Origin of the sequence: Streptomyces sp. AC558_RSS880, from assembly GCF_019049255.1 — a bacterium.
Lineage (GTDB): Bacteria > Actinomycetota > Actinomycetes > Streptomycetales > Streptomycetaceae > Streptomyces.
This window is the reverse complement of the sequence record NZ_JAGMUJ010000013.1, coordinates 250,914-299,254: the sequence shown is the minus strand read 5'-3', so window position 1 is coordinate 299,254 and position 48,341 is coordinate 250,914. Positions and strand designations below refer to the sequence as shown.

Genomic DNA, 48,341 nt, shown 5'->3' with positions numbered 1-48,341 from the left:
GCCGCCGCGGCGGCCCTGGTCTGGGTCGTCGTCGACGCCTTCCGCACCACCTGGATCGACCTGGACGGTGCCCCCGCCGGCTCCACGGACGTCACCGGCGCGAGTCTCTTCCAGCACTGGGTCCTCCCCTTCGAGGCACTCTCCGTCCTCCTCCTCGCCGCCCTCGTCGGCGCGATCGTCCTGTCCCGCAAGGCGAAGGCCGACGCCGCGTCCGGCGCGACGGGCACCCGGCGCGGCACGGAAGGGACCCGCTGATGCACCTCGCCTATCCCGCCGTCCTGTCCGCCCTCCTCTTCTGCACCGGCCTGTACGGCGTCCTCGCCCGCCGCAACGCGATCCTGGTCCTGATGTCGGTCGAGCTGATGCTCAACGCCGTCAACCTGAACCTGGTCGCCTTCGACGTCTGGCTCAGCCGGACCGCCGAGGACACCCTGCACTCCGGCCAGGCCCTCACCCTGTTCACCATCGCCATCGCCGCCGCCGAGATCGGCATCGGCCTGGCGATCGTCCTCGCCGTGTACCGCAACCGCGGCACCTCGGACATCGACAAGCTCCGCGACACCGCCGAGGGCCACGAGCCCGACGGCCCCGACAGCGACACCACCGGCCGCGAAGCCCCCGTGCCCCGGACGGCCGGCGAGAAGGCTGAGGCCACCGCGTGACCACGACCACCCTCGCCGTCCTCGTCCCCCTCCTTCCGTTCCTCGGCGCGCTCGCCGGGCTGCTCCTGGGCCGCACGGCCCCCGGCTTCGTCCGCCCGCTCGCCGTCCTGCCGACGCTCGCCTCCCTCGCACTGGCCGCCACGGTCGCCTGGCGCCAGGGCGGAGGCCAGGCCGTCGACGCCGCGACCGAACTCACCCCCACCGGCTCGGTCCCGATCGAACTCGCCCTGCACATCGACGGCTTCGCCGCGCTGACCGCCGTCCTGGTCACCGTCGTCGCCACCTGTGTGCAGATCTACTCGACGGGCTACCTGCGCGACGACCCGCGCTACCCCTCCTACGCCGCCCTCGTCTCCCTGTTCACCTCCGCGATGCTGCTCGTCGTCTACTCCGGCGACCTGATGGTGCTGCTGGTCGGCTGGGAAGTCATGGGCATCTGCTCCTACTTCCTCGTCGGCCACTACTGGGAGACCCCCGAGGCCCGCGCCGCCTCCCTCAAGGCCTTCCTGGTCACCAAGCTCGGCGACGTCCCCTTCCTCATCGGCCTGTTCGCCCTGGCCACCGAGGCCGGGTCGTTCCGCATCACCCGGATCCTCGGCGCCGTCGCGAACGGCGGCATCGAACACCCCACGCTGATCGCCCTGCTGCTCCTGGCGGGCGTGGCCGGCAAGTCGGCGCAGTTCCCGCTGCACACCTGGCTCCCCGACGCGATGGCGGGCCCGACTCCCGTCTCCGCGCTGATCCACGCCGCGACCATGGTCGCCGCCGGTGTCTACTTCATCGCGCGTCTCCTCCCGCTCTTCGAGACCTCCCAGGCCGCGATGACCGTCCTCGCCGTCATGGCCGCCGTGACCATGGCCGGCTCGGCGCTCGCCGCGCTCGCCCAGGACGACATCAAACGCGTCCTCGCCTACTCGACGATCGGCCAGCTCGGCTACATGACCGGCGCCCTCGCCGTCGCCGACCGCGGCGCGGCCGTCTTCCACCTCCTGTCCCACGGCGCCTTCAAGGCGCTGCTGTTCCTCGCGGCCGGCGTGATCATCCACGCCGCCGGCACCAACTCGCTGGCCGCCATGTCCCGCATGGGCCACCTGCGCGACCGGGTCCCCGACGCCTACTGGACGATGACCGTGGCGCTCCTCGCGCTCGCCGCGATCCCGCCGTTCAGCGGCTTCTTCTCCAAGGAGGCCGTCCTCGGCGTCGCCGAACACGTCGTCACCGGCCACACCGAACACGCCCCCGCCGCGGCGGGCTGGATCGTCCTCCTCGCCGGCCTCGTCACGGCCCTGCTCACCGCGGCGTACGCGATGCGGCTGTGGCTGCTGGCCTTCCGCGGACACGGAACCGAAGCGCCCGACCACGGCAGGCAGCCGCTGACCATGACCGTGGTGCTGTGGGTGCTCGCCGTGCCGTCCCTCGCGCTCGGCGGTTTCGCCTTCCGCGTCCTGCCCGACTGGTTCGACGGCCACGACCTGACCCCGACGCTCACCACCTCCGTGCTCGGCACGGGTGTGGCCCTGGTCGGCGGCATCATCACCTACGCCACCTGGCGGCACACCACCGCACACGCCGCCCGCGTCCCCCTCGGCGCCGTCGCCGCCCACCCCGAGGGCGATGCCGGACTGGTCGAGGCGGAGGCCATCGCCGGCCACGAACCGGCTTACGGGGACATCGCGTACGCACCCGACCCGTCGGACCCCGGGCGGATGCTGCTCGGCCCGCTGCACCGCCACGCGGCCGCCGGCTTCCACCTGGACGCCGTGTACTCGGCCCTCTTCGTCCGCCCGGTCCGCGCCGGCGCGAGCCTCGTGCGGTTCCTCGACCGCGAGGTCGTCGAGACCTACGTACGCGGCGCGGGCACCCTGCCCCGCTGGCTCGGCACCGCCGTACGACGGGCCCAGACGGGCAATCTGCAGACCTATGTGAGCGCGCTGCTCGCCGGCACCGTCGTCCTCGCGGTCGCCGCCGTCCTCGTCGCCACGGGAGCGTGAGCAGGCGTGATCGATATCAACGAGTCCGTGATGCAGTTCCTTCTGGCGTTGATCGTCGTCGGCCCGCTCCTCGGTGCCGCCGCCGCTCTCCTGCCGGCCCCGCCCGGACTGAAGGGGAAGTCACCCGACCAGGCGGTGCTCCGCCACGGCGTGACCGTCACCGGCGCGATCCTCATCGCGGCGATCGTCCTCGCGCTCGGCTTCGACCACGACCAGCCGTCGAAGATGCAGGCCACGACCGACATCAGCTGGATCCCCGCACTCGACGTACGCATCCACCTCGGCACCGACGGCATCTCCCTCCCCCTCCTGGTCCTGACCGCCCTGCTGACCTTCCTCAGCGCCCTCTACTCGTACTTCAAGCCGCCCACGGGACCGTCCCCGAAGGCCTTCGTCGCCCTGCTGCTCGTCCTCGAGTCCGGCACTCTGGCGACCTTCGCCGTCCTCGACCTGATCCTGTTCTTCCTCGCCTTCGAGACGGTCCTCATCCCGATGTACTTCCTCATCGCCCGCTGGGGCGGCGAGGGCCGGGCCGAGGCCGCCTGGAAGTTCATCCTCTACACGCTGCTCGGCTCCGTGGTCATGCTGCTCGGCCTGCTCCTGATCGGAATCGAGGCGGGCACATTCGACATGGTGGCACTCGCCACTGACAACGGCCGGTCGCTGACCACATCCGTGCAGGTCATTGCCGTACTCGCGATCGGTGTCGGGCTCGCGGTCAAGACCCCGATGTGGCCGCTGCACAGCTGGCTGCCCGACGCCCACACCTCCGCGCCGACGGTCGGCTCGGTCCTGCTGGCCGGCGTCCTGCTGAAGATGGGCACGTACGGTTTCGTCCGGATCCTGCTGCCCGCCGCACCGGACGGCTTCCGCACCTTCGCGCCCTACCTCGCCGCGTTCGCCGTCGTCGGCGTCATCTACGGGTCCCTCGCCTGCCTGGCCCTCGCCAAGCGGGGCGCGAAGGGCGACCTCAAACGCCTCATCGCCTACTCCTCCGTCGGCCACATGGGCTTCGTCCTCCTCGGCATCGCGACCATGACTCCGGCTGGCGTCAACGGCGCCCTGTTCGCCAACATCGCCCACGGCCTCATCACCGGCCTGCTGTTCTTCCTGGTCGGCGCCCTCAAGGACCGCACCGGCAGCACCGACCTCGACACCCTGGCCAAGGAGACGGGCGCCGCCCTGTACGGCAAGGCCCCGCGCCTCGGCGGCCTGCTCGCGTTCGCCGCCGTCGCCTCCCTCGGCCTGCCCGGCCTCGCCGGATTCTGGGGCGAGATGCTCGCCCTGTTCGGCGCCTTCGACCCCGCCGAAGGCCTCAGCCGCCCCGCCTTCCTCACCTTCATGGCCATCGGCGCGTTCGGCACCCTGCTGACGGCCGCGTACCTGCTGATCGTGGTCCGCCGGGTCTGCATGGGCGCCGCACCCCAGGACACCCCGGAACTCACCGACGTGCGCTCCTACGAGTTCGCGGCCTGGACCCCGCTCGTCGTCCTCACCGTCGTCGCCGGGCTCTGGCCCAAGGCCCTCCTCGGACTGACCGACCCGGCCGTGCAGCAACTCCTCGCAGGAGGCACCCGATGAGCTCCCTCGTCCAGTCCGTCGACTGGCTGGCCATCGCGCCGCCCACCATCGCGGCGGTCGTCGGACTCGTCGTCCTCGTCGCCGACCTGTTCGTGAGCGAGGCCAGGAAACCCCTCCTCGGCTGGTTCTCGGTGGCCGGACTCGCCGCCGCCACCCTCATGCTGCTGCCCCTCCTCGACGCCGACCGCAGCACCTTCTGCCTGGTCGGCGAGGAAGGCGTGTGCAGCTACACCGCGGACCGCTTCACCCTCGTCATCCAGTTCCTGGTGCTCGGCGGCGCCCTTCTGGCCGCCCTCCTGTCGGTCACCGCCCTCAAGGACGAGGGCAAACGGCTCCCCGAGGGCGAGTACTGGTTCCTGTTCCTCTCCTCCGCGGCCGGCGCCGCCCTCCTGCCCGCCTCCCGCGACCTCGCGACCCTCGTCGTCGCCCTGGAGGTCGCCTCCCTGCCCGCCTTCGCCCTGGTCGGCCTGCGGCACGGCGACCGGAAGTCCTCCGAGGCGGCCCTGAAGTTCTTCCTGTCCTCCGTCACCGCCACCGCGGTCAGCCTGCTGGGCGTCAGCTTCGTCTACGCCGCCACCGGCACCCTCCACCTGACCCTGGTCGCCGAACGCGTCCAGGACGTCGACGGACAGCTCCACACCCTCACCCAGACCGGTGTCGTCCTCACCCTCATCGGTTTCGCCTTCAAGACCGCCGCGGTCCCCTTCCACTTCTGGGTCCCCGACACCTACGTGGGCGCCCCCCTGCCGATCGCCGCCTACCTGTCGGTCATCGGCAAAGCGGTCGGTTTCTCCGGCCTGATCCTCGTCACCGTCGTCGCCCTGCCGTCCTACGCCGACGTCTGGGGCCCGGCCCTCGCCGCGCTGGCCGCCCTCACCATGACCGTCGGCAACGTGGGCGCCCTCAGACAGCAGGCCACGCGCGCGTACAGCGCGGTACGCCTCCTCGCCTGGTCGTCCGTCGGCCAGGCCGGCTACCTCCTGGTGCCGGTCGCCGCCGCCGCGTACTCCGGCGACGCCGAGAAGTCGATCGGCTCCACCGTCGCCTACGCCCTCATGTACGGCGCCGTGAACCTGGGCGCGTTCGCCGTGGCCGCCCTCGTCGGCCGCGCGCACCGTCTCAACCGCGTCGCCGACTACCGCGGCCTCTACGCCTCCAGTCCCCTCACCGCGCTCCTCCTGGCCTTCTTCCTGCTCTGCCTCGCCGGACTCCCGCCGGGCGTCATCGGTCTCTTCGCCAAGGTCACCGTGTTCTCCGCGGCCGTCGACGCCGGACTGGGCTGGCTCGCCGTCGTCATGGCCGTCAACGTCGTCATCGCGCTGGTCTACTACCTCCAGTGGACGGCCCTGCTGTTCCGCGCGCCCGAGGGCGAATCGGTGAAACACCGGCTCCCCGCCCCCCTCACCGCCGCCCTCGCCCTGACCGGCGTCCTCGGCATCGCCCTGTCCGGCGCACCCCAGCTGGTCCTGCGCTTCACCGGCACCGGGCTCTTCTGAGCACACCGGGCCGCGCCCCGCACGCGCGCGTACGGCCACCGCACGCCCACGCCCACGTGCGCGTGCGGGGCGCTCCGGACGGCCGTCACCCGGACGGGTGACACGCGCCACCGCGCGCACAAGGGAACTAGTGCCCTTCGCCTGGCGTTGACCGGTACGGGAGGGTCCACTGGACGTGACACCACCAGACCAGTGGGCAGCGCAGGTCAGAAGGAAGATCAGCAAGCAAGGGTCCCCCTGCCGCACGACTTGGAGGGCGCACCGTGCACCGCCGGCACAACGGGCTCAGGACAGCGGTCCTCCTCGGGGGACTGTCCGCACTCATCATCGTCATCGGCAGCTTCTTCGGCCGCACGGGGCTCGTCGTCGCCGTACTGATCGCGCTGGGCACCAACGCGTACGCGTACTGGAACAGCGACAAGCTGGCCCTGCGCGCGATGCGCGCCCGCCCGGTGAGCGAGTTCGAGGCACCGGGGCTGTACCGCATGGTCCGCGAACTCTCCACCCAGGCCCGCCAGCCCATGCCCCGCCTGTACATCTCCCCGACCGAGGCCCCCAACGCCTTCGCCACCGGCCGCAACCCGCGCAACGCCGCCGTGTGCTGCACCGAAGGCATCCTGCGGCTGCTCGACGAGCGGGAGTTGCGCGGCGTCATCGGCCACGAGCTCAGCCACGTCTACAACCGCGACATCCTGATCTCCTCGGTCGCCGGCGCCCTCGCCTCCGTGATCATGTTCCTGGTCAACTTCGCCTGGCTGATCCCGATCGGCCGCTCGGACGACGACGACGGCCCCGGCCTCCTCGGCATGCTGCTGATCATGATTCTCGGGCCGCTCGCCGCGTCCCTCATCCAGCTGGCCATCAGCCGCTCCCGGGAGTACGAGGCCGACGCCTCCGGCGCCCAGCTCACCGGCGATCCCCTCGCCCTCGCAAGCGCCCTGCGCAAACTGGAACACGGCACCAAACAGCTCCCCCTGCCCCCCGAGCCCCGCATCGAGACGGCCAGCCACATGATGATCGCCAACCCGTTCCGTCCGGGCCAAGGGCTCTCGAAGATGTTCTCCACCCACCCGCCGATGGCGGAACGCATCGCCCGGCTCGAGAAGATGGCAGGCCACCAGTGAAGACCATCCTGAATCTCATATGGCTCGTCTTCAGCGGCTTCTGGCTGTTCCTCGGCTACCTGCTCGCGGGCGTGCTGCTCTGCATCACGGTCATCGGCATCCCCTTCGGCGTCGCCGCCTTCCGCATAGGCGTCTACGCCCTGTGGCCCTTCGGGTACACGACGGTCGAACGCCGGGGCGCGGGAGCCCCTTCCTTCCTCGTCAACGTGCTGTGGCTGCTCCTCGCGGGCTGGTGGCTGGCGCTCGGCCACATCGTCACCGGCATCGTCCTGTGCGTGACGATCATCGGAATCCCGCTCGGCATCGCCAACTTCAAGCTGATCCCGGTCTCGCTGTTCCCGCTGGGACGCGAAATCGTACGGACGGACCAGTCGTTCACACAGCGCTGACAGGACGGGAGACGCCCCGTCGGTCACGTCATGACCCAGGCGTTGTCCACAGCCCGGAGGTTGTCCACAGGCCCGCACGCATGTCAGTGGCGGCCCGCATGATGAACCCATGACCGAGTACGAGCAGTTGCTGACACAGGTGGCGGACAAGGCCCGCAACACCCGCCCATGGGGCTGGCCCTCCCTCCCCGACCCCGTCGACGCGGCCACACTGGCACGCGCCGAGGCCACGCTGGGCTTCGCCCTGCCCCCGCTGCTCGCCGAGCTCTATCTACGCATAGCGGACGGCGGATTCGGCCCCGAGTACGGATTGCTGCCCCTCCTGGACAGCGCGCCCTCCGGCGAACCCGCCGCCGTGGCCCAGTACCTCGCCAACCGCGAGAGCGGCCGTGAGGACCCTGACTGGCCCTGGCCCGAGGGAGTGCTGCCCATATCCCACTGGGGCTGCGGCATGTACGCCTGTGTGGACTGCCGCTCGCCCCAGGCCACCGTCCTCCTCTTCGAGCCCAACCCGGGCGACCCCGACCACGCCTGGTTCCTCGACGCGCCCGGCCTCACGGACTGGCTCCACTCCTGGGTCCGGGGCACGGGCTGGTACGAGGAGGAGAACGAGGGTATGGACCTGGCGCCGTGGACCGGTCTCCACGGACCCGCGACACCGGCGCCGACGCCCTGACCGGGCCACCGTACGCCTCCTACCGTCCGCCGCCCCGTCCGCGCACGCCGTACACCAGCACGTCCGCCGGCAGGACCCGGCTCCCGTGGCCACCGAAACCCAAGACCGCCAGAACACCGGCACCACGACGCTGACCGGCGTCACCGGCGCGTTCATCGGCGGCCGGACATCGGCGCGCCGGCTCGACCACCCGATCCCAAGGAGTCCTACGACGGCACCACCCGGGCCGCCGCGATCGGCGGCTCGCCGGTCCTCCTGACCGCCTGCCACATCCTGCTCGGCCACTCACGGGACCGACCGGGCCCCGCGCCCCGAACCACAGCCGACGGGCGAGAAGGGCGGCCACCGTCCGGGTGCCACCCTTCCTCGCGCCCGTGCGGCGCGTGAACGCCACGATGCCGGCCGGACCTACCGGTAGTTCACGAACTGCAGGGCGAAGTCGAAGTCCTTGCCCTTGAGCAGCGCGATGACGGCCTGCAGGTCGTCGCGGCTCTTGGAGCTGACCCGCAGCTCGTCGCCCTGCACCTGGGCCTTCACGCCCTTCGGGCCCTCATCGCGGATGATCTTCGCGACCTTCTTCGCGTTGTCCTGGGAGATGCCCTCCTCGATCGACGCGAAGATCTTGTACTCCTTGCCCGAGAGCTGGGGCTCACCCGCGTCCAGGGCCTTCAGGGAGATGCCCCGCTTGATCAGCTTGGACTGGAAGACGTCGAGGACGGCCTTCACCCGGTCCTCGGAGTTCGCCTCCATGAGGATCTTCTCCCCGGACCACGAGATCGAGGCACCCACGCCCTTGAAGTCGTAGCGCTGCGAGATCTCCTTGGCGGTCTGGTTGAGGGCGTTGTCGACCTCCTGCCGCTCGACCTTCGAGACGATGTCGAAACTGGAGTCGGCCATGTCCTGTGGCTCCTTGTATCGGGGTGCGTACCGGGCTGCGCACCGGATGCGTACCGGCGTACGTGAAGCGGCCCCCGAGCCCGGCATCGGTCCCCGGCCGCATCCGGACCAGCCTAGTCACCCCCCGGCCTCCGGGTGGCGATCAATCGGGTGGCGAAGCACCCCTGCCCATCGGGTATTGTTTACGTCGTTGCCAAGGAGCACCGCCGAAAAGCGGTTCGACGGCAGCGACCCCGGCGGTGTGCCCGAGCGGCCAAAGGGAGCAGACTGTAAATCTGCCGGCTCAGCCTTCCCAGGTTCGAATCCTGGCGCCGCCACACTGGGGAAGACCCCCTCCGTACACGGAGGGGGTCTCTTCGTTTCCGCGGGCGCTTCCTGTCCGCGGGCGGACACCCCGGGGCACACTGGCCCCATGTCGTCCCGTCGCCGCCCCTGTCCCGAGTGCCGTCGTGAGATCGCCGTCGTCGCCGGGCGGTACGCGCGGCACGATCCGCCCGGCGCCCGGGGGAGCGGGGAACTGACCTCGTGCCCCGGGTCACGCAGGCACGCCCCGCTCGGTGCGGAACAGCCCTCGCTGGACGGCTACGCGGTCCCGGAGTTCCCCGGACAGATGCCCCTCTTCTAGCCCGGTCCCAGCCCGGTTCCGGTCCGGCCGGATCAGTTGCCGGCCACCGACTTCACGGCCACCGACACCGGCGCGGGGCCGCTGATCAGCTCCAGGGTCAGGCCGGCCGTCGCGGGGGTGTCCACCAGCTCCGCCAGCACGGCGGCCACGTCGTCGCGCGGGACCGGGCCGCGGCCCGTGTGGGCCTCCAGGCGGACCAGGCCGGTGCCGGCGTCGTTGGTGAGCTGACCGGGGCGCAGGATCGTCCAGTCCAGGGCGTCCAGACCGCGTACGTACGCGTCCGCCTCGCCCTTGGCGCGCAGGTACACGTCGAAGACCTCGTCGCCCTCGTGGGCCGGGTCCGCGCCCATGGACGACACGATCACGAAACGCCGTACGCCCGCGCGGACGGCCGCGTCGGCGAAGAGGACCGCCGCCGCCCTGTCCACCGTCTCCTTGCGGCCCGCGCCGCTGCCCGGCCCGGCACCCGCCGCGAACACCGCCGCGTCCGCGCCCTCCAGCCGCTGCGCGACCTCCTCCACCGACGCCGACTCCAGGTCGAGCACGACCGGTTCGGCGCCCAGGCGCCGCAGCTCGTCGGCCTGTTCGGGTGTGCGGATGATGCCCGCCGCCTCGTCTCCGCGCGCGGCGAGCAGCCGCTCCAGCCGCAGCGCGATCTGACCATGACCACCAGCGATGACAATGCGCATGCCTCCGACCGTACGCCGGGCCGACCCCGTCCGCCGCGCAACGCCCCAGGGACCGGTCCGGCTCTATGCGCTGCCGCGGCCCTGCCGGGGCAGCCCCGGTTCCACCTCCGCCGACAAGGCTGCCGAACCGCGGTACTCCCGCACCGCGCTCGTCCGCGCCACCACCCGCCCCCCGTGCACCACGACGCGGCTGTACCCCAGCGACAGCGCCCCCGAGAGCCCGTCCCCGCGGACCGCCAGCAGTTCGGCCGGGAAACCCGCCTCCACGCGCACCTCGGGCAGTCCCAGGGAGGCCCGCGCCGACGCGCTCACCGCTGCGTAGGCGTCCTCGGCGGACAGCCCGTGGCGGGAGGCCAGCAGGTACGCCGCCTCCAACGGGTCGCCGCGGCCCACCGGGTTCGACACGTCCCGCAGGGCACCGCTCCCGGCGGCCACCCGCACCCCCGCCGACCGCAGCAGCCGTACCGGCGCCGTGCCCCGGCGGTCCACGGTGCCGCAGCCGCCCTGCGGCAGGCACACCACCGTCACCCCGGCCGCCGCGAGCCGGTCCGCGGTCCGCGCGGCCGACTCGGCGGGCAGCCGGGCGAGACCGCCGCACGGGCCGAGGGCGACCCCCGGCCGCAGCCCGCCCGCCATGGCCGCGAACCGGGCCAGCCGGGCGGGGTCGGCGGCGTCCGTGTGCAGATCCACGGGGCAGCCGTGTTCGGAGGCGACCTCCAGGACCGCCTCCACGTACCCCGTGGGATCGGGGTCGAGATCGGGACAGCCGCCCACCACGGACGCGCCCATCTTCACCGCGTCCCGCAGCACCGCGAGCCCGTCCGCCCCGGCCACCCCGGTCAGCAGCCGTGGCACCGCCACCGTCGTCAGTTCGGCCAGCCCGCGCAGCGAACGCTCCGCCCGCAGCACGGCGGTCAGCGCGCCCAGCCCGGCCACGTCGCCCACGCGCACATGCGCCCGCAGCGCCGTCGCGCCGTGCCCGAGCTGGAGCAGCGCGGCCTCCGTCGCGCGGCGCTGGACGTCCCGGGGGTCGTACGAGACGGGGCCGTCGTCATCGGCGGACAGAGCCGTGTCCGCGTGGGCGTGGGGCTCCGCGGGGGCCGGCAGGAGCAGATAACCGGTGAGATCGACCTGCGTGCCGCACGCGCGCGTGCCGTCCGCCGCCAGGCTGCCGGCCGTGCCGACCGCCTCGATGCGCCCGCCGCCCAGCCGTACGTCCACGGTCCGGCCGTCGGTGAGGCGCGCGCCGCACAGCAACAGCGGGGCCGGATCGACCGGAACCGGACCCGGGGACGAGGGCGGACGGGGCGGTGGCTGCGGCCGGCTGTCGGGCATCGCGTTCCAGGGGCTCGGGCTGCGCGTGGAGGGCAAGGTCACGCAGGCAAGATCACGCAGAGTGAGTCGAGCCTAGGCCGGGGGCCCGTCCCCCGCCGGGAGGAGCCCAATAGTCGTACCGGCGTGGTCCGCCCCGGGAGAGGGGGGCCGAAACGGATTTGGGCGAACGGCGGCGGACCGTGTAATGTCTTCATCGCTCGCCCCAATAGCTCAGTCGGCAGAGCGTCTCCATGGTAAGGAGAAGGTCAACGGTTCGATTCCGTTTTGGGGCTCTGGTGTGTGAGGTTCCCGCCGAAAGGCGGGGCCCGATCGCATCAAAGCGGTGTAGCTCAGTCGGTAGAGCAAGCGGCTCATAATCGCTGTGTCACCGGTTCAAGTCCGGTCACCGCTACAGACAGTAGCCGATTGCGGGGTCGGTCCTTCGATCGGCTACTCTTCATTGCGTAAATACAGTCAATCCGTTCGTCAAGGAGCACTCACGTGGCTGCCACCGACGTCCGCCCGAAGATCACGCTGGCCTGCGTGGAGTGCAAGGAGCGGAACTACATCACCAAGAAGAACCGGCGTAACAACCCGGACCGTCTTGAGATGAAGAAGCACTGCCCGCGTTGCAACGCGCACACCGCGCACCGCGAAACGCGATAAATCAGGCTCGTACACGAGGCCGTCCCCCCAGCCAGGGGGGCGGCCTCGTGTCGTTTTCCCGTCGGCCGGACACGGTCAGGACCGGCCGACCGCAGGCAGACACAGTCAGACACAGGAGGTGCCGCGCGCATGGCGCTCGACCAGTCCTTCGTGGGGCGGACCTACCCGCCCACCGAGCCCTACGAGGTGGGCCGGGAGAAGATCCGCGAGTTCGCCGAGGCGGTGGGGGACGCCAACCCCGCCTACACGGACGCGGAGGCCGCCAAGGCGCTCGGCCACCCCGATGTGATCGCCCCGCCCACCTTCGTGTTCGCGATCACCTTCAAGGCCGCCGGGCAGGTCGTCGCCGACCCGAAGCTCGGCCTCGACTACAGCCGGGTGGTGCACGGCGACCAGAAGTTCGCCTACGTCCGTCCCGTGCGCGCCGGTGACCGGCTCACGGTCACCTCGACCATCGAGTCGGTCAAGTCGATGGCCGGCAACGACATACTGGACATCCGCGGCGAGGTGCACGACCAGGACGGCGAGCACGTCGTCACCGCCTGGACCAAGCTGGTGGCCCGCGCGGCCGAGGAGGCGTGAGCAACACCATGACGGCGAAGATCTCCTACGCCGACGTCGAGGCCGGCACCGAGCTGCCCGCGCAGACGTTCACCGTGACCCGGGCCACCCTCGTCCGGTACGCGGGTGCCTCCGGCGACTTCAACCCCATCCACTGGAACGAGAAGTTCGCCAAGGAGGTCGGTCTGCCCGACGTGATCGCGCACGGCATGTTCACCATGGCCGAGGCGATCCGCGTGGTGACCGACTGGGCGGGCGACCCGGGAGCGGTCGTCGAGTACGGCGTCCGCTTCACCCGTCCGGTCGTCGTCCCCAACGACGACCAGGGCGCCACCATCGAGGTCAGCGGCAAGGTCGCCGCCAAGCTCGACGACAACACGGTCCGCGTGGACCTCACGGCGACCAGCGCCGGACAGAAGGTGCTGGGCATGTCGCGGGCGGTCGTGCGGCTGAGCTGAGCCGGACGCATCGGGGGGCGGGGCTGTCGGTGCCGTCTCGTAGTCTTGGGCCCGTGCAGGAACTCCACGACGCCCCCCTCGCCCCGCTGACCACCTTCCGGCTGGGCGGCCCCGCGGCCCGGCTGGTCACCGCGACGACCGACGACGAGGTGATCGCCGCCGTCCGCGAGGCCGACGACAGCGGTACGCCGCTGCTGGTCATCGGCGGCGGCTCCAACCTGGTCATCGGCGACAAGGGCTTCGACGGCACCGCCCTCGTCGTCGCGACCAAGGGCTTCGCCCTGGACGGCACGCGACTGGAGCTGGCCGCCGGTGAGGTGTGGACCGACGCCGTCGCCCGCACCGTGGAGGCGGGTCTCGCCGGCATCGAGTGCCTGGCCGGCATCCCCGGCTCGGCGGGCGCCACCCCGATCCAGAACGTCGGCGCGTACGGCCAGGAGGTCTCCTCCACCCTCACCGAGGTCGTCGCCTACGACCGCCGCGCCCGCGAGACCGTCACACTCGGCAACGAGGAGTGCGCCTTCTCCTACCGCCACAGCCGCTTCAAGGCCGACCCCGAGCGTTACGTCGTCCTGCGGGTGCGCTTCGCACTGGAGGACGCGGGCGGCCTCTCCGGCCCCGTCAAGTACGCCGAGACGGCCCGCGTCCTCGGTGTCGCGCCGGGCGACCGGGTGCCGCTCGCCACGGCCCGCGAGACGGTGCTGAAGCTCCGCGCGGGCAAGGGCATGGTCCTGGACCCCGAGGACCACGACACCTGGTCGGCCGGCTCCTTCTTCACCAACCCGATCCTCGACGACGAGGCGTTCGCGGCCTTCCACGCGCGCGTACGGGAGCGGCTCGGCGACGGCGTCGAGCCCCCCGCGTACCCCGCGGGCGACGGCCGCACCAAGACCTCCGCGGCCTGGCTGATCGACAAGGCCGGCTTCACCAAGGGCTACGGCCGGGGCCCGGCCCGCATCTCCACCAAGCACACGCTCGCCCTCACCAACCGGGGGGACGCGACCACCGAGGACCTGCTGGCGCTCGCCCGCGAGGTCGTCGCGGGCGTGCACGAGGCCTTCGGCGTCACCCTGGTCAACGAACCCGTCATGGTGGGCGTGAACCTGTAGCGGCCGAATCCCCGTTGCCGTCCGGCGTGCCCGCCCGCGATCCTGGGCGGGTGAGGCCGACCCCATGCACCTGAGACTGCGCGAGTTCCGTCCCCGGACCGGCCCGCGCGAGCACCGCGTCGTCCAGCCCCGGCACACCCTGCGCCACACCTCGCTGCGCGCCCCGGAACCGATCGGCCTGCTCCTCGGCGACCACGACGGACTGAACCGGCTCGCCGGCCTGTTCTCCTTCGCCGCCTACTCACGTCACACGATCGTCCACGTGCCGCTGCGGGACGGCGTCCCGCCGGGCGAGGGCCGCGGAGAACGCGTCGACCTCGTCCTGGCCCACCACTCCTACGGACTGCGCCCCGGCAAGTGGCCGGAGCTGCGCCGCTCCCTCGGCCAGGGCACCCCCCTGACCGTCCGCACCGACGAGGCGCGCACGGACCGGGACGCCGCCGCCCGGCGCAGGCGCGCATGGCGCCCGGACTGCCGGGACGAGCTGCGGCACGCCACCCACGCCCGCACGTTCTTCCTCTTCGGCAGCCGGGACGTCTTCGCCGAGGCGGCCATGTCCTTCGCGTACGCGGCGGGCTGGGGACCGCGCCAGAAGGGCGTCGTGCAGGGGCGGTCGGCCTTCATGACGGGCATCCCGGCCCTCACGCAGCAGCCCGGCGGCGGACACCCCTACGAGGTCCTGATCTGCTTCAAGCCCTATCCGCCCTACGCCCACTTCAAGCGACCGGGGCGCTGAGCCAGTCGTCCACGCCCGACAGCAGCTTCGCCTTCACGTCCTCCGGGGCCGCCGAGCCCCGCACCGACTGCCGGGCCACCTCCGCGAGCTCCGCGTCCGTGAAACCGTGGTGGAGCCGCGCGATCTCGTACTGCGCCGCCAGCCGGGAGCCGAACAGCAGCGGATCGTCCGCGCCCAGCGCCAGCGGTACGCCCGCCTCGAACAGGGTCCGCAGCGGTACGTCCTCGGGCTTGTCGTAGACGCCCAGCGCCACGTTCGACGCCGGGCACACCTCGCACGTCACCTGGCGGTCCGCGAGCCGCCGCAGCAGCCGCGGGTCGTCCGCCGCCCGCACCCCGTGCCCGATCCGGTTCGCCTCCAGGTCGTCCAGGCAGTCCCGAACCGACGCCGGCCCCGCCAGTTCGCCGCCGTGCGGCGCCGACAGCAGCCCGCCCTCGCGCGCGATCGCGAACGCGCGGTCGAAGTCGCGGGCCATCCCGCGCCGCTCGTCGTTGGAGAGGCCGAATCCCACGATCCCCCGGTCCGCGTACCGCACCGCCAGCCGGGCCAGCGTGCGCGCGTCCAGGGGATGCTTCATCCGGTTGGCCGCCACCAGCACCCGCATCCCGATCCCGGTGTCCCGCGTCGCCGCGTCCACCGCGTCCAGGATGATCTCCAGTGCCGGGATCAGCCCGCCCAGCCGGGGCGCGTACGACGTCGGGTCCACCTGGATCTCCAGCCAGCCCGAGCCGTCGCGCAGGTCCTCCTCCGCCGCCTCCCGCACAAGGCGCCGGATGTCGTCCGGCTCCCTGAGACACGAGCGCGCCGCGTCGTACAGCCGCTGGAAGCGGAACCAGCCGCGCTCGTCCGTGGCCCGCAGTCGCGGCGGCTCCCCGCTGGTCAGCGCGTCGGTCAGCGCCTCGGGCAGGCGCACGCCGTACTTGTCGGCCAGCTCCAGCAGGGTGGCGGGCCGCATGGACCCGGTGAAGTGCAGGTGCAGGTGGGCTTTTGGCAGAGCGGAGACATCACGTACACGTTCCATTGCAGGATCCTGCCGCACGCCCCCGCCGTCCCGGTAGCGCTTTCCCCTTTCGTGGTCTTGCTCGCACGAACGAACAGGGGCGCCCGGGAGGAGACCCGGGCGCCCCTGTGGCGGAAGGACGACGTCAGTCGCGCGCCTCCGCCAGCAGCTTCTGGATCCGGCTCACGCCCTCGACGAGGTCCTCGTCGCCCAGCGCGTACGACAGCCGCAGATAGCCCGGCGTGCCGAACGCCTCACCCGGCACCACCGCGACCTCGGCCTCCTCCAGGATGAGCGCCGCCAGCTCGACCGAGTCCTGCGGCCGCTTGCCCCGGATCTCCTTGCCGATCAGCGCCTTCACCGAGGGGTAGGCGTAGAACGCGCCCTCGGGCTCCGGGCAGACCACGCCGTCGATCTCGTTGAGCATCCGGACGATGGTCTTCCGGCGCCGGTCGAAGGCCTCGCGCATCGTCGCGACGGCGTCCAGGTCGCCGGAGACGGCGGCGAGCGCGGCCACCTGGGCGACATTGGAGACGTTCGACGTGGCGTGCGACTGCAGGTTGGTCGCGGCCTTCACCACGTCCTTCGGGCCGATGATCCAGCCGACCCGCCAGCCCGTCATCGCGTACGTCTTCGCCACGCCGTTGACCACGATGCACTTGTCGCGCAGCTCGGGCAGGAGCGCGGGCAGCGACACGGACGTGGCGTCGCCGTAGACCAGGTGCTCGTAGATCTCGTCGGTCAGCACCCACAGGCCGTGCTCGACGGCCCAGCGGCCGATCGCCTCGGTCTCGGCCTCGCTGTAGACCGCGCCGGTCGGGTTCGACGGGGAGACGAAGAGGACGACCTTCGTCTTCTCGGTGCGGGCCGCCTCCAGCTGCTCCACGCTCACGCGGTAACCGGTGGTCTCGTCGGCGACCACCTCGACCGGGACACCGCCGGCCAGTCGGATCGACTCCGGGTACGTGGTCCAGTACGGCGCCGGGACGATGACCTCGTCGCCCGGGTCGAGGATCGCGGCGAAGGCCTCGTAGATGGCCTGCTTGCCGCCGTTGGTGACGAGGACCTGGGAGGGGTCCACCTCGTAGCCGGAGTCGCGCAGCGTCTTGGCGGCGATCGCGGACTTCAGCTCCGGAAGACCGCCGGCCGGCGTGTACCGGTGGTACTTCGGGTTCTTGCAGGCCTCGATCGCGGCCTCGACGATGTAGTCCGGCGTCGGGAAGTCGGGCTCACCGGCGCCGAAGCCGATCACCGGTCGCCCGGCGGCCTTGAGGGCCTTGGCCTTGGCGTCCACGGCGAGGGTGGCGGACTCGGAGATCGCGCCGACTCGGGCGGAGACCCGGCGCTCGGTGGGAGGGGTTGCAGCGCTCATGGAGCCCATCGTTCCAGACCGGAAACCCGCACGGCACCGGGGTTTCACGTACTGAACAACACCGGGCAAACCCCTGAACACCAGTCCGGATCGGCGCCGCCGGAACACCACGTCCGGGACGATCTTCCGCCGGGGCGGCGCTTCCCGGGCACTTTCTGTTCGACGCCCGGCCCAGGAACACGTACACTCTCACCTCGTTGGCCTTCAGCGGCCCGCGCTCGACCGGTGCACACCAAGCATCCGGCCGGATGCGGTACGTTGGGGACACACAAAGGGTCGTAGCTCAATTGGTAGAGCACTGGTCTCCAAAACCAGCGGTTGGGGGTTCAAGTCCCTCCGGCCCTGCTACACACACCTTCGCCAGGATGTGTGCGCATGTACGTACAGCAATGCACCGCCGTGCGGGCTCTGACCGGGCGCGGCACGGCCACGACCCGGAATCAGGTGAGGACGAGTGACGGACGCCGTGGGCTCCATCGACATGCCTGATGCCCAGGATGAGGCGCCGGACTCCCAGAAGAAGACCCGCAAGGGCGGCAAGCGGGCCAAGAAGGGTCCGCTGAAGCGCCTCGCGCTCTTCTACCGCCAGATCGTCTCGGAGCTTCGCAAGGTCGTCTGGCCGTCTCGCAACCAGCTGACGTCGTACACGACCGCCGTGATCGTCTTCGTCGTCCTGATGATCGGTCTGGTCACTCTGATCGACTATGGCCTCAGTAACGCCGCCAAGTACGTCTTCGGCTGAGCCGAGAGCGAAGAGCGCCGAGGTATCCGGCGCTCCTTTTCGCATGTTCCACCCCTTGCATCCAGGAAGAAGCAGCCACCGTGTCTGACCCGAACGTGAACGACGCCGTCGAGCCTTACGGCGAAGGGGCCGAGTCCGCCGAGGACGCGCTCGCCGCCGTCGAGAGCGCGGATGTCGAGGACACCGAGGCCCTCGCCGAGGCCGAGGCTGCCGACACCACCGAGGACGAGAGCGCCGAGGCGGACGAGACCACCGAGGCCGTGGAAGCGGCCGAGGAGGCCGAAGAGCCCGAGGACGACCGCGACCCGGTCGAGAAGCTCCGCGAGGAACTGCGGACGCTGCCCGGCGAGTGGTACGTCATCCACACGTACGCGGGCTACGAGAACCGGGTGAAGACCAACCTGGAGCAGCGCGCCGTCTCGCTGAACGTCGAGGAGTACATCTTCCAGGCCGAGGTGCCGCAGGAAGAGGTCGTCCAGATCAAGAACGGCGACCGCAAGACGATCAAGCAGAACAAGCTCCCGGGTTACGTCCTGGTCCGCATGGACCTGACGAACGAGTCCTGGGGCGTCGTCCGCAACACCCCCGGTGTCACCGGCTTCGTGGGCAACGCCTACGACCCGTACCCGCTGACGCTGGACGAGATCGTCAAGATGCTCGCCCCGGAGGCCGAGGAGAAGGCCGCCCGCGAGGCCGCCGAGGCCGAGGGCAAGCCGGCCCCGCAGCGCAAGGTCGAGGTCCAGGTGCTGGACTTCGAGGTCGGCGACTCGGTCACCGTCACCGACGGCCCGTTCGCCACGCTGCAGGCGACCATCAACGAGATCAACCCCGACTCCAAGAAGGTCAAGGGCCTGGTGGAGATCTTCGGCCGCGAGACGCCGGTCGAGCTCTCCTTCGACCAGATCCAGAAGAACTAGCCCTTCTGGCACACAGCGTCCGAGCAGGTCAGGCAGGCGTGCGAGCGTCCGTCTGACCTGCTCGGTTTTCAGCCGCGCATCTATACCCGTTATCGTTGTGCGGTATGCCTGCGTCCGGGTTGTCCCCATGGCGTGGGCAGGACCCGAATCGAAAGGACCCGGAGAGCCATGCCTCCCAAGAAGAAGAAGGTCACGGGGCTCATCAAGCTCCAGATCCAGGCCGGTGCCGCGAACCCGGCTCCGCCGGTCGGCCCCGCGCTGGGTCAGCACGGCGTGAACATCATGGAGTTCTGCAAGGCCTACAACGCCGCGACCGAGTCGCAGCGCGGCTGGGTCATCCCGGTGGAGATCACGGTCTACGAGGACCGTTCCTTCACCTTCGTCACCAAGACCCCGCCGGCCGCCAAGATGATCCTCAAGGCCGCGGGCGTGGAGAAGGGCTCCGGCGAGCCGCACAAGACCAAGGTCGCGAAGATCACGCGTGACCAGGTCCGTGAGATCGCCACCACCAAGATGCCCGACCTCAACGCCAACGACCTGGACGCCGCCGAGAAGATCATCGCCGGCACCGCCCGTTCCATGGGCGTCACGGTCGAGGGCTGACCTCCACCCCCGTAAGCCAAGCAGTAGTGGAAGGGCCGGCTCGGCCCGGACCACGACTCCTCGACAATTCACAGGAGCTTTCAGTGAGCAAGCGCAGCAAGTCTCTCCGCGCTGCGGACGCCAAGATCGACCGGGAGAAGCTGTACGCCCCGCTCGAGGCCGTCCGTCTCGCCAAGGAGACGTCCACGACCAAGTTCGACAGCACCGTCGAGGTCGCCTTCCGTCTGGGTGTCGACCCGCGCAAGGCCGACCAGATGGTCCGTGGCACCGTGAACCTCCCGCACGGCACCGGTAAGACCGCCCGGGTCCTGGTCTTCGCGACCGGTGACCGTGCCGAGGCCGCGCGTGCCGCGGGCGCCGACATCGTCGGCGCCGACGAGCTGATCGACGAGGTGTCGAAGGGCCGTCTGGACTTCGACGCCGTCGTCGCCACCCCGGACCTCATGGGCAAGGTCGGCCGCCTCGGCCGCGTGCTCGGTCCCCGTGGTCTGATGCCGAACCCGAAGACCGGCACCGTGACCCCGGACGTCACCAAGGCCGTCAACGACATCAAGGGCGGCAAGATCGAGTTCCGCGTCGACAAGCACTCGAACCTGCACTTCATCATCGGCAAGACGTCGTTCGACGACACCAAGCTGGTGGAGAACTACGCCGCGGCGCTGGAGGAGATCCTCCGTCTGAAGCCGTCCGCCGCCAAGGGTCGCTACATCAAGAAGGCCGCCATCACCACCACGATGGGCCCCGGCATTCCGCTCGACTCCAACCGCACCCGCAACCTCCTCGTCGAGGAGGACCCGGCCGCCGTCTGAGCCGGGCGGGCCGGGTGACCGGCCGGTGCACACAGTGAGAAAACCCGTCCCCGCGTCTCGTCCGAGGCGCGGGGACGGGTTTTTTCGTACGACAGTGTCAGTGGCGTGGGTTACCTTTCTTCTGACTTCACAGGCGTAGCACAGCGAAACAACCAGGGGTGGGATTCATGGGCGTGGCCGCATGGAAGCGCGCGGGTGTCTGTCTGACGGCCGTGGCCGTCGTCGTGGGCGTCGCGGGCTGTCAGGACGGTGACGGGGGCGGGACGAAGAAGAAGGCCGCCGACTCGGCGGGGTCCGAGGTCCAGACGCAGAACGAGATGACCGAGGTCCTCCAGGCCGCCTTCAAGAACACCTCGGAGGCCAAGTCCTCCAAGGTCCGGATGACCATGACGATGCCGACCGGGGTGGACGGCGGCGGCACCATGGAGATCTCCGGCGTGCAGGGCTGGGACCCGGCCGTCATGGACGTCACCATGAAGGGCTCCGCGCTCACCGCGGGCGACCCGGACGCTCCGAGCCAGGTCCGCATGATCATGCTCGACAACGTCATGTACATGGACATGGGTGCGAAGCAGGCCGCCGAGATGGACGGCAAGCGCTGGATGAAGATGGACTTCGCCGCCATCGCCGAGGCGTCCGGGGACGCCGAGATGCAGAAGCAGATGACGGCCGGTCTGGCGGACATGAACCAGAACCCGGCCGACCAGCTGGCGCTGCTGCTGGAGTCCGGCAATATCGACTTGGTCGGGTCGGAGACGGTGAACGGCGAGAAGGCCGAGCGCTACAAGGGCAAGATCACCATGGAGGACATCATGGCCTCCAACAAGAACTCCGTGGACGCCCTCGGCGCGGACGAGCGCGACGAGCTCCTGAAGTCCATGAAGTCCTCCGAGTTCAAGGGCTTCGACACCGAGATCTGGGTCAACGAGGACGATCTGCCGGTCCGGATGGTCGTCGGCATGAAGACGCCGCAGGGCACGATGAACATGACGGCCGACTACTCCGACTACGGCGCCAAGGCCGAGGTCGAGGCGCCGGCGGACCAGGACACCTTCGACCTCATGGAGATGCTGGGGGAGCTGGAGGACCTCGGGGCGGACTCCGAGGCCGGCCTCGGCGCCTGAAGGCCCTGACGCTCCCGATGCCCCCGATCGGCCGATTTGCTTGACGCCGATCCGTTCGCGTACTCTTCCACGGAAGCCAAAGACCGCTGGTCGTTGCCGTGTGCTCATCGGAGTTCACGGTGGCCGAAGGATCCGCTGAACTGCGGACGACCCGCGCAGGTGTCAGTGGAAGAGTTCCCGGGGCTCGCTGCCGCAAGGACGCGAACGACCGGTTGAGCTACGCCCCGTGCGCCTGCGCCCGGGGCGTTTCGTTTTCCCCAGTCCTCCTTCGGGTCCGCGCGGTCCGAATCACCCGGAAGGAGGCCGAGGCTCTATGGCGAGGCCCGACAAGGCTGCCGCGGTTGCCGAGTTGACGGACCAGTTCCGCAACTCCAGCGCTGCCGTGCTGACCGAGTACCGCGGTCTCACCGTGGCCCAGCTCAAGCAGCTGCGCCGTTCGCTCGGTGAGAACGCCCAGTACGCCGTGGTGAAGAACACGCTGACCAAGATTGCGGCCAACGAGGCCGGGATCTCGACGCTGGACGACCTGTTCAACGGTCCGACGGCAGTCGCCTTCGTCACCGGTGACCCGGTGGAGTCGGCGAAGGGTCTTCGTGACTTCGCCAAGGACAACCCGAATCTCGTCATCAAGGGCGGTGTCCTTGACGGCAAGGCGCTGTCCGCCGACGAGATCAAGAAGCTTGCGGACCTCGAGTCCCGCGAGGTTCTGCTCGCCAAGCTGGCGGGCGCTTTCAAGGGCAAGCAGACGCAGACTGCTCAGCTCTTCCAGGCGCTCCCCTCGAAGCTCGTCCGCACCGTGGACGCGCTCCGTGCCAAGCAGGACGAGCAGGGCGGTGCCGAGTAATTCGGCTCGCTTTCCGATCCTCGCCGCACGCACCGCATGAGGTGAGGGTCGACGCGGGCCCGACGTACGCCCGCCTCACCCCGTACATCCGGCACCTGCCGATTTAGTGGAAGGACCGCCATCATGGCGAAGCTCAGCCAGGAAGACCTGCTCGCGCAGTTCGAGGAGATGACCCTCATCGAGCTCTCCGAGTTCGTGAAGGCCTTCGAGGAGAAGTTCGACGTCACCGCCGCCGCCGCGGTCGCCGCCGTCGCCGCCCCGGGTGCCCCGGGTGCCGCTGCCCCGGCCGAGGAGGAGAAGGACGAGTTCGACGTCATCCTCACCGGTGCCGGCGACAAGAAGATCCAGGTCATCAAGGTCGTGCGTGAGCTGACCTCCCTGGGTCTGAAGGAGGCCAAGGACCTCGTGGACGGCGCCCCGAAGCCCGTCCTCGAGAAGGTCGCCAAGGACGCCGCCGAGAAGGCCGCCGAGTCCCTCAAGGGCGCCGGCGCCTCCGTCGAGGTCAAGTAACACCTTCGGGGTCCCCACGGGTCCCCTGCGCGTTCCACGGGACGTGTAACGCTCAAGCGCTGAGGAGCGATCATCCATCCGGGTGGTCGCTCCTCGGCGTATGAGGGGTCCGGCGGCGGCTGCCTTGCACCTGTGACGGCGGGGAGTAAGGTGATCTTCGTTGTGCCTCCGGGGACCGCGAAGATTCGCCTGGTGGCAGGCGGTTCCGGCAAGGGGGGCCTTGACGAACCGCACGCAGCGCGCAATTCTCAGGACGCGTCGCCACAAGGATCCGGATCCGAGGCATGGATCGGCGGCAAAGAGGGCAGTATGAACGTGCGTTGAGGGCAGCGCCTTGTCGCAGGAGTTGAGAAGAACGAGGGCCTCCACCGGGTTCGTAAACCGGCATTGGACATCAGTGTGCCAAATGGCTACACTGACCCTTTGCGCTGCCTGTTAGCTGTCCCCTGCCCGTCACCAGGGGCATGCCCTCGCTCGAGCACCGACGACTAGATCATCTCTGACCTGGGATGTCTGTCTCTCTGCCCAGTGGGGGGCCGGTACGCGCGTAGTGAGTCCGAGCCCTCGGAAGGACCCCCTCTTGGCCGCCTCGCGCAACGCCTCGACCGCGAATACGAACAACGGTGCCAGCACCGCCCCGCTGCGCATCTCCTTTGCAAAGATCAAGGAGCCTCTCGAGGTTCCGAACCTGCTCGCGCTGCAGACCGAGAGCTTCGACTGGCTGCTCGGCAACACGGCCTGGCAGAGTCGGGTCGAGGAGGCTCTCGAGAACGGGCAGGACGTCCCCACCAAGTCCGGTCTGGAGGAGATCTTCGAGGAGATCTCCCCGATCGAGGACTTCTCCGGGTCGATGTCGCTGACCTTCCGCGACCACCGCTTCGAGCCGCCGAAGAACTCCATCGACGAGTGCAAGGAGCGCGACTTCACGTACGCGGCCCCGCTCTTCGTCACCGCCGAGTTCACTAACAACGAGACCGGCGAGATCAAGTCCCAGACCGTCTTCATGGGCGACTTCCCGCTCATGACGAACAAGGGCACCTTCGTCATCAACGGCACCGAGCGTGTCGTGGTGTCGCAGCTGGTTCGTTCGCCGGGTGTCTACTTCGACTCCTCCATCGACAAGACGTCCGACAAGGACATCTTCTCCGCCAAGATCATCCCGTCCCGGGGTGCCTGGCTGGAGATGGAGATCGACAAGCGCGACATGGTCGGTGTCCGCATCGACCGCAAGCGCAAGCAGTCCGTCACCGTCCTCCTGAAGGCGCTCGGCTGGACCACCGAGCAGATCCTCGAGGAGTTCGGCGAGTACGAGTCCATGCGCGCCACCCTGGAGAAGGACCACACCCAGGGCCAGGACGACGCGCTGCTCGACATCTACCGCAAGCTGCGTCCGGGCGAGCCCCCCACGCGTGAGGCCGCGCAGACGCTGCTCGAGAACCTGTACTTCAACCCCAAGCGCTACGACCTCGCCAAGGTCGGCCGCTACAAGGTGAACAAGAAGCTCGGCGGGGACGAGCCGCTGGACGCCGGCGTGCTCACCACCGACGACATCATCGCCACCATCAAGTACCTGGTGAAGCTGCACGCCGGTGAGACCGAGACGGTCGGCGAGTCCGGTCGCTCGATCATGGTCGAGACCGACGACATCGACCACTTCGGCAACCGTCGTATCCGCAACGTCGGCGAGCTGATCCAGAACCAGGTCCGTACGGGTCTCGCCCGTATGGAGCGCGTCGTGCGCGAGCGCATGACCACCCAGGACGTCGAGGCGATCACGCCGCAGACCCTGATCAACATCCGGCCGGTCGTCGCCTCCATCAAGGAGTTCTTCGGCACCAGCCAGCTGTCGCAGTTCATGGACCAGAACAACCCGCTGTCGGGGCTGACGCACAAGCGTCGTCTGAACGCCCTCGGCCCGGGTGGTCTCTCCCGTGAGCGGGCCGGCTTCGAGGTCCGTGACGTGCACCCGTCGCACTACGGCCGCATGTGCCCGATCGAGACGCCGGAAGGCCCGAACATCGGTCTGATCGGTTCGCTCGCCTCGTACGGCCGGATCAACCCGTTCGGCTTCATCGAGACGCCGTACCGCAAGGTCGTCGAGGGCCAGGTCACCGACGAGGTCGACTACCTGACCGCCGACGAGGAGGACCGCTTCGTCATCGCGCAGGCCAACGCGCCGCTCAACGACGACATGCGGTTCGTCGAGAACCGGATCCTGGTCCGCCGTCGTGGCGGCGAGGTCGACTACGTCCCCGGTGACGACGTCGACTACATGGACGTCTCGCCGCGCCAGATGGTGTCGGTCGCGACCGCCATGATCCCGTTCCTCGAGCACGACGACGCCAACCGTGCCCTCATGGGCGCGAACATGATGCGCCAGGCCGTGCCGCTCATCAAGAGCGAGTCCCCGCTCGTCGGCACCGGCATGGAGTACCGCTCCGCCGTCGACGCCGGCGACGTGGTCAAGGCCGAGAAGGACGGTGTGGTCCAGGAGGTCTCCGCGGACTACATCACCACCGCCAACGACGACGGCACGTACATCACGTACCGCCTGGCCAAGTTCTCGCGCTCCAACCAGGGCACCTCGGTCAACCAGAAGGTCATCGTCAACGAGGGCGACCGGATCGTCACCGGCCAGGTCCTCGCCGACGGCCCGGCCACCCAGAACGGCGAGATGGCGCTCGGCAAGAACCTGCTGGTCGCGTTCATGCCGTGGGAGGGTCACAACTACGAGGACGCGATCATCCTGTCGCAGCGCCTCGTGCAGGACGACGTCCTCTCCTCGATCCACATCGAGGAGCACGAGGTCGACGCCCGTGACACCAAGCTCGGCCCCGAGGAGATCACCCGGGACATCCCGAACGTCTCCGAGGAGGTCCTCGCCGACCTCGACGAGCGCGGCATCATCCGCATCGGTGCCGAGGTCATCGCCGGTGACATCCTCGTCGGCAAGGTCACGCCCAAGGGTGAGACCGAGCTGACCCCCGAGGAGCGCCTGCTCCGCGCGATCTTCGGTGAGAAGGCCCGTGAGGTCCGTGACACCTCGCTGAAGGTGCCGCACGGCGAGACCGGCAAGGTCATCGGCGTGCGCGTCTTCGACCGCGAGGAGGGCGACGAGCTTCCCCCCGGTGTCAACCAGCTGGTGCGCGTCTACGTCGCGCAGAAGCGCAAGATCACCGACGGTGACAAGCTCGCCGGCCGTCACGGCAACAAGGGTGTCATCTCCAAGATCAACCCGATCGAGGACATGCCGTTCCTCGAGGACGGCACCCCGGTCGACATCATCCTCAACCCGCTGGGTGTCCCGTCCCGAATGAACCCGGGACAGGTCCTGGAGATCCACCTCGGCTGGCTCGCCAGCCGCGGCTGGGACGTCTCCGGCCTCGCGGAGGAGTGGGCCGAGCGGCTCCAGGCCATCGGCGCCGACAAGGTCGAGCCCGGCACCAACGTCGCCACCCCGGTCTTCGACGGTGCGCGTGAGGACGAGCTCGCGGGTCTGCTCCAGCACACCATCCCGAACCGCGACGGCGAGCGCATGGTGCTCCCGTCCGGCAAGGCACGGCTGTACGACGGCCGCTCGGGCGAGCCGTTCCCGGAGCCGATCTCGGTCGGCTACATGTACATCCTGAAGCTGCACCACCTGGTCGACGACAAGCTGCACGCGCGTTCGACCGGTCCGTACTCCATGATCACCCAGCAGCCGCTGGGTGGTAAGGCTCAGTTCGGTGGCCAGCGGTTCGGCGAGATGGAGGTGTGGGCACTCGAGGCGTACGGCGCCGCCTACGCGCTCCAGGAGCTGCTGACCATCAAGTCCGACGACGTGACCGGCCGCGTGAAGGTCTACGAGGCCATCGTCAAGGGCGAGAACATCCCCGAGCCCGGCATCCCCGAGTCCTTCAAGGTCCTCATCAAGGAGATGCAGTCCCTGTGCCTGAACGTGGAGGTGCTGTCCAGCGACGGTATGTCCATCGAGATGCGTGACACCGACGAGGACGTCTTCCGCGCTGCGGAGGAGCTCGGCATCGACCTGTCCCGGCGCGAGCCGAGCAGCGTCGAAGAGGTCTGACGGGAGTTGGGCGGCCTTCCCCGTGAAGGCCGCCCGCCCCAGGACCCCCGTTTCAGACCCCAAGACTTACAACCCTGAGAGGGATTGACGCATAGTGCTCGACGTCAACTTCTTCGACGAGCTCCGGATCGGCCTGGCCACCGCTGACGACATCCGTCAGTGGAGCCACGGCGAGGTCAAGAAGCCCGAGACCATCAACTACCGCACCCTCAAGCCCGAAAAGGACGGACTCTTCTGCGAGAAGATCTTCGGTCCGACCCGGGACTGGGAGTGCTACTGCGGCAAGTACAAGCGCGTCCGCTTCAAGGGCATCATCTGTGAGCGCTGTGGCGTCGAGGTCACGCGCGCCAAGGTGCGCCGTGAGCGGATGGGCCACATCGAGCTGGCGGCGCCCGTCACGCACATCTGGTACTTCAAGGGCGTTCCGTCGCGTCTGGGCTACCTGCTCGACCTCGCCCCGAAGGACCTGGAGAAGGTCATCTACTTCGCGGCGTACATGATCACGTACGTCGACGAGGAGCGCCGCACCCGCGACCTGCCCTCGCTGGAGGCCCACGTCTCCGTCGAGCGCCAGCAGATCGAGAACCGCCGCGACGCCGACCTCGAGGCCCGCGCCAAGAAGCTCGAGACCGACCTGGCCGAGCTGGAGGCCGAGGGCGCCAAGGCCGACGTGCGCCGCAAGGTGCGCGAGGGCGCCGAGCGCGAGATGAAGCAGCTGCGCGACCGCGCGCAGCGCGAGATCGACCGTCTCGACGAGGTGTGGACCCGGTTCAAGAACCTCAAGGTCCAGGACCTCGAGGGCGACGAGCTGCTCTACCGCGAGCTGCGTGACCGCTTCGGCACGTACTTCGACGGCTCGATGGGTGCCGCGGCGCTGCAGAAGCGCCTGGAGTCCTTCGACCTCGAGGAGGAGGCCGAGCGTCTCCGCGAGATCATCCGCACCGGCAAGGGCCAGAAGAAGACCCGTGCGCTCAAGCGGCTGAAGGTCGTCTCCGCGTTCCTGCAGACGTCCAACAGCCCCAAGGGCATGGTGCTCGACTGCGTGCCGGTCATCCCGCCGGACCTGCGTCCGATGGTGCAGCTGGACGGTGGCCGCTTCGCGACCTCCGACCTGAACGACCTGTACCGCCGTGTCATCAACCGCAACAACCGCCTGAAGCGGCTTCTCGACCTCGGCGCGCCCGAGATCATCGTGAACAACGAGAAGCGCATGCTCCAGGAGGCCGTCGACGCGCTCTTCGACAACGGCCGCCGCGGCCGCCCGGTGACGGGCCCCGGCAACCGTCCGCTGAAGTCGCTGTCCGACATGCTCAAGGGCAAGCAGGGCCGCTTCCGTCAGAACCTGCTCGGCAAGCGAGTCGACTACTCGGCGCGTTCCGTGATCGTCGTCGGCCCGCAGCTGAAGCTGCACCAGTGCGGTCTGCCGAAGGCCATGGCGCTGGAGCTCTTCAAGCCGTTCGTGATGAAGCGCCTGGTCGACCTGAACCACGCGCAGAACATCAAGTCGGCCAAGCGCATGGTCGAGCGCGGCCGCACGGTCGTGTACGACGTCCTCGAAGAGGTCATCGCGGAGCACCCGGTCCTGCTGAACCGTGCGCCCACGCTGCACCGCCTCGGCATCCAGGCCTTCGAGCCGCAGCTGGTCGAGGGCAAGGCCATCCAGATCCACCCGCTCGTCTGCACCGCGTTCAACGCGGACTTCGACGGTGACCAGATGGCCGTGCACCTGCCGCTGTCCGCGGAGGCGCAGGCCGAGGCCCGCATCCTGATGCTGTCCTCGAACAACATCCTCAAGCCGGCCGACGGCCGCCCGGTGACGATGCCGACCCAGGACATGGTCCTCGGTCTGTTCTTCCTCACCACCGACGGCGAGATGCGCGACCTCAAGGGCGAGGGCCGTTCCTTCGCCTCGGTCGCGGAGGCGATCATGGCCTTCGACGCGGGCGAGCTGTCGCTCCAGTCGAGGATCGACGTCCGCTTCCCGGTCGGCACCATCCCGCCGCGCGGCTGGACCCCGCCGGCGCGCGAGGAGGGCGAGCCCGAGTGGCAGCAGGGTGACAGCTTCCGGCTGAACACCACCCTGGGCCGCGCGCTCTTCAACGAGCTGCTGCCCGAGGACTACCCGTTCGTCGACTACGAGGTCGGCAAGAAGCAGCTCTCCGAGATCGTCAACGACCTCGCCGAGCGCTACCCGAAGGTCATCGTGGCGGCGACGCTCGACAACCTGAAGGCGTCCGGCTTCTTCTGGGCCACCCGTTCCGGCGTCACCGTCGCCATCTCCGACGTCGTCGTCCCCGAGGCGAAGAAGGAGATCGTCCGCGGCTACGAGGCGCAGGACGAGAAGGTCCAGAAGCAGTACGAGCGCGGTCTGATCACCAAGGACGAGCGCACGCAGGAGCTCATCAACATCTGGACCAAGGCGACCAACGAGGTCGCCGAGGCGATGAACGAGAACTTCCCGAAGACCAACCCGATCTTCATGATGGTGAACTCGGGTGCACGAGGCAACATGATGCAGATGCGTCAGATCGCCGGTATGCGTGGTCTGGTGTCGAACGCGAAGAACGAGACGATCCCGCGTCCGATCAAGGCGTCGTTCCGTGAGGGTCTGTCCGTGCTGGAGTACTTCATCTCCACGCACGGTGCCCGTAAGGGTCTGGCGGACACCGCTCTGCGTACCGCCGACTCGGGTTACCTCACCCGTCGTCTGGTCGACGTCTCCCAGGACGTCATCATCCGCGAGGAGGACTGCGGCACCGACCGCGGTCTGCGTCTCAAGATCGCGAGCCGGGACGCGGAGGGCGTGCTCCGCAAGGAGGGCGACGTCGAGACGTCCGTGTACGCGCGCTGCCTCGCCGAGGACATCGTGGTCGACGGACAGGTGCTGGCCCCGGCCGGCACCGACCTGGGCGACGTCCTCATCGAGGAGCTCGTCTCCCGCGGCGTCGAGGAGGTCAAGACCCGCTCGGTCCTGACCTGTGAGTCCGCCGTCGGCACCTGCGCGATGTGCTACGGCCGTTCGCTGGCCACCGGCAAGCTGGTCGACATCGGTGAGGCGGTCGGCATCATCGCCGCCCAGTCCATCGGTGAGCCCGGTACCCAGCTGACGATGCGTACCTTCCACACCGGTGGTGTGGCCGGTGACGACATCACCCAGGGTCTGCCGCGTGTCGTCGAGCTCTTCGAGGCCCGTACCCCGAAGGGTGTCGCCCCGATCTCCGAGGCCTCCGGCCGCGTGCGGATCGAGGAGACCGAGAAGACCAAGAAGATCGTCGTCACCCCGGACGACGGCAGCGACGAGACGGCGTTCCCGATCTCGAAGCGTGCCAAGGTCCTGGTCGGCGAGGGCGACCACGTCGAGGTGGGCCAGCAGCTCACCGTGGGTGCCACCAACCCGCACGACGTGCTGCGCATCCTGGGTCAGCGTGCCGTCCAGGTCCACCTGGTCGGCGAGGTCCAGAAGGTCTACAACTCGCAGGGTGTGTCGATCCACGACAAGCACATCGAGATCATCATCCGGCAGATGCTGCGCCGTGTGACGATCATCGAGTCCGGCGACGCCGAGCTGCTGCCCGGCGAGCTGGTCGAGCGCTCCAAGTTCGAGACCGAGAACCGTCGTGTGGTCCAGGAGGGCGGTCACCCGGCCTCCGGTCGTCCGCAGCTGATGGGTATCACCAAGGCCTCGCTGGCGACGGAGTCCTGGCTGTCGGCCGCCTCCTTCCAGGAGACGACCCGAGTCCTGACGGACGCGGCGATCAACGCCAAGTCCGACAGCCTCATCGGCCTCAAGGAGAACGTCATCATCGGTAAGCTCATCCCGGCCGGTACGGGTCTGTCCCGCTACCGCAACATCCGGGTCGAGCCGACCGAGGAGGCCAAGGCCGCGATGTACTCGGCCGTCGGCTACGACGACATCGACTACTCGCCGTTCGGCACGGGCTCCGGCCAGGCCGTTCCGCTGGAGGACTACGACTACGGTCCGTACAACCAGTAAGGCGTACGTCTGAAGCACTGAGGGGCGGTCACTCCGTACGGGGTGACCGCCCCTCGGCGTCGTATACCGGCCGTATGCCGCCGAACCCGTGCCGGAACGGCCGCCCGAGCGCATCATGGAGGGACCCGGTATGACGGGGGAGGTGGTGCCCGGTGTCGTATTCGCCGTATCCGCAGGGGCAGCCCTGGCAGCAGGGGCAGGGCGTGCCGCAGCCGTGGGGCGGGCAGACCGCTCCGTCGATGCTCGCCTCGCACGCCGACCGGGAGCGGGCCGTGGACGTCCTCAGAGCCGGGTACGGGGAAGGCCGGCTGGAGAAGTCCGAGTTCGACCGGAGGGTCGCGCGGGCGTACGCCGCCCGTACGGTGGGGGAGCTGGCGCTGCTGGTGGCCGACCTGCCGCAGGGGCCCGTACCGCATGCCGTGCGCGCCGTGCCGGCGGTGTTCCCGCCGGCGCCCCGGGCGCGGGTGAACGGCAAGGCGGTCGCCTCCGCCGTCTGCGGCGGACTCTGCCTGGTCACCTTCGGACTCACCGGCATCCCGGCGGTGATCCTGGGGCACACGGCGCGGGCCGAGATCAGGCGCACGGGGGAGGAGGGCGACGGACTGGCGCTGACCGGTCTGGCGCTCGGCTGGCTGGCGAACGGGGCGTGGGCGGTCCTGATGTTCCTGTCGTTCGCGCTCGCGCTGGCGGCCGGTTGACAATCGAGGGACGACGTGTTCCGTGCGGCGGCGCGGGTCGGCCCCATTTGTTTTGACCGCAGCGAATGCGGTAGGTACGCTCAGACCTTGTGCCTGGGGTGTGCCCTGGCCTTCGTGCGTGCCATCACACCGCACTGGGGGCCGATGAACGGCCACCGTGATCCACACGTTCTTTCCGCCATGCGGCGGAAGTCCGCGGGATTCGACACACCCGACCGCGTGGGTCGGTGACGTTCCAGGTTAGCTTCACCAATCGGCACACAGAAACCGGAGAAGTAGTGCCTACGATCCAGCAGCTGGTCCGCAAGGGCCGGCAGGACAAGGTCGAGAAGAACAAGACGCCCGCACTCGAGGGTTCCCCTCAGCGTCGCGGCGTCTGCACGCGTGTGTTCACGACCACCCCGAAGAAGCCGAACTCGGCCCTGCGTAAGGTCGCGCGTGTGCGTCTGACCAGCGGCATCGAGGTCACGGCCTACATTCCGGGTGAGGGACACAACCTGCAGGAGCACTCCATCGTGCTCGTGCGCGGCGGCCGTGTGAAGGACCTGCCGGGTGTTCGCTACAAGATCATCCGCGGTTCCCTCGACACCCAGGGTGTCAAGAACCGCAAGCAGGCTCGCAGCCGTTACGGCGCCAAGAAGGAGAAGTAAGAATGCCTCGTAAGGGCCCCGCCCCGAAGCGCCCGGTCATCATCGACCCGGTCTACGGTTCTCCTCTGGTGACCTCCCTGATCAACAAGGTGCTGCTGAACGGCAAGCGCTCCACCGCCGAGCGCATCGTCTACGGTGCCATGGAGGGTCTGCGTGAGAAGACGGGCAACGACCCGATCATCACGCTGAAGCGCGCGCTGGAGAACATCAAGCCGACCCTCGAGGTCAAGTCCCGCCGTGTCGGTGGTGCGACGTACCAGGTTCCGATCGAGGTCAAGCCCGGTCGTGCCAACACGCTCGCGCTGCGCTGGCTGGTCGGTTACTCCCGCGCCCGTCGCGAGAAGACCATGACCGAGCGTCTGCTCAACGAGCTTCTCGACGCCTCCAACGGCCTGGGTGCCGCTGTGAAGAAGCGCGAGGACACGCACAAGATGGCCGAGTCCAACAAGGCCTTCGCGCACTACCGCTGGTAGTCGCTACCCACATCGAGACCGAGAGAAGACTGAAGCCTTATGGCTACCACTTCACTTGACCTGGCCAGGGTCCGCAACATCGGGATCATGGCCCACATCGACGCGGGCAAGACGACCACCACCGAGCGGATCCTGTTCTACACCGGTGTGTCGTACAAGATCGGTGAGGTCCACGACGGCGCTGCCACCATGGACTGGATGGAGCAGGAGCAGGAGCGTGGCATCACGATCACGTCCGCTGCCACCACCTGCCACTGGCCGCTCGAGGACAACGACTACACGATCAACATCATCGACACCCCGGGGCACGTCGACTTCACCGTCGAGGTGGAGCGTTCCCTGCGTGTGCTCGACGGTGCCGTGACCGTGTTCGACGGTGTCGCCGGTGTCGAGCCGCAGTCCGAGACGGTGTGGCGTCAGGCCGACCGTTACGGCGTCCCGCGCATCTGCTTCGTCAACAAGCTGGACCGTACCGGCGCCGAGTTCCACCGCTGCGTGGAGATGATCTCGGACCGTCTGGGCGCCCAGCCGCTCGTCATGCAGCTCCCGATCGGTGCCGAGGCCGACTTCAAGGGCGTCGTGGACCTGGTCCGCATGAAGGCGCTCGTGTGGTCCGCCGAGGCCGCCAAGGGCGAGATGTACGACATCGTCGACATCCCGGCCACGCACACCGAGGCCGCCGAGGAGTGGCGCGGCAAGCTGGTCGAGGCCGTCGCCGAGAACGACGAAGAGATCATGGAGCTGTTCCTGGAGGGCCAGGAGCCCACCGAGGAGCAGCTGTACGCCGCGATCCGTCGCATCACCATCGCGTCCGGCAAGTCCAGCGACACCACGGTCACCCCGGTGTTCTGCGGCACCGCGTTCAAGAACAAGGGCGTCCAGCCCCTGCTCGACGCGGTCGTGCGCTACCTGCCGACCCCGCTCGACGTCGAGGCCATCGAGGGCCACGACCCGAAGGACGCCGAGACCGTCGTCAAGCGCAAGCCGTCCGAGGACGAGCCGCTGGCCGCGCTCGCGTTCAAGATCATGAGCGACCCGCACCTCGGCAAGCTCACCTTCGTCCGGGTCTACTCGGGCCGCCTGGAGTCCGGCACCGCCGTGCTGAACTCCGTGAAGGGCAAGAAGGAGCGCATCGGCAAGATCTACCGCATGCACGCCAACAAGCGTGAGGAGATCGAGTCGGTGGGCGCCGGCGACATCGTCGCCGTCATGGGCCTGAAGCAGACCACCACCGGTGAGACGCTGTCCGACGACAAGAGCCCGGTCATCCTGGAGTCCATGGACTTCCCGGCGCCGGTCATCCAGGTCGCCATCGAGCCCAAGTCGAAGGGCGACCAGGAGAAGCTGGGCGTCGCGATCCAGCGCCTGGCCGAGGAGGACCCGTCCTTCCAGGTCCACTCGGACGAGGAGACGGGCCAGACCATCATCGGTGGTATGGGCGAGCTGCACCTCGAGGTGCTGGTCGACCGTATGCGCCGTGAGTTCAAGGTCGAGGCCAACGTCGGCAAGCCCCAGGTCGCCTACCGCGAGACGATCCGCAAGGCCGTCGAGCGCGTGGACTACACCCACAAGAAGCAGACCGGTGGTACCGGTCAGTTCGCCAAGGTGCAGATCGCGATCGAGCCGATCGAGGGCGGCGACGCCTCGTACGAGTTCGTGAACAAGGTGACCGGTGGCCGCATCCCGAAGGAGTACATCCCTTCGGTGGACGCCGGCGCCCAGGAGGCCATGCAGTTCGGCATCCTGGCCGGCTACGAGATGACAGGCGTCCGCGTCACGCTCATCGACGGTGGCTACCACGAGGTCGACTCCTCCGAACTCGCGTTCAAGATCGCCGGTTCGCAGGCCTTCAAGGAGGCCGCGCGCAAGGCTTCGCCCGTGCTCCTGGAGCCGATGATGGCCGTCGAGGTCACCACGCCCGAGGACTACATGGGTGAGGTCATCGGCGACATCAACTCCCGCCGTGGCCAGATCCAGGCCATGGAGGAGCGGGCCGGTGCCCGCGTCGTGAAGGGTCTCGTGCCCCTCTCGGAGATGTTCGGCTACGTCGGCGACCTGCGCAGCAAGACGTCCGGCCGCGCCAGCTACTCCATGCAGTTCGACTCCTACGCCGAGGTTCCGCGGAACGTCGCCGAGGAGATCATCGCGAAGGCCAAGGGCGAGTAACGGACTCCGTTTAACGGACCCCGTTCACACGCTTTAGGCTTGACCCCGGAGCCTGCAGGGGACATTCCGCCGTCACCTCGGCGGAATGTCCCGGGCCCGGGTTTCCCAGCAAAGATCACCTGGCGCCGATGAGTAAGGCGTACAGAACCACTCCACAGGAGGACCCCAGTGGCGAAGGCGAAGTTCGAGCGGACTAAGCCGCACGTCAACATCGGCACCATCGGTCACATCGACCACGGTAAGACGACCCTCACGGCCGCCATTACCAAGGTGCTGCACGACGCGTACCCGGACCTGAACGAGGCCTCGGCCTTCGACCAGATCGACAAGGCTCCCGAAGAGCGCCAGCGCGGTATCACCATCTCCATCGCGCACGTCGAGTACCAGACCGAGACGCGTCACTACGCCCACGTCGACTGCCCCGGTCACGCGGACTACATCAAGAACATGATCACGGGTGCGGCGCAGATGGACGGCGCCATCCTCGTGGTCGCCGCCACCGACGGCCCGATGCCGCAGACCAAGGAGCACGTGCTCCTGGCCCGCCAGGTCGGCGTCCCGTACATCGTCGTCGCCCTGAACAAGGCCGACATGGTGGACGACGAGGAGATCCTGGAGCTCGTCGAGCTCGAGGTCCGTGAGCTGCTCTCCGAGTACGAGTTCCCGGGCGACGACCTGCCGGTCGTCAAGGTCTCCGCTCTGAAGGCCCTCGAGGGCGACAAGGAGTGGGGCAACACCGTCCTCGAGCTGATGAAGGCCGTCGACGAGAACATCCCGCAGCCCGAGCGTGACGTCGACAAGCCGTTCCTGATGCCGATCGAGGACGTCTTCACGATCACCGGTCGTGGCACCGTCGTCACCGGTCGTATCGAGCGTGGTGTCCTCAAGGTCAACGAGACCGTCGACATCGTGGGCATCAAGCCGGAGAAGACCACCACCACGGTCACCGGCATCGAGATGTTCCGCAAGCTGCTCGACGAGGGCCAGGCCGGTGAGAACGTCGGTCTGCTGCTCCGCGGCATCAAGCGCGAGGACGTCGAGCGCGGCCAGGTCATCATCAAGCCCGGTTCGGTCACCCCGCACACCGAGTTCGAGGCCCAGGCCTACATCCTGTCGAAGGACGAGGGTGGCCGTCACACCCCCTTCTTCAACAACTACCGCCCGCAGTTCTACTTCCGTACGACGGACGTGACCGGCGTCGTGACCCTCCCCGAGGGCACCGAGATGGTCATGCCGGGTGACAACACCGAGATGAAGGTGGAGCTCATCCAGCCCGTCGCCATGGAGGAGGGCCTGAAGTTCGCCATCCGTGAGGGTGGCCGGACCGTGGGCGCCGGCCAGGTCACCAAGATCAACAAGTGAGCTTGCTGATCTGACCTGGTAGCTCCTGCTGCGAGCACCTGAGAGGGCCCGCACGACTTCGGTCGTGCGGGCCCTTTCGCCTGTGCGGACGACCGTTCGGCGTCAACTCTGCGGCTGGGGGTGTCGTTCGTTCGCGCGAATGACGGGGCATGTGCGAGCGGCACATGCCGTTCCGCCCATGGCTTCGCCCCATGGTCAGCTCATCCCATGAGGCCCTGCACCGGATCTTCCAGCAGGACCCGGGCCTCTTCGCGCGCGCCGCCAGGAACCTCGGCGTCGCCTTTCCCCCACCCCTCTCCACCACCGAGCTCTCCACCGACCTCACGGAGACACAGCCACTGGAGCGCCGGGTGGACACGCTGCTGCGGATGGAGACCGAGGACGGCAGTTTCGTCCTGGCGGTCGAGTCCCAGAGCGAACCGGACGCGCGCAAGCTCGCAAGCTGGGCTTATTACCTCGCCCACGTGTACGCCAAGTACGGCGTCCCGCCGGTGCTCCTCGTCGTCTGCGCGGACCGGAGGACGGCCGCGTGGGCGGCCCAGCAGGTCGACATCGGCCCCCGTCAGTGGCCCTCGCTCACCCTGCGCCCCCTTGTCCTGGGGCCCGACGACGTGCCGGTGATCGCCAGCCCCGACGAGGCCGCTCGCGACATTCCGCTCACGGTCCTGTCCGCCGCGCTGCACCGCCGTGACCCGGACGCCGATGCCATACTGAACGCGCTGGCAAAGGCACTCAAGGGCCTGTCGGCCGACGACGAGAGCACCGCAGGCACCTTCATCGAACTCACGGAACAAGGCCTCGGCAAGACGCCGGCCGCGGACATCTGGAGGCACCTCATGGCCGTCGATCTTTCCTTCTTCCAGTCGGAGACCGCTCAGAAGCTTCGTGCGGAGGGGCAGGCAGAGGCCCTTCTGATGCTGCTCGGTCATCGGGGTGTCGAGATTTCCGGAGAGGACCGGGACCGCATCGTCGGCTGCGGTGACCCTGACGTGCTGAGCCTCTGGTTCACCAGGGCCCTCACCGCCACGTCGACGGCGGAGATCTTCGCGTCGCCCGGGACCGCGGACTGATGGACCTTTCCTGGTTCCAGTCGCAGACGGCTCAGCAGCTCCGAGCCGAGGGCCGGGCCGAGGACGTTCTGCTCCTGCTCGATCACCGGCGTATCGAGGTGTCCGGGCAGGAGCGGGAGCGTGTCATGGACTGCGGGGATCCCGGCACCCTGGAGATCTGGTTCACGCGGGCCATCACGGCGACGTCCGCGGCCGAAGTCTTCGAGGACGCGGCAGGCTGAACCGGCTCAGTGGGGCAGTGCCATGCCGAACGCGTCGCCGTCGCTGCCCGCCGAGAAGCCCGGGTCGGCCTCGGCCGGGGTCTTGGCCGACTCCAGAGTGCCCGGCCTGACCTTGAGGGTCGTGACCGTGCCGCTGTGCCGAGGCACCTCGTGCGGTTCCGGCCGACCGGGCCCCGACCGCCGCGGGACCAGCGCGGGATGTCGCGATGACGCCCCGTCCACGTCCATGGCTCCAGGAACGCGGCAGGTCCCCGGCTCGCGCTCACCCCCGGCGCGTGGGCGGATTCCCTGATGCACGCCTCGGGACGCCGAGGTCATGGGACCGGCCCCGGGCGCGCTCACCACAGCGCACCCGGGGCCGGTCTTCCCCCGTCGGAAACGTCAGCTCACACGCGCTGCCACAGCGCCGGGACGTTCGACGGCTCCCAGCCGGTCTGGGCCTGGTGGCCCTGGAGGCAGCGGTAGGTGGCGCCGCCGTACGTCACCGTGTCGCCCGGCTGGTAGACGGTGCCCGCCGACCAGGTGCCGCCCGGTTCCTCCTCGGGCGGCTCCTCGCCGCCGCCGGTCGTCTTCAGGGTGAGGCCGTAGTTCTGGAGCAGCGGGTTGATCGGCTGGAAGAACGTCGTACCGCCGCTGCTGCAGTTGCCCGAGCCGCCCGAGGTGACGCCCTGCGCCTGGCTGCCGGAGATGTACGAGCCGCCCGAGTCGCCCGGCTCGGCGCACACCGTGGTCTGGGTCACGCCGCTGATGGTGCCCTCGGGGTAGGTCACGCTGGTGTTCAGCACCTGGATGGTGCCGCAGTGCCAGCCGGTGGTGGAGCCGGAGCGGCAGACCGAGGCGCCGACCGGGGCCTGGGTGGAGCCGGTGACCTGGACGTTCTGGCCGCCCTGGCCCTTGACGTGAGGAGTCGCCGTCCACTGGGAGTTGGTGGCCACCCACGCCATGTCCCGGCCCGGGAAGACCGAGCCCTGGAAGGTGCCCTGGGCCACCCGGTTGTGGCCGCTCGTGCTGTCACCGGTCCGCCCGCAGTGACCGGCGGTGGCGTAGCCCTGCTGGGTGCCCTTGGTGACGGGGAAGCCGATCGAGCAGCGGCCGCTGTTGTTGATGTAGTACGCCTCGCCGCCCCGCAGGTCGTACAGCGCGCGGGGCCGGTCGGCCGACTTCTCGATCCGGGTGAGGGAGCGGTCGATGCCGGCCGCCGACAGGAGGGCGCGGGCGGCGGAGGGGCGTACCGCCTGGACGACCACCGTGTTCGTGCGGACGTCCACGTACCAGACGGGGGCGTCGGTGGTGTCGTTGCGCTGAGCCGCCCGGTCCAGACGGGACTTGGCCGCGTCCAGAGCGGTCAGGGAGTGGCGTACGACCGTGGCCTTCGCGCCCTGCGCCTCGATGGCCGGTACGTCGTCGGCGTCCGTCGTCGCCACCGTGAGCGTGCCGGACTCGGCGCCGCTCACCCAGGCGCCCGCGAAGTCGGAGCCCAGTGCCGCGCGGAGGCGGCCCGCGGTGGTGCCGGCGTCCGCCTCGTTCGCCAGGCGGCGTTCCGCCTGCTGCCGGTCCAGGCCGAGGTCGCGTTCCATGGCCTCGAGGAGGGCGGGCGGGGCGGCGTCCGTGCGCAGCGCCTGTGCCGCCGAGGCGGTCGGCCCCGCGCTCGCGGAGCCGCTGAGCCCGGCCACGAGCAGGGCGGCCGTCGCCGCGACGGCGGCACCCACGGATCTGGTGCGTCGGGGGAGGTGTCGGTGGGGCATGGGGCATCTCCTCGGTTCGGTGGGGAGGTGCCGAAACCGTAGGGAGGGCCGAACGTCGGGCGTAAGAGCTCGGCCGGCCCTCTCCCCGGTGTTATGGAACGGGCTGGGCGGCGAGCCACTCCGTATAGCTGTCGCTGCGCGCCGCCACGCCGGTGTGGGCGAGCCGGGCCTGTTCGAGGACGGTGGCGGCGGTCTTCGCCCGCTGGGTCACGGTGTGCCGGCCCAGCAGGTGCCGCCAGGTCAGCGGAGTGCCCGTGAGCGGCCGGGTGGTGATTCCGGGCGTGGTCGGGAAGGTCGCCCGGCACAGTCCGACCGCCCGGCCGACCTGCACCAGATGGACCAGGGACGAGGTGTCCGTCTCGTACATCCGTCGCGGGGTGAAGCCGGCGCGGGCGCAGGCCGCCGTGAAGCAGTCCCCGAAGCAGCCGTCGCCGGGGACGCAGGCCCACTGCTCACCGGCCAGCTCGGCCAGGTCCACCTCTCCCGGGTGGGCGAGCGGATGGCCCTCCGGCACCATGACGAACACCGGATCGACCGCGACCTCCTGCCAGACCAGGCCCTGCGCACCCGGCGGCTCGGCCGAGCCGCAGGTCCCGGCGAGGGCGAAGTCCAGCCGGCCTTCGACGAGCAGTGCGGCCAGCTCCCGCTCGGACCAGGACGTGCAGGTGGTGACGCGGGCGTCCGGCACCGCGTCCGCCAGCCGGTCCACCAGGGCGCCCAGCAGCGGACCGTGGGTGCCGCCCAGCCGGAGGCAGGCGGTCGCGCGCGAGGTGCGGGCGAACCGCGCCGCCTCCTGCTGTAGTTCGGTCACCGCGGGCAGCACGATCCGGCTGCGCTCCAGCACGAGTTCGCCCAGCGCGGTCGCCCGCACTCCGTGCCGCCCGCGTTCGAACAGCTCACCGCCCAGGGCGCGTTCGATCCGCTTGAGCTGTGCGCTCAGCGCGGGCTGTGCGAGCCCGAGTGCCGTCGCCGCCCTGGTCAGGCTGCCGGCGTCGGCAATAGCCCGGATCGTTTTCAGATGCCGCAACTCCAGCTCCATGAGGGGAGCTTGCGACGTGACGGGTGCGGGAGCAAGGGGTTGGTACGGACCTGCTGTCCGGGCGGTCGTCGGCGTGGACACGACCTGCGCACGGGTGCGGACACGACCTGTGCACGGGTATTGACGCGCGGCTCGGCCAGACCTTAGCGTCCGCTCATCCCTAATGTTTCGGACTGTGTTTCGAAACATTCGAGAACGATGATCGGAATGAGACTCCCCGCATGAGATCCATTCGTTTCGCCACCGTGGCCCTCGCCACCGCCGCCCTGACCCTGCCGCTCATGACGGGCTCGGCCGCCGCCGACCCGTCGGCCGGCAAGGAGGCCGCGCCGCACTCCCACGCCACGTTCGACCGGCTGCGCGAGGCCGCTCCCGAGGGCTTCGTCGTGGGCACCGCCGTGGCGGGCGGCGGCCACCACCTGGAGCAGGACTACCCGGACCCCTTCACGTACGACAAGGAGTACCGGAAGATCCTGGGGCGCCAGTTCAGCTCGGTCTCCCCCGAGAACCAGATGAAGTGGGACTACATCCACCCCGAGCGGGACCGCTATGACTTCGCGCAGGCCGACGCCATCGTCGAGTTCGCCAAGCGCAACAAGCAGGTCGTACGCGGCCACACCCTGCTGTGGCACAGCCAGAACCCGGCGTGGCTGGAGGAGGGGGACTTCTCCGCGGAGGAGCTGCGCGCGATCCTGCGCGAGCACGTCACCACCGTCGTCGGCCGCTACGCCGGCAGGATCCAGCAGTGGGACGTGGCCAACGAGATCTTCGACGACCAGGGCAACCTGCGCACCCAGGACAACATCTGGATCCGGGAGCTGGGCCCGGGCATCGTCGCGGACGTCTTCCGGTGGGTCCACGAGATCGACCCGAAGGCGAAGCTGTTCTTCAACGACTACAACGTCGAGAGCGTCAACGCGAAGAGCGACGCCTACTACGCCCTCGTCCAGGACCTGCTCGCGCAGGGCGTTCCCGTGCACGGCTTCTCCGTGCAGGGACACCTGAGCACGCGGTACGGCTTCCCGGGCGACCTGAAGGACAACCTGAGCCGGTTCGACGCGCTCGGCCTGGAGACCGCCGTCACCGAGCTGGACGTCCGCATGGACCTGCCGGAGAGCGGCGTGCCCACCGAGGAGCAGGAGCGGAAGCAGGCCGACTACTACCAGCGGGCGCTTCAGGCGTGCCTGGCCGTCGACGGCTGCAACTCGTTCACCATCTGGGGCTTCACCGACAAGTACTCGTGGGTGCCGGTGTTCTTCGAGGGCGAGGGCTTCGCGAACGTCATGACCGAGGACTTCGACCGCAAGCCCGCCTTCTACGCCCTGCGGGACACGCTGAAGGAGGCGGCCCGGGAGGACGACTGCAAGAAGGACCGCAAGCACCGGAAGGGCTGAGTACGCCCCTCGGACCCCCTGGGCCGGCCGTGCACGACGCACGACCGGTCCGGGGGCGGTCCCCCGCCCGGCGCCCGGCGGGGCGCTCACGCCCTGCGGGCCACCGCCACGTACGCTCCGCTGTGGACGCCCTCCTGCCCGGGAACCGGTTCACCGAGCTCCGGATGCCACTCCTCGGCCGCCACGACGCCGGGGGCGACGACCTCCAGCCCCTCGTCCACCGGGTAGCTGTCCTTGCCGGAGTTCTGCTGATCCACGTCGATTCCCCATGGCACGCCCGGCAGTTGACCTCCCTCAATCGCGCCCGCCCCGATGACCGGGCCTTGATCGGCGCGATGTGCCGGGCACCCGTCGCCCTGCCACCCATGGGCGCATGCGGATCAATACCTCGGGGTTCTCGAAGTGGACGTCGTAGACGGGGCGTTCTTGGCCGTGCCTGTCTTCACCTGGGCCCAGCCGCTCTCCCGCAACTCCGTGTTGCGGCCGGAGACGGTGATCTCCTGGTCGCGGAGCCGGGTGTCGCGGAGCCGAAGAGGCGTGACCACTCGCGGACGTCCTCCTCCGACTCCAGCGCGTCCAGGAGCCCGGCGAAGGTCCGCATGCCGGAGCCGGAGCTCTTCGTCGTCCCGGTCTTCCGTCCCCGTCTCCTCCAGTGAGCGTTCGGGTCGATTCTGTTGGGGTGGCGCTCAGATGTGAGGGGTGTGAGCACTTCTTGGTGAGTGTTCACGGTTTCTGGTGGGTGTGGGCCTGGAGGCGGGGCGCGTGTGCACGGCGGCCCGTCTCACCAGATGCCTTCGGCGACCTCGTCGAGGACGAGGTTCCACTGCGACTGGTCGTCCTCGAAGGGGAGGGGGTCGAATGCCTCGATCCGCGCGCGCAGCCGGTCGATCTGCTCGTCGACGTCGGCGTCGTCGTCCCGTTCGTGCTCCTCGAACCTCTTGAAGAGGAGCAAGGCGTAGACGAGGGACTCGACATCGCGGTGGAGTTGCGTGTACGAGTCCAGGGGTTCGCCCTCGCCGAACGCGTACACCTTCCCACTCCCGGGGTCGAGGGCGAGGAGGGAGGCGGCGAAATGGGCGAGCACCAGCCAGGACCCGCACTCTTCGGGCAGGATTCCGTCCTCGGGCCCGAACCACTCGGCCAGAGCGATCGACTCCTCCTGGCCGACGCCGGCCTTCGACTTGAAGTACTCGTCGTCCGGAAGACCGACCCCGCTGAGGAAGTCCGCCGTCCGTACGTCGAGACGGCTGCCCGGTTCCTCGTGGCGAGGGAAGTACACGACACCTGTGAGGCCGAACGCGCTGAGGAGTTCGTCCGCGGAGACTGCGAAACTCATGGGGACCTTCGTGCTTCGTCGAGGGCGTAGGCCGATGCTACCGGCCGTGTGCCTTCTGGAGTTCCTGCATGTACTGCTGGTGCTCCACGTCCCGGCGGTGACGCGGCACCGTCTGGTCGTATTCGTTGGTGTGGTGGACCGTCTTGGCCTGGGGGAAGTGCCGGTCCAGCCACCGGTCGCAGCTGGGTTTGAGCTGGCAGGGCTCCCGTTCCGTGAAGACCTCCTTGAGGCCCGACTGCTTTCCGTTGTGCAGGAGCGGGTAGCCGATGGAGCGTTCGGAGTGCATGCTCTTCTCGCTGTAGCCGACGAGGATGCTCTCCCCTCTGCCGTCGGGATCGACGTACCGGCCCGCGGCGTAGTTGTTCCCGCTGTAGTCGTCACGGGCGTAGCGGGCGAGTTGGGTGGCCCGCCCGAGTTCGTCCGTGTAGGGGTCGACCTTGGTGGAACGGACCTTGCCGGGGTGGGTGTTGGGGACCGACGTGTCGGCCTGGTCGCGCCGGGTCTGCGGGCGCCAGGCCTTGCCGTTGTCGAGGATGCCGTCGAGACGTTCCCTGTCGGTGCTGTCGAGGGTGTGGAGTCTGCCGTCGCCGTCCAGGCGCTGAACGGTACCGTCCGTGCTCAGGAGGTACGTGCGGACGTCACCGCACCCGTCGATGTCCCGCTTGGTCTTCTCGTCCCGCTCCTTGTGCTCCTTCTTGCCCTTGTCGATGTCCCCGCCGTGCTTCTCGAGGACGTCGAGCGTTTCGTCGACCTTCTTGTCGACGGCGTCCTCGCACTTGTCCATGACGGTGGCGAGTTTGTGGAAGCGGCTGTCCTTCTTGACGGAGCTGCGGCGGTCGGCGCCGCCGGTCTTGTGCTCGCCCTTCTTCTTGTCGAAGTTCTCCCGGGTCGTGTGGTAGTCGCCGACGGCCCGGTCGAATTCGTCGAACTCGATGGCCAGGTCGTAGGCCATGTCGGAGCCGCCGGTGGCGTACCGGGACAGGTCCTCGTCCCCGGCGTCGAGGCGGTCGGTGAAGACGTCCTCGATCATTCCGAGGATCTTGGCCTCTATCTTCTCGGTGACGATCTTCGTGATCTCCCCGACCGCGTAGTCGATGGCCTCGTGGAGCGCGAAGCGGCAGGCGGCGACCGCGGCGGCGCTGAGCACGCCACTGGCGCCGAAGGTGAAGAACATGCCGACGACGCCCGCGGTGGCGGCGACCGCGGTCGCGGAGAGCTCGGCGATGCAGGCGATCTTGCAGCCCTCGATGAAGCCGGCGCAGTCGTCCAGCGCTCCGGCCAGATCGTCGAGGGCACCCGAGAAGGTGGTGAGGTCCTTGGTGGTGAGCTTGCCCCAGCGGCGGTCGATCGCGTCGACGGTCTTGCCCTTGCTGCGGCCGCCGACGATGTGGGAGCACGCCTTGTTGCCGTCGGCGATGACGTCCCGTATGCCTTCGGCGAGTTTGCGGTAGTCCTTGGCCGAGGCGCGCACCTCGTCCTCGTCGATGTTGGGCCACTGCACACCGACCAGGTCGAGCACCTCGACGAGTTCATCGGGCAGCTTTATCCCCATGCGTCACGTCCCCCGTCGCGGATCAGCTCCTCTCACCCTCGTGATCGGTGACGCGTTCGTCAATCCGGAATTCGTTCTAACTCGTCTGGTTCGGCGGAGGGTTGGTGAAGAGGCGGGGGGGGACCGTCACCGGGGCCGCAGGCAGAGCACCGCCTCGTCGGTGCCGATCAGCAGCCGCTCGTCGGGAGTGAGCGCCAGGGCGTTGACCGGCTGCCCCGGGTGGAAGGCGCGTGTCTCGCCGGTGCCGAGCCGGTGGTACTCGACCAGGCCGTCCGCCCAACCGACCGCCAGCGCCGGACCCGAGGGGGTGAGAGCGCAGCCGAGGGCCGCCACGGCGCAGGAACGTTCGACGACGGGAACGGCCATGGGCTCGCCACCGGGTGCCCAGGCCCGGACCCGGCCGTCGACGCCCCCGCTGTACACCAGGGGCGTCACGTGCCCGCTCTCTCCGGCCGGGACGTCGACCACCCCCAGGGCGGTGACGCGTCCCCGGTGGAGGTGAGCGGTGCGCGGGGCCGTTCCGTCCTCGTCGAGGGACACGGCGTACACCGCACCGTCCACGCCACCGGCGGCCGCCGCCCGGCCGGACGCCGCGAGCGCGGAGCCGGGAACGTCCGCCAGCCGGGCCGTGAGCCTCTCGGCGGCCGCATCGCCCGGGGAGGGAGTGTCTCCGAGGAGCGCGGCCAGGCCGGACGGCCCCCCTGCGGTCGGCAACCGGCGGGTGTGCAGCCGCCCTTGGTCGTCGAGCGCCCACACGGTGCCGTCGGCCAGTGCGCAGAGGGCGGTGACCCCGGGGACGGGACGGGGCAGCCGGCCGGTGGCGGCCGCGTCGGTGAGCGCCGCGGTGCGCAGGACGCCCTGGTGATCGGCCACGAGGAACCGGCCGTCCAGCGGGCCGGGACCGGTGGCCAGCGCGAGGGCGGGACCGGGCCAGGGCGGGGTGACGTCTCCGCGTATCCGGGACCAGACCGGTTCCCAGGGCACGCCGGCCGAGAGCTCGGCCAGGGCGGGCCTCATGCGTGGATCCGCGCCGTCGCCGAGGACGGTCAGCAGGACCAGGGCCCGCTCGGCGGGGGACTGGTCGCGCATCAGGGACTGCCCGGCCCGCAGCCACGCCGCCCGCAGGCCCCCGCACCGGTCCGTGCCGGTTTCGTAGGCGGCGGTGACCCGTACCGGGTCCGCCGCGCAGACGGCAGCCGGGTCGCCGAGGTCCGGCGCCCCGGCCGCGGGTGGACCGTCCGGCTCGGGACCGTCCGGCTCGGGACTGCCCGGGAGACGACCGGAGGCGGCCTGCGTGGCCTGCCACGCCGCGCGGCGGACCGGATCCGTCCACCGCTCCTCGTCGAGGTCCAGCACCGCGGGCCCGCACGCGTCGAGGAGCCGTACGGCGTCATGGCCGGCCCGCGCCTCCACGAGGAGACGGACGTGCCCCGGCCCGACCAGGGAGGAGACCAGTGCGGCCACGGCCTCGGCGTCCGCGGCGGCGTGCAGGTCGGGCAGCACGATGACGGTGCGCCGCTCGTCGGCGGCCAGAGCCGCGAGCAGTTCCCCCGGCGCCCGGGCCACCACACCGAGCTGCTCGGCCAGCGTCCACACCGTCCCCCGTACCCCCTGCCCGGCCAGCGGCACGAACGCGTGCACCCGCCGCGCCGGCGCCGTCACCGGCCGGGTCCCGTGCCCCACGAGCCAGGCCAGCAGCGTCGACTTCCCGCACCCCGCACCACCGGACACCACACACAGGCGGGGCGCGTCCGGGTCGGCCAGCCACCCCAGCAGCGCGGCCGCGGCCGGCTCCCGGCCCGCCGCGGGCCGGGCCCACGGGCCACCGCTCACCGTCGGTCCGCCTGCCGGGCCGCGTACGTGATGAGTTCCTTCAACCCCGCCTCGCGGGAGTCCGCGTCGGCGCCGTAGTCGAAGCTGTGCGTGAACTCCGCGGTGGGGAAGGTCCGGTGCATCCACGCCGCGCAGTAGTGCCCCGGCATCATGCACGGCTCCAGCTCGCAGTACACCCGGCGGACCCGCTCCGCGGCCACGCCCTCCCGCTCCAGCCGTCGCCAGACCAGTTCCTCCGGATGCGCGCGCCCGGGCCCGGTCACCTCGGTGACGATCTGCTTCCGGCCCGCGTCGTCGAGGTACTCGAACGCCGCCGAGAACGGGAAGTTGAGGGTGTGGCGTACGTCGTCGAGCACGCGCGGCCACCAGTTCTCCCGCTCCGCGAACGCCGCCGCGTCGATTCCGCGCAGCTCCTCGTTCAGCTCCCGGAACGCGGCAGCGGCCTCCGACAGGCCCGATGACGCGGCGATCACCGGGAGCACGCGGTCGAGGACGGTCAGGCCGGCGTTCAGCGCGGCGAGGCTCGTGTTGACGAACATGTCCTCCTCGTCGATCCCCAGGAACACCGCCTGCACCGCACCGTCCGGCCGCACACACAGATGCGCCAGCCCGTCGTCCCCGAGCCGGGCCCATCCCGCCAGCTCCGCCGGAGGACGCTCCCACCCCCGGTGCCCCGCGAGCATCCCCAGCGCGAGAGCGTCCCCCTCGCCGGACGCGCGGAAGTACGGTGCGACGTGCACCGGCACGCCGACCTCCTCCAGCAGCGTCCGTGCGGGCCCGGGCAGCCGGACCCCGTACGCACCGGCCGTACCGAACCGGCGCAGACCGTCCCGGCCGAAGTGAGCAAGGGCCGGGTCCGGAGCAGGCGTTGACATGGAAACACCTCACATGGCTGACGGGCGAACGACGCCTACGACGATAGGCGGCGGGACGCCTCGGGCGGCCACGTGCCGGAGGGACGGCCTCCCGAGGACGTCGAGAAGGTCCGGTACCACCGGAAGATCCGGGATCCGGCTCTCCCGGAGACACACACCCGCTCCCGGCCGCACACGGAGAGCGGGCCGCCGTGGCGCTCCGTGTTCCGTACATGCCGTCCAGATAGCGGACATTCCGGCCCGGGTCTTGGTATCGCGTTAACGCAGGAGTAACACTGGAAGGGTCGGCCGACCTGTCGTATACAACCGGGGCGGCCGATGTCCTGCGCGCGGCAACGGCGCCGAGCGCCCATCACCGGTCCCCGTACCGGTGTCAGCCGCGCCAGAAAGGGATCCCGTGACCACACGACCCGACCCCAAGACCTCGCTCGACCTGCTCCGCGCCGAGATCGAGCGCCGCAACCCGGCGGAACCCGAGTTCCACCAGGCCGCACGCGAGGTGCTGGACACCCTCGCTCCGGTGCTCGCGGCACGCCCCGAGTACGCCGAGCCGGGGCTCGTCGCGCGGCTGGTCGAGCCGGAGCGGCAGATCATGTTCCGGGTGCCGTGGCAGGACGACCAGGGCCGGGTCCACGTCAACCGGGGCTTCCGGATCGAATACAACAGCGCCCTCGGCCCCTACAAGGGCGGCCTGCGCTTCCACCCGTCGGTGAACCTCGGGATCATCAAGTTCCTCGGCTTCGAGCAGATCTTCAAGAACGCGCTGACCGGTCTCGGCATCGGCGGCGGCAAGGGCGGCAGCGACTTCGACCCGCAGGGCCGCAGCGACGCCGAGGTCATGCGCTTCTGCCAGTCCTTCATGACCGAGCTGTACCGGCACATCGGTGAGTACACCGACATCCCGGCCGGTGACATCGGCGTCGGCGCCCGCGAGATCGGCTACCTGTTCGGCCAGTACCGGCGGATCACCAA

Annotated in this window: 44 protein-coding genes, 4 tRNA genes and 1 pseudogene (1 of these 49 only partly in view); 36 read left to right on the top strand and 13 right to left on the bottom strand. The window is 69.5% G+C overall.

Going from position 1 to position 48,341, the window contains the following annotated elements; genetic code table 11:
* The 8 genes from KUM38_RS06205 to KUM38_RS06170 all read left to right on the top strand — a co-directional run.
* Positions 1-255: NADH-quinone oxidoreductase subunit J (locus KUM38_RS06205; protein ID WP_217128228.1), on the top strand; the 255-nt coding region annotated here is incomplete at its 5' end.
* Positions 255-662 carry an NADH-quinone oxidoreductase subunit NuoK gene (gene nuoK, locus KUM38_RS06200; RefSeq protein ID WP_217128227.1) on the top strand — a complete coding sequence of 136 codons (408 nt, stop codon included), beginning with the start codon at positions 255-257 and terminating at the stop codon, positions 660-662. The genes KUM38_RS06205 and nuoK, both read left to right, overlap by 1 nt.
* On the top strand, positions 659-2,653 hold the full coding sequence (locus KUM38_RS06195) for an NADH-quinone oxidoreductase subunit L (RefSeq protein WP_217128226.1): 1,995 nt from the start codon (positions 659-661) through the stop codon (positions 2,651-2,653). The genes nuoK and KUM38_RS06195 overlap by 4 nt, the downstream gene beginning before the upstream one ends.
* Positions 2,654-2,659: 6 nt before the next feature.
* Positions 2,660-4,234 carry a NuoM family protein gene (locus KUM38_RS06190; RefSeq protein ID WP_217128225.1) on the top strand — a complete coding sequence of 525 codons (1,575 nt, stop codon included), beginning with the start codon at positions 2,660-2,662 and terminating at the stop codon, positions 4,232-4,234.
* The gene (locus KUM38_RS06185) at positions 4,231-5,730 is read left to right on the top strand and encodes an NADH-quinone oxidoreductase subunit N (RefSeq protein ID WP_217128224.1); all 1,500 of its coding nucleotides are present in this window, start codon (positions 4,231-4,233) and stop codon (positions 5,728-5,730) included. Before KUM38_RS06190 ends, KUM38_RS06185 begins: the two co-directional genes overlap by 4 nt.
* A gap of 263 nt (positions 5,731-5,993) precedes the next feature.
* Positions 5,994-6,854 (top strand): zinc metalloprotease HtpX, encoded by an 861-nt coding sequence (htpX, locus tag KUM38_RS06180; protein ID WP_217128223.1) that lies wholly within the window; start codon positions 5,994-5,996, stop codon positions 6,852-6,854.
* Positions 6,851-7,243 carry a YccF domain-containing protein gene (locus KUM38_RS06175; protein ID WP_217128222.1) on the top strand — a complete coding sequence of 131 codons (393 nt, stop codon included), beginning with the start codon at positions 6,851-6,853 and terminating at the stop codon, positions 7,241-7,243. Before htpX ends, KUM38_RS06175 begins: the two co-directional genes overlap by 4 nt.
* Before the next feature lie 109 nt (positions 7,244-7,352).
* A complete protein-coding gene (locus KUM38_RS06170; protein WP_217128221.1) occupies positions 7,353-7,919 on the top strand; it encodes an SMI1/KNR4 family protein in 567 nt (188 codons plus the stop codon).
* A gap of 408 nt (positions 7,920-8,327) precedes the next feature.
* On the opposite strand, the gene KUM38_RS06165 is transcribed toward KUM38_RS06170, so the two are convergent.
* Positions 8,328-8,816 (bottom strand): YajQ family cyclic di-GMP-binding protein, encoded by a 489-nt coding sequence (locus KUM38_RS06165; protein ID WP_024883143.1) that lies wholly within the window; start codon positions 8,814-8,816, stop codon positions 8,328-8,330.
* Between the two features lie 235 nt (positions 8,817-9,051).
* On the opposite strand from KUM38_RS06165, the gene KUM38_RS06160 reads away from it, so the two are divergent.
* Positions 9,052-9,133 (top strand) — tRNA-Tyr (locus tag KUM38_RS06160).
* A gap of 95 nt (positions 9,134-9,228) precedes the next feature.
* Positions 9,229-9,441, top strand: a complete 213-nt coding sequence (locus KUM38_RS06155; RefSeq protein WP_217128220.1) for a hypothetical protein — start codon at positions 9,229-9,231, stop codon at positions 9,439-9,441.
* A gap of 32 nt (positions 9,442-9,473) precedes the next feature.
* Here KUM38_RS06155 and KUM38_RS06150 read toward each other — a convergent pair whose 3' ends face one another.
* Both KUM38_RS06150 and KUM38_RS06145 read right to left on the bottom strand, forming a co-directional pair.
* Positions 9,474-10,130, bottom strand: a complete 657-nt coding sequence (locus KUM38_RS06150; RefSeq protein ID WP_217128219.1) for an NAD(P)H-binding protein — start codon at positions 10,128-10,130, stop codon at positions 9,474-9,476.
* A gap of 63 nt (positions 10,131-10,193) precedes the next feature.
* Positions 10,194-11,465 (bottom strand): amidohydrolase family protein, encoded by a 1,272-nt coding sequence (locus KUM38_RS06145; protein WP_217128247.1) that lies wholly within the window; start codon positions 11,463-11,465, stop codon positions 10,194-10,196.
* 199 nt (positions 11,466-11,664) lie between these two features.
* Here KUM38_RS06145 and KUM38_RS06140 point away from each other — a divergent pair.
* The 7 genes from KUM38_RS06140 (at position 11,665) to KUM38_RS06110 (ending at position 14,974) form a co-directional block, all read left to right on the top strand.
* Positions 11,665-11,737 (top strand) — tRNA-Thr (locus KUM38_RS06140).
* A gap of 46 nt (positions 11,738-11,783) precedes the next feature.
* Positions 11,784-11,856 (top strand) — tRNA-Met (locus KUM38_RS06135).
* Positions 11,857-11,945: 89 nt separating this feature from the next.
* On the top strand, positions 11,946-12,110 hold the full coding sequence (gene rpmG / locus KUM38_RS06130) for a 50S ribosomal protein L33 (RefSeq protein ID WP_003948671.1): 165 nt from the start codon (positions 11,946-11,948) through the stop codon (positions 12,108-12,110).
* A 129-nt stretch (positions 12,111-12,239) separates the two neighbouring features.
* Entirely contained in the window at positions 12,240-12,692 is a 453-nt protein-coding gene (locus tag KUM38_RS06125) for a MaoC family dehydratase N-terminal domain-containing protein (protein WP_217128218.1), read from the top strand.
* Positions 12,693-12,700: 8 nt separating this feature from the next.
* Entirely contained in the window at positions 12,701-13,129 is a 429-nt protein-coding gene (locus KUM38_RS06120) for a MaoC family dehydratase (RefSeq protein WP_217128246.1), read from the top strand.
* Between the two features lie 53 nt (positions 13,130-13,182).
* Complete coding sequence (locus KUM38_RS06115; RefSeq protein ID WP_217128217.1) at positions 13,183-14,238, top strand: UDP-N-acetylmuramate dehydrogenase; 1,056 nt, start codon at positions 13,183-13,185, stop codon at positions 14,236-14,238.
* Positions 14,239-14,302: 64 nt separating this feature from the next.
* Positions 14,303-14,974 (top strand): hypothetical protein, encoded by a 672-nt coding sequence (locus tag KUM38_RS06110; protein WP_217128216.1) that lies wholly within the window; start codon positions 14,303-14,305, stop codon positions 14,972-14,974.
* Here the strand turns inward: KUM38_RS06110 and KUM38_RS06105 are convergent.
* Both KUM38_RS06105 and KUM38_RS06100 read right to left on the bottom strand, forming a co-directional pair.
* The gene (locus KUM38_RS06105; protein ID WP_217128215.1) at positions 14,955-15,995 is read right to left on the bottom strand and encodes an adenosine deaminase; all 1,041 of its coding nucleotides are present in this window, start codon (positions 15,993-15,995) and stop codon (positions 14,955-14,957) included. The genes KUM38_RS06110 and KUM38_RS06105 overlap by 20 nt on opposite strands.
* A gap of 124 nt (positions 15,996-16,119) precedes the next feature.
* Positions 16,120-17,346 (bottom strand): pyridoxal phosphate-dependent aminotransferase, encoded by a 1,227-nt coding sequence (locus KUM38_RS06100; RefSeq protein WP_217128214.1) that lies wholly within the window; start codon positions 17,344-17,346, stop codon positions 16,120-16,122.
* A gap of 272 nt (positions 17,347-17,618) precedes the next feature.
* On the opposite strand from KUM38_RS06100, the gene KUM38_RS06095 reads away from it, so the two are divergent.
* From KUM38_RS06095 to KUM38_RS06015, 17 genes are all read left to right on the top strand, one after another.
* Positions 17,619-17,691, top strand: a tRNA-Trp gene (locus KUM38_RS06095).
* A 109-nt stretch (positions 17,692-17,800) separates the two neighbouring features.
* The gene (secE, locus tag KUM38_RS06090; protein WP_217128213.1) at positions 17,801-18,088 is read left to right on the top strand and encodes a preprotein translocase subunit SecE; all 288 of its coding nucleotides are present in this window, start codon (positions 17,801-17,803) and stop codon (positions 18,086-18,088) included.
* A gap of 80 nt (positions 18,089-18,168) precedes the next feature.
* On the top strand, positions 18,169-19,005 hold the full coding sequence (gene nusG / locus KUM38_RS06085) for a transcription termination/antitermination protein NusG (RefSeq protein WP_217128212.1): 837 nt from the start codon (positions 18,169-18,171) through the stop codon (positions 19,003-19,005).
* Between the two features lie 168 nt (positions 19,006-19,173).
* Positions 19,174-19,608 (top strand): 50S ribosomal protein L11, encoded by a 435-nt coding sequence (rplK, locus tag KUM38_RS06080; RefSeq protein WP_004927359.1) that lies wholly within the window; start codon positions 19,174-19,176, stop codon positions 19,606-19,608.
* 83 nt (positions 19,609-19,691) lie between these two features.
* Positions 19,692-20,417, top strand: coding sequence for a 50S ribosomal protein L1 (rplA, locus tag KUM38_RS06075; protein ID WP_217128211.1), 726 nt, complete (start codon positions 19,692-19,694; stop codon positions 20,415-20,417).
* A gap of 167 nt (positions 20,418-20,584) precedes the next feature.
* Entirely contained in the window at positions 20,585-21,541 is a 957-nt protein-coding gene (locus KUM38_RS06070; RefSeq protein WP_217128210.1) for a hypothetical protein, read from the top strand.
* A gap of 313 nt (positions 21,542-21,854) precedes the next feature.
* Entirely contained in the window at positions 21,855-22,385 is a 531-nt protein-coding gene (gene rplJ, locus KUM38_RS06065) for a 50S ribosomal protein L10 (RefSeq protein WP_085570272.1), read from the top strand.
* A 123-nt stretch (positions 22,386-22,508) separates the two neighbouring features.
* On the top strand, positions 22,509-22,895 hold the full coding sequence (gene rplL / locus KUM38_RS06060) for a 50S ribosomal protein L7/L12 (protein WP_037929503.1): 387 nt from the start codon (positions 22,509-22,511) through the stop codon (positions 22,893-22,895).
* A 580-nt stretch (positions 22,896-23,475) separates the two neighbouring features.
* The gene (gene rpoB / locus KUM38_RS06055; RefSeq protein ID WP_217128209.1) at positions 23,476-26,961 is read left to right on the top strand and encodes a DNA-directed RNA polymerase subunit beta; all 3,486 of its coding nucleotides are present in this window, start codon (positions 23,476-23,478) and stop codon (positions 26,959-26,961) included.
* 94 nt (positions 26,962-27,055) lie between these two features.
* Positions 27,056-30,955: a DNA-directed RNA polymerase subunit beta' gene (locus KUM38_RS06050; RefSeq protein ID WP_217128208.1), complete on the top strand. Its 3,900-nt coding sequence runs from the start codon at positions 27,056-27,058 to the stop codon at positions 30,953-30,955.
* A 152-nt stretch (positions 30,956-31,107) separates the two neighbouring features.
* Positions 31,108-31,653, top strand: coding sequence for a DUF1707 and DUF4190 domain-containing protein (locus KUM38_RS06045; RefSeq protein WP_308408908.1), 546 nt, complete (start codon positions 31,108-31,110; stop codon positions 31,651-31,653).
* Between the two features lie 278 nt (positions 31,654-31,931).
* Positions 31,932-32,303 carry a 30S ribosomal protein S12 gene (rpsL, locus tag KUM38_RS06040; protein ID WP_003948652.1) on the top strand — a complete coding sequence of 124 codons (372 nt, stop codon included), beginning with the start codon at positions 31,932-31,934 and terminating at the stop codon, positions 32,301-32,303.
* 2 nt (positions 32,304-32,305) lie between these two features.
* On the top strand, positions 32,306-32,776 hold the full coding sequence (gene rpsG / locus KUM38_RS06035) for a 30S ribosomal protein S7 (RefSeq protein WP_003992340.1): 471 nt from the start codon (positions 32,306-32,308) through the stop codon (positions 32,774-32,776).
* Between the two features lie 39 nt (positions 32,777-32,815).
* Positions 32,816-34,942, top strand: a complete 2,127-nt coding sequence (gene fusA, locus KUM38_RS06030; protein ID WP_217128207.1) for an elongation factor G — start codon at positions 32,816-32,818, stop codon at positions 34,940-34,942.
* A 168-nt stretch (positions 34,943-35,110) separates the two neighbouring features.
* Entirely contained in the window at positions 35,111-36,304 is a 1,194-nt protein-coding gene (tuf, locus tag KUM38_RS06025) for an elongation factor Tu (RefSeq protein ID WP_217128206.1), read from the top strand.
* A gap of 191 nt (positions 36,305-36,495) precedes the next feature.
* On the top strand, positions 36,496-37,374 hold the full coding sequence (locus KUM38_RS06020) for a hypothetical protein (protein ID WP_217128205.1): 879 nt from the start codon (positions 36,496-36,498) through the stop codon (positions 37,372-37,374).
* Complete coding sequence (locus KUM38_RS06015; protein ID WP_217128204.1) at positions 37,374-37,595, top strand: hypothetical protein; 222 nt, start codon at positions 37,374-37,376, stop codon at positions 37,593-37,595. The genes KUM38_RS06020 and KUM38_RS06015 overlap by 1 nt, the downstream gene beginning before the upstream one ends.
* Positions 37,596-37,601: 6 nt before the next feature.
* Here KUM38_RS06015 and KUM38_RS06010 read toward each other — a convergent pair whose 3' ends face one another.
* From KUM38_RS06010 to KUM38_RS06000, 3 genes are all read right to left on the bottom strand, one after another.
* The gene (locus tag KUM38_RS06010; protein WP_217128203.1) at positions 37,602-37,742 is read right to left on the bottom strand and encodes a hypothetical protein; all 141 of its coding nucleotides are present in this window, start codon (positions 37,740-37,742) and stop codon (positions 37,602-37,604) included.
* A 239-nt stretch (positions 37,743-37,981) separates the two neighbouring features.
* Positions 37,982-39,340, bottom strand: coding sequence for an alpha-lytic protease prodomain-containing protein (locus tag KUM38_RS06005; RefSeq protein WP_217128202.1), 1,359 nt, complete (start codon positions 39,338-39,340; stop codon positions 37,982-37,984).
* A 91-nt stretch (positions 39,341-39,431) separates the two neighbouring features.
* Positions 39,432-40,379, bottom strand: coding sequence for a LysR family transcriptional regulator (locus KUM38_RS06000; RefSeq protein ID WP_217128201.1), 948 nt, complete (start codon positions 40,377-40,379; stop codon positions 39,432-39,434).
* A 221-nt stretch (positions 40,380-40,600) separates the two neighbouring features.
* On the opposite strand from KUM38_RS06000, the gene KUM38_RS05995 reads away from it, so the two are divergent.
* On the top strand, positions 40,601-41,773 hold the full coding sequence (locus KUM38_RS05995) for an endo-1,4-beta-xylanase (RefSeq protein WP_217128200.1): 1,173 nt from the start codon (positions 40,601-40,603) through the stop codon (positions 41,771-41,773).
* Positions 41,774-41,859: 86 nt separating this feature from the next.
* Here KUM38_RS05995 and KUM38_RS05990 read toward each other — a convergent pair.
* The 5 genes and pseudogenes from KUM38_RS05990 to KUM38_RS05970 form a co-directional block, all read right to left on the bottom strand.
* Positions 41,860-41,988: pseudogene (locus tag KUM38_RS05990) on the bottom strand (SAM-dependent methyltransferase); the annotation flags it as partial.
* Between the two features lie 566 nt (positions 41,989-42,554).
* Entirely contained in the window at positions 42,555-43,109 is a 555-nt protein-coding gene (locus KUM38_RS05985; protein WP_217128198.1) for an SUKH-4 family immunity protein, read from the bottom strand.
* A gap of 37 nt (positions 43,110-43,146) precedes the next feature.
* Entirely contained in the window at positions 43,147-44,661 is a 1,515-nt protein-coding gene (locus KUM38_RS05980) for a nucleic acid/nucleotide deaminase domain-containing protein (protein WP_217128197.1), read from the bottom strand.
* Positions 44,662-44,787: 126 nt separating this feature from the next.
* On the bottom strand, positions 44,788-46,494 hold the full coding sequence (locus tag KUM38_RS05975; protein ID WP_217128196.1) for a hypothetical protein: 1,707 nt from the start codon (positions 46,492-46,494) through the stop codon (positions 44,788-44,790).
* Complete coding sequence (locus KUM38_RS05970; protein ID WP_217128195.1) at positions 46,491-47,369, bottom strand: SUKH-4 family immunity protein; 879 nt, start codon at positions 47,367-47,369, stop codon at positions 46,491-46,493. Before KUM38_RS05970 ends, KUM38_RS05975 begins: the two co-directional genes overlap by 4 nt.
* Positions 47,370-47,766: 397 nt before the next feature.
* On the opposite strand from KUM38_RS05970, the gene gdhA reads away from it, so the two are divergent.
* Positions 47,767-48,341: the 5' portion of an NADP-specific glutamate dehydrogenase gene (gene gdhA / locus KUM38_RS05965; RefSeq protein WP_217128194.1), read on the top strand. 784 nt of this gene lie beyond the right edge of the window; 575 of the gene's 1,359 nt are visible here — the first part of the coding sequence; the start codon lies at positions 47,767-47,769; the stop codon falls past the right edge of the window.

Bases quoted from the DNA above. Each gene is read 5' to 3' on its own strand.
- KUM38_RS06110 (WP_217128216.1), top strand. From the start codon at position 14,303: ATGCACCTGAGACTGCGCGAGTTCCGTCCCCGGACCGGCCCGCGCGAG.
- rplJ (WP_085570272.1), top strand. From the start codon at position 21,855: ATGGCGAGGCCCGACAAGGCTGCCGCGGTTGCCGAGTTGACGGACCAG.
- KUM38_RS05985 (WP_217128198.1), bottom strand. From the start codon at position 43,109: ATGAGTTTCGCAGTCTCCGCGGACGAACTCCTCAGCGCGTTCGGCCTC.
- rplK (WP_004927359.1), top strand. From the start codon at position 19,174: ATGCCTCCCAAGAAGAAGAAGGTCACGGGGCTCATCAAGCTCCAGATC.
- nuoK (WP_217128227.1), top strand. From the start codon at position 255: ATGCACCTCGCCTATCCCGCCGTCCTGTCCGCCCTCCTCTTCTGCACC.
- rplL (WP_037929503.1), top strand. From the start codon at position 22,509: ATGGCGAAGCTCAGCCAGGAAGACCTGCTCGCGCAGTTCGAGGAGATG.
- KUM38_RS06155 (WP_217128220.1), top strand. From the start codon at position 9,229: ATGTCGTCCCGTCGCCGCCCCTGTCCCGAGTGCCGTCGTGAGATCGCC.
- KUM38_RS06000 (WP_217128201.1), bottom strand. From the start codon at position 40,379: ATGGAGCTGGAGTTGCGGCATCTGAAAACGATCCGGGCTATTGCCGAC.
- KUM38_RS05970 (WP_217128195.1), bottom strand. From the start codon at position 47,369: ATGTCAACGCCTGCTCCGGACCCGGCCCTTGCTCACTTCGGCCGGGAC.
- fusA (WP_217128207.1), top strand. From the start codon at position 32,816: ATGGCTACCACTTCACTTGACCTGGCCAGGGTCCGCAACATCGGGATC.
- KUM38_RS06170 (WP_217128221.1), top strand. From the start codon at position 7,353: ATGACCGAGTACGAGCAGTTGCTGACACAGGTGGCGGACAAGGCCCGC.
- KUM38_RS06005 (WP_217128202.1), bottom strand. From the start codon at position 39,340: ATGCCCCACCGACACCTCCCCCGACGCACCAGATCCGTGGGTGCCGCC.
- KUM38_RS06105 (WP_217128215.1), bottom strand. From the start codon at position 15,995: ATGGAACGTGTACGTGATGTCTCCGCTCTGCCAAAAGCCCACCTGCAC.
- KUM38_RS06070 (WP_217128210.1), top strand. From the start codon at position 20,585: ATGGGCGTGGCCGCATGGAAGCGCGCGGGTGTCTGTCTGACGGCCGTG.
- KUM38_RS06165 (WP_024883143.1), bottom strand. From the start codon at position 8,816: ATGGCCGACTCCAGTTTCGACATCGTCTCGAAGGTCGAGCGGCAGGAG.
- rpsG (WP_003992340.1), top strand. From the start codon at position 32,306: ATGCCTCGTAAGGGCCCCGCCCCGAAGCGCCCGGTCATCATCGACCCG.
- KUM38_RS06150 (WP_217128219.1), bottom strand. From the start codon at position 10,130: ATGCGCATTGTCATCGCTGGTGGTCATGGTCAGATCGCGCTGCGGCTG.
- KUM38_RS06020 (WP_217128205.1), top strand. From the start codon at position 36,496: ATGGTCAGCTCATCCCATGAGGCCCTGCACCGGATCTTCCAGCAGGAC.
- KUM38_RS06100 (WP_217128214.1), bottom strand. From the start codon at position 17,346: ATGAGCGCTGCAACCCCTCCCACCGAGCGCCGGGTCTCCGCCCGAGTC.
- KUM38_RS05980 (WP_217128197.1), bottom strand. From the start codon at position 44,661: ATGGGGATAAAGCTGCCCGATGAACTCGTCGAGGTGCTCGACCTGGTC.
- KUM38_RS06125 (WP_217128218.1), top strand. From the start codon at position 12,240: ATGGCGCTCGACCAGTCCTTCGTGGGGCGGACCTACCCGCCCACCGAG.
- KUM38_RS06015 (WP_217128204.1), top strand. From the start codon at position 37,374: ATGGACCTTTCCTGGTTCCAGTCGCAGACGGCTCAGCAGCTCCGAGCC.
- KUM38_RS06120 (WP_217128246.1), top strand. From the start codon at position 12,701: ATGACGGCGAAGATCTCCTACGCCGACGTCGAGGCCGGCACCGAGCTG.
- KUM38_RS06145 (WP_217128247.1), bottom strand. From the start codon at position 11,465: ATGCCCGACAGCCGGCCGCAGCCACCGCCCCGTCCGCCCTCGTCCCCG.
- KUM38_RS06185 (WP_217128224.1), top strand. From the start codon at position 4,231: ATGAGCTCCCTCGTCCAGTCCGTCGACTGGCTGGCCATCGCGCCGCCC.
- KUM38_RS05995 (WP_217128200.1), top strand. From the start codon at position 40,601: ATGAGATCCATTCGTTTCGCCACCGTGGCCCTCGCCACCGCCGCCCTG.